General features: G+C 50.9%; 57 protein-coding genes, 1 pseudogene and 1 riboswitch (2 of these 59 running past the window's edge). Of the genes and pseudogenes, 22 read left to right on the top strand and 36 right to left on the bottom strand.

All coding sequences use genetic code 11. The annotated features are described in order from the left end of the window. The 6 genes and pseudogenes from ABVM99_RS20280 to ABVM99_RS20255 form a co-directional block, all read right to left on the bottom strand. Window positions 1-544, bottom strand: the 5' portion of a protein-coding gene (locus tag ABVM99_RS20280; protein WP_023194913.1) for a hypothetical protein. 389 nt of this gene lie to the left of the window's left edge; only the first 544 of its 933 coding nucleotides appear in the window; its start codon is at window positions 542-544; its stop codon lies beyond the left edge, outside the window. A gap of 195 nt (window positions 545-739) precedes the next feature. Next, window positions 740-958 carry a transposase gene (locus ABVM99_RS20275; protein ID WP_371064685.1) on the bottom strand — a complete coding sequence of 73 codons (219 nt, stop codon included), beginning with the start codon at window positions 956-958 and terminating at the stop codon, window positions 740-742. Window positions 959-1,417: 459 nt separating this feature from the next. Further along, window positions 1,418-1,861, bottom strand: coding sequence for a hypothetical protein (locus ABVM99_RS20270; RefSeq protein ID WP_023194931.1), 444 nt, complete (start codon window positions 1,859-1,861; stop codon window positions 1,418-1,420). 551 nt (window positions 1,862-2,412) lie between these two features. Further along, window positions 2,413-2,832 (bottom strand): hypothetical protein, encoded by a 420-nt coding sequence (locus tag ABVM99_RS20265; RefSeq protein ID WP_052938293.1) that lies wholly within the window; start codon window positions 2,830-2,832, stop codon window positions 2,413-2,415. Between the two features lie 428 nt (window positions 2,833-3,260). Continuing rightward, window positions 3,261-3,458 (bottom strand): annotated as a pseudogene (locus ABVM99_RS20260) (hypothetical protein). A 24-nt stretch (window positions 3,459-3,482) separates the two neighbouring features. Continuing rightward, window positions 3,483-4,100 (bottom strand): hypothetical protein, encoded by a 618-nt coding sequence (locus ABVM99_RS20255; RefSeq protein ID WP_000977169.1) that lies wholly within the window; start codon window positions 4,098-4,100, stop codon window positions 3,483-3,485. Window positions 4,101-4,263: 163 nt separating this feature from the next. On the opposite strand from ABVM99_RS20255, the gene yegQ reads away from it, so the two are divergent. After that, entirely contained in the window at window positions 4,264-5,625 is a 1,362-nt protein-coding gene (gene yegQ, locus ABVM99_RS20250; RefSeq protein ID WP_001517981.1) for a tRNA 5-hydroxyuridine modification protein YegQ, read from the top strand. 449 nt (window positions 5,626-6,074) lie between these two features. After that, window positions 6,075-7,121, top strand: coding sequence for a type III secretion system effector arginine glycosyltransferase SseK2 (gene sseK2 / locus ABVM99_RS20245; protein WP_077684045.1), 1,047 nt, complete (start codon window positions 6,075-6,077; stop codon window positions 7,119-7,121). 35 nt (window positions 7,122-7,156) lie between these two features. Here sseK2 and ABVM99_RS20240 read toward each other — a convergent pair whose 3' ends face one another. Both ABVM99_RS20240 and steD read right to left on the bottom strand, forming a co-directional pair. Continuing rightward, on the bottom strand, window positions 7,157-7,573 hold the full coding sequence (locus tag ABVM99_RS20240) for a CesT family type III secretion system chaperone (protein WP_001555792.1): 417 nt from the start codon (window positions 7,571-7,573) through the stop codon (window positions 7,157-7,159). Window positions 7,574-7,694: 121 nt separating this feature from the next. Continuing rightward, window positions 7,695-8,030 carry a type III secretion system effector SteD gene (gene steD / locus ABVM99_RS20235; RefSeq protein WP_001805517.1) on the bottom strand — a complete coding sequence of 112 codons (336 nt, stop codon included), beginning with the start codon at window positions 8,028-8,030 and terminating at the stop codon, window positions 7,695-7,697. A 564-nt stretch (window positions 8,031-8,594) separates the two neighbouring features. On the opposite strand from steD, the gene yegS reads away from it, so the two are divergent. Next, a complete protein-coding gene (yegS, locus tag ABVM99_RS20230) occupies window positions 8,595-9,494 on the top strand; it encodes a lipid kinase YegS (protein WP_023195014.1) in 900 nt (299 codons plus the stop codon). 52 nt (window positions 9,495-9,546) lie between these two features. On the opposite strand, the gene fbaB is transcribed toward yegS, so the two are convergent. Continuing rightward, on the bottom strand, window positions 9,547-10,599 hold the full coding sequence (gene fbaB / locus ABVM99_RS20225; protein ID WP_000129590.1) for a class I fructose-bisphosphate aldolase: 1,053 nt from the start codon (window positions 10,597-10,599) through the stop codon (window positions 9,547-9,549). A 253-nt stretch (window positions 10,600-10,852) separates the two neighbouring features. Here fbaB and ABVM99_RS20220 point away from each other — a divergent pair, with 253 nt between their 5' ends. From ABVM99_RS20220 to ABVM99_RS20210, 3 genes are read left to right on the top strand one after another with little or no spacing between them, the layout of a single operon-like run. Beyond that, window positions 10,853-12,124 carry a nucleoside permease gene (locus ABVM99_RS20220; protein WP_023195015.1) on the top strand — a complete coding sequence of 424 codons (1,272 nt, stop codon included), beginning with the start codon at window positions 10,853-10,855 and terminating at the stop codon, window positions 12,122-12,124. Next, window positions 12,121-13,125, top strand: coding sequence for an ADP-ribosylglycohydrolase family protein (locus ABVM99_RS20215; protein WP_000642799.1), 1,005 nt, complete (start codon window positions 12,121-12,123; stop codon window positions 13,123-13,125). The genes ABVM99_RS20220 and ABVM99_RS20215 overlap by 4 nt, the downstream gene beginning before the upstream one ends. Continuing rightward, entirely contained in the window at window positions 13,122-14,087 is a 966-nt protein-coding gene (locus ABVM99_RS20210; protein ID WP_023195016.1) for a PfkB family carbohydrate kinase, read from the top strand. The genes ABVM99_RS20215 and ABVM99_RS20210 overlap by 4 nt, the downstream gene beginning before the upstream one ends. Here ABVM99_RS20210 and ABVM99_RS20205 read toward each other — a convergent pair. From ABVM99_RS20205 to thiM, 3 genes are read right to left on the bottom strand one after another with little or no spacing between them, the layout of a single operon-like run. After that, the gene (locus ABVM99_RS20205) at window positions 14,061-14,807 is read right to left on the bottom strand and encodes a GntR family transcriptional regulator (RefSeq protein WP_000434062.1); all 747 of its coding nucleotides are present in this window, start codon (window positions 14,805-14,807) and stop codon (window positions 14,061-14,063) included. The two genes, ABVM99_RS20210 and ABVM99_RS20205, sit on opposite strands and share 27 nt — an antisense overlap. Before the next feature lie 35 nt (window positions 14,808-14,842). Further along, window positions 14,843-15,643: a bifunctional hydroxymethylpyrimidine kinase/phosphomethylpyrimidine kinase gene (gene thiD / locus ABVM99_RS20200; protein WP_001188955.1), complete on the bottom strand. Its 801-nt coding sequence runs from the start codon at window positions 15,641-15,643 to the stop codon at window positions 14,843-14,845. Next, a complete protein-coding gene (thiM, locus tag ABVM99_RS20195; RefSeq protein WP_023195017.1) occupies window positions 15,630-16,427 on the bottom strand; it encodes a hydroxyethylthiazole kinase in 798 nt (265 codons plus the stop codon). The genes thiD and thiM overlap by 14 nt, the downstream gene beginning before the upstream one ends. Window positions 16,428-16,458: 31 nt before the next feature. Beyond that, a riboswitch (TPP riboswitch) is annotated at window positions 16,459-16,555 on the bottom strand. 282 nt (window positions 16,556-16,837) lie between these two features. On the opposite strand from thiM, the gene rcnB reads away from it, so the two are divergent. Next, entirely contained in the window at window positions 16,838-17,152 is a 315-nt protein-coding gene (rcnB, locus tag ABVM99_RS20190; protein WP_000837534.1) for a Ni(II)/Co(II) efflux transporter accessory subunit RcnB, read from the top strand. Window positions 17,153-17,195: 43 nt separating this feature from the next. Here the strand turns inward: rcnB and ABVM99_RS20185 are convergent, their stop codons facing one another. The 6 genes from ABVM99_RS20185 to apbC all read right to left on the bottom strand — a co-directional run bounded on the left by ABVM99_RS20185 (window position 17,196) and on the right by apbC (window position 23,971). After that, window positions 17,196-18,218 (bottom strand): fimbrial protein, encoded by a 1,023-nt coding sequence (locus ABVM99_RS20185; RefSeq protein WP_000825908.1) that lies wholly within the window; start codon window positions 18,216-18,218, stop codon window positions 17,196-17,198. A gap of 15 nt (window positions 18,219-18,233) precedes the next feature. Next, window positions 18,234-20,720, bottom strand: coding sequence for a fimbrial biogenesis outer membrane usher protein (locus tag ABVM99_RS20180; RefSeq protein ID WP_001650053.1), 2,487 nt, complete (start codon window positions 20,718-20,720; stop codon window positions 18,234-18,236). Window positions 20,721-20,748: 28 nt separating this feature from the next. Beyond that, a complete protein-coding gene (locus ABVM99_RS20175) occupies window positions 20,749-21,429 on the bottom strand; it encodes a fimbrial assembly chaperone (RefSeq protein ID WP_017466142.1) in 681 nt (226 codons plus the stop codon). 61 nt (window positions 21,430-21,490) lie between these two features. Continuing rightward, window positions 21,491-22,024 (bottom strand): fimbrial protein YehD, encoded by a 534-nt coding sequence (yehD, locus tag ABVM99_RS20170; RefSeq protein WP_000830690.1) that lies wholly within the window; start codon window positions 22,022-22,024, stop codon window positions 21,491-21,493. Between the two features lie 278 nt (window positions 22,025-22,302). Further along, the gene (locus ABVM99_RS20165; RefSeq protein ID WP_001834388.1) at window positions 22,303-22,584 is read right to left on the bottom strand and encodes a DUF2574 family protein; all 282 of its coding nucleotides are present in this window, start codon (window positions 22,582-22,584) and stop codon (window positions 22,303-22,305) included. 277 nt (window positions 22,585-22,861) lie between these two features. Then, the gene (gene apbC, locus ABVM99_RS20160; protein ID WP_001005424.1) at window positions 22,862-23,971 is read right to left on the bottom strand and encodes an iron-sulfur cluster carrier protein ApbC; all 1,110 of its coding nucleotides are present in this window, start codon (window positions 23,969-23,971) and stop codon (window positions 22,862-22,864) included. Window positions 23,972-24,135: 164 nt separating this feature from the next. On the opposite strand from apbC, the gene metG reads away from it, so the two are divergent. The 3 genes from metG (at window position 24,136) to ABVM99_RS20145 (ending at window position 27,570) form a co-directional block, all read left to right on the top strand. Continuing rightward, window positions 24,136-26,169, top strand: a complete 2,034-nt coding sequence (gene metG, locus ABVM99_RS20155; RefSeq protein WP_001834389.1) for a methionine--tRNA ligase — start codon at window positions 24,136-24,138, stop codon at window positions 26,167-26,169. A 240-nt stretch (window positions 26,170-26,409) separates the two neighbouring features. Further along, complete coding sequence (locus ABVM99_RS20150; RefSeq protein ID WP_000703137.1) at window positions 26,410-26,868, top strand: YehR family lipoprotein; 459 nt, start codon at window positions 26,410-26,412, stop codon at window positions 26,866-26,868. Between the two features lie 171 nt (window positions 26,869-27,039). Continuing rightward, entirely contained in the window at window positions 27,040-27,570 is a 531-nt protein-coding gene (locus tag ABVM99_RS20145) for a YehR family lipoprotein (RefSeq protein WP_023194466.1), read from the top strand. A gap of 56 nt (window positions 27,571-27,626) precedes the next feature. On the opposite strand, the gene ABVM99_RS20140 is transcribed toward ABVM99_RS20145, so the two are convergent. From ABVM99_RS20140 to ABVM99_RS20130, 3 genes are read right to left on the bottom strand one after another with little or no spacing between them, the layout of a single operon-like run. Continuing rightward, entirely contained in the window at window positions 27,627-28,094 is a 468-nt protein-coding gene (locus tag ABVM99_RS20140) for a DUF1456 family protein (protein ID WP_000950413.1), read from the bottom strand. Window positions 28,095-28,140: 46 nt separating this feature from the next. Beyond that, window positions 28,141-28,860 (bottom strand): two-component system response regulator BtsR, encoded by a 720-nt coding sequence (btsR, locus tag ABVM99_RS20135; protein WP_000598637.1) that lies wholly within the window; start codon window positions 28,858-28,860, stop codon window positions 28,141-28,143. After that, window positions 28,857-30,542, bottom strand: a complete 1,686-nt coding sequence (locus tag ABVM99_RS20130; RefSeq protein ID WP_000272850.1) for a sensor histidine kinase — start codon at window positions 30,540-30,542, stop codon at window positions 28,857-28,859. The genes btsR and ABVM99_RS20130 overlap by 4 nt, the downstream gene beginning before the upstream one ends. A 222-nt stretch (window positions 30,543-30,764) precedes the next feature. On the opposite strand from ABVM99_RS20130, the gene mlrA reads away from it, so the two are divergent. Together mlrA and ABVM99_RS20120 are read left to right on the top strand one after the other, a co-directional pair. Then, window positions 30,765-31,496 carry an HTH-type transcriptional regulator MlrA gene (gene mlrA / locus ABVM99_RS20125; protein WP_001240418.1) on the top strand — a complete coding sequence of 244 codons (732 nt, stop codon included), beginning with the start codon at window positions 30,765-30,767 and terminating at the stop codon, window positions 31,494-31,496. Between the two features lie 59 nt (window positions 31,497-31,555). Beyond that, on the top strand, window positions 31,556-31,663 hold the full coding sequence (locus ABVM99_RS20120) for a protein YohO (protein ID WP_001261696.1): 108 nt from the start codon (window positions 31,556-31,558) through the stop codon (window positions 31,661-31,663). On the opposite strand, the gene ABVM99_RS20115 is transcribed toward ABVM99_RS20120, so the two are convergent. The 5 genes from ABVM99_RS20115 to bglX all read right to left on the bottom strand — a co-directional run bounded on the left by ABVM99_RS20115 (window position 31,644) and on the right by bglX (window position 37,867). Further along, complete coding sequence (locus tag ABVM99_RS20115; protein WP_001650057.1) at window positions 31,644-32,375, bottom strand: ABC transporter permease; 732 nt, start codon at window positions 32,373-32,375, stop codon at window positions 31,644-31,646. The two genes, ABVM99_RS20120 and ABVM99_RS20115, sit on opposite strands and share 20 nt — an antisense overlap. After that, on the bottom strand, window positions 32,359-33,306 hold the full coding sequence (locus ABVM99_RS20110; protein ID WP_000569166.1) for an ABC transporter ATP-binding protein: 948 nt from the start codon (window positions 33,304-33,306) through the stop codon (window positions 32,359-32,361). The genes ABVM99_RS20115 and ABVM99_RS20110 overlap by 17 nt, the downstream gene beginning before the upstream one ends. Then, the gene (locus ABVM99_RS20105; RefSeq protein WP_001278120.1) at window positions 33,299-34,468 is read right to left on the bottom strand and encodes an ABC transporter permease; all 1,170 of its coding nucleotides are present in this window, start codon (window positions 34,466-34,468) and stop codon (window positions 33,299-33,301) included. The genes ABVM99_RS20110 and ABVM99_RS20105 overlap by 8 nt, the downstream gene beginning before the upstream one ends. A 3-nt stretch (window positions 34,469-34,471) precedes the next feature. After that, window positions 34,472-35,389, bottom strand: a complete 918-nt coding sequence (locus ABVM99_RS20100) for an ABC transporter substrate-binding protein (protein WP_000155876.1) — start codon at window positions 35,387-35,389, stop codon at window positions 34,472-34,474. A 180-nt stretch (window positions 35,390-35,569) separates the two neighbouring features. After that, window positions 35,570-37,867: a beta-glucosidase BglX gene (gene bglX, locus ABVM99_RS20095; RefSeq protein WP_000871554.1), complete on the bottom strand. Its 2,298-nt coding sequence runs from the start codon at window positions 37,865-37,867 to the stop codon at window positions 35,570-35,572. Window positions 37,868-38,133: 266 nt separating this feature from the next. Between bglX and dld the strand changes: the two genes are divergently transcribed. After that, the gene (gene dld, locus ABVM99_RS20090) at window positions 38,134-39,864 is read left to right on the top strand and encodes a D-lactate dehydrogenase (protein ID WP_023205328.1); all 1,731 of its coding nucleotides are present in this window, start codon (window positions 38,134-38,136) and stop codon (window positions 39,862-39,864) included. 57 nt (window positions 39,865-39,921) lie between these two features. Here dld and pbpG read toward each other — a convergent pair whose 3' ends face one another. Continuing rightward, a complete protein-coding gene (gene pbpG, locus ABVM99_RS20085) occupies window positions 39,922-40,869 on the bottom strand; it encodes a D-alanyl-D-alanine endopeptidase (RefSeq protein WP_000911555.1) in 948 nt (315 codons plus the stop codon). A gap of 165 nt (window positions 40,870-41,034) precedes the next feature. Then, the gene (locus ABVM99_RS20080; RefSeq protein ID WP_001017057.1) at window positions 41,035-41,622 is read right to left on the bottom strand and encodes a Yip1 family protein; all 588 of its coding nucleotides are present in this window, start codon (window positions 41,620-41,622) and stop codon (window positions 41,035-41,037) included. Between the two features lie 158 nt (window positions 41,623-41,780). Here ABVM99_RS20080 and ABVM99_RS20075 point away from each other — a divergent pair, with 158 nt between their 5' ends. Beyond that, a complete protein-coding gene (locus ABVM99_RS20075; protein WP_001523476.1) occupies window positions 41,781-42,350 on the top strand; it encodes a DedA family protein in 570 nt (189 codons plus the stop codon). A 48-nt stretch (window positions 42,351-42,398) separates the two neighbouring features. On the opposite strand, the gene ABVM99_RS20070 is transcribed toward ABVM99_RS20075, so the two are convergent. Beyond that, window positions 42,399-43,160, bottom strand: coding sequence for an SDR family oxidoreductase (locus tag ABVM99_RS20070; RefSeq protein ID WP_000169608.1), 762 nt, complete (start codon window positions 43,158-43,160; stop codon window positions 42,399-42,401). 65 nt (window positions 43,161-43,225) lie between these two features. Further along, window positions 43,226-44,662 (bottom strand): multidrug resistance outer membrane protein MdtQ, encoded by a 1,437-nt coding sequence (mdtQ, locus tag ABVM99_RS20065; RefSeq protein WP_052938291.1) that lies wholly within the window; start codon window positions 44,660-44,662, stop codon window positions 43,226-43,228. 317 nt (window positions 44,663-44,979) lie between these two features. Between mdtQ and yohP the strand changes: the two genes are divergently transcribed. After that, a complete protein-coding gene (gene yohP / locus ABVM99_RS20060) occupies window positions 44,980-45,063 on the top strand; it encodes a small membrane protein YohP (protein WP_000698460.1) in 84 nt (27 codons plus the stop codon). Between the two features lie 57 nt (window positions 45,064-45,120). Here the strand turns inward: yohP and dusC are convergent, their stop codons facing one another. From dusC to ABVM99_RS20030, 6 genes are all read right to left on the bottom strand, one after another. After that, window positions 45,121-46,059 carry a tRNA dihydrouridine(16) synthase DusC gene (gene dusC / locus ABVM99_RS20055; RefSeq protein WP_052938290.1) on the bottom strand — a complete coding sequence of 313 codons (939 nt, stop codon included), beginning with the start codon at window positions 46,057-46,059 and terminating at the stop codon, window positions 45,121-45,123. A 108-nt stretch (window positions 46,060-46,167) separates the two neighbouring features. Then, window positions 46,168-47,361 carry a 3-hydroxybenzoate 6-monooxygenase gene (locus ABVM99_RS20050; protein ID WP_000150103.1) on the bottom strand — a complete coding sequence of 398 codons (1,194 nt, stop codon included), beginning with the start codon at window positions 47,359-47,361 and terminating at the stop codon, window positions 46,168-46,170. Window positions 47,362-47,375: 14 nt separating this feature from the next. Further along, complete coding sequence (maiA, locus tag ABVM99_RS20045) at window positions 47,376-48,020, bottom strand: maleylacetoacetate isomerase (RefSeq protein ID WP_000781183.1); 645 nt, start codon at window positions 48,018-48,020, stop codon at window positions 47,376-47,378. 8 nt (window positions 48,021-48,028) lie between these two features. Next, on the bottom strand, window positions 48,029-48,730 hold the full coding sequence (locus tag ABVM99_RS20040) for a fumarylacetoacetate hydrolase family protein (RefSeq protein WP_000170621.1): 702 nt from the start codon (window positions 48,728-48,730) through the stop codon (window positions 48,029-48,031). 15 nt (window positions 48,731-48,745) lie between these two features. After that, window positions 48,746-49,783, bottom strand: coding sequence for a gentisate 1,2-dioxygenase (gene gtdA, locus ABVM99_RS20035; protein WP_001289857.1), 1,038 nt, complete (start codon window positions 49,781-49,783; stop codon window positions 48,746-48,748). An 11-nt stretch (window positions 49,784-49,794) separates the two neighbouring features. After that, window positions 49,795-51,153, bottom strand: coding sequence for an aromatic acid/H+ symport family MFS transporter (locus ABVM99_RS20030; RefSeq protein WP_000194218.1), 1,359 nt, complete (start codon window positions 51,151-51,153; stop codon window positions 49,795-49,797). Window positions 51,154-51,278: 125 nt separating this feature from the next. Between ABVM99_RS20030 and ABVM99_RS20025 the strand changes: the two genes are divergently transcribed. The 7 genes from ABVM99_RS20025 to ABVM99_RS19995 all read left to right on the top strand — a co-directional run. Then, window positions 51,279-52,187: a LysR substrate-binding domain-containing protein gene (locus ABVM99_RS20025; protein WP_000024658.1), complete on the top strand. Its 909-nt coding sequence runs from the start codon at window positions 51,279-51,281 to the stop codon at window positions 52,185-52,187. A gap of 131 nt (window positions 52,188-52,318) precedes the next feature. After that, window positions 52,319-52,717 carry a CidA/LrgA family protein gene (locus ABVM99_RS20020; protein ID WP_000045719.1) on the top strand — a complete coding sequence of 133 codons (399 nt, stop codon included), beginning with the start codon at window positions 52,319-52,321 and terminating at the stop codon, window positions 52,715-52,717. After that, entirely contained in the window at window positions 52,714-53,409 is a 696-nt protein-coding gene (locus ABVM99_RS20015) for a CidB/LrgB family autolysis modulator (protein WP_023195580.1), read from the top strand. Before ABVM99_RS20020 ends, ABVM99_RS20015 begins: the two co-directional genes overlap by 4 nt. A gap of 153 nt (window positions 53,410-53,562) precedes the next feature. After that, a complete protein-coding gene (cdd, locus tag ABVM99_RS20010; RefSeq protein ID WP_000553526.1) occupies window positions 53,563-54,447 on the top strand; it encodes a cytidine deaminase in 885 nt (294 codons plus the stop codon). A gap of 176 nt (window positions 54,448-54,623) precedes the next feature. Next, window positions 54,624-55,343, top strand: a complete 720-nt coding sequence (gene sanA, locus ABVM99_RS20005; RefSeq protein ID WP_000920081.1) for an outer membrane permeability protein SanA — start codon at window positions 54,624-54,626, stop codon at window positions 55,341-55,343. After that, window positions 55,340-55,585 (top strand): DUF2542 family protein, encoded by a 246-nt coding sequence (locus ABVM99_RS20000; RefSeq protein WP_072101857.1) that lies wholly within the window; start codon window positions 55,340-55,342, stop codon window positions 55,583-55,585. The genes sanA and ABVM99_RS20000 overlap by 4 nt, the downstream gene beginning before the upstream one ends. Before the next feature lie 204 nt (window positions 55,586-55,789). Next, window positions 55,790-56,283, top strand: partial view of an NAD(P)-dependent oxidoreductase gene (locus ABVM99_RS19995; protein WP_023194838.1) — the 5' end (the start) only. 748 nt of this gene lie beyond the right edge of the window; 494 of the gene's 1,242 nt are visible here — the first part of the coding sequence; the start codon lies at window positions 55,790-55,792; the stop codon falls past the right edge of the window.

The raw sequence follows: 56,283 nt of genomic DNA, 5'->3' as shown, positions 1-56,283 counted from the left end.
CAACTGGAATACCATGCGACTGCCAGTCAACCGTCTGCTTATGTTCACTGGCTAGCATTTCAATTGCCAGAACAATGGTCTTTTGAGGCAATAGATTTCTCGCTCGTTCTGCTTCAAAGTTCTTTAATCCTTTAATAAAAAGAGGATAGAAGCGACGGGCAACATCAATTTTATTGGTAGCAATCTGAAGAAGTAAGGGAATTCCCTGATTATATAGCAGTTCATCAGAAACAAATACTTTATCTGGTTGTTCAAAATAGCCACAAAACAATCCCATCGCATCAAATGCAACAGAAGCACATAGTAAATTATTTTTTATTTTATTTTTAAAATAGACATTCCAAGCGTAAAGGTACAGAAAAGACCTTGAATTATTAAGGAAAAATAGATTGAAAGAGGATAATATTTCTTCCTCACCATACTTATCTATTATTTTAAGGTCAGTGGAAATAGTTCTTTCTGTAATATGAGTATATCGTTCCACATCCATACTTGCAGAGTTATCACTATTAAAATACTGAGATATCTCATTATATCTGCTCATGTAGCGCCCTTATTTTTTCACATCTGGATGGACTGGAATATCCACACCAAAAAATTTTTTAACTGTTTGCCCCACTCTTTCATCACTAAAAAAACGAAAGTGAGGACATTCCTTCAGGACAGGCATCATTCGAGACTAATCTGTAGTTTTCATCAATATCCTGCCCGGACACAACCCCCTCCTTACAGGGCAAGATTACGAAACCCCGCACCCCGCAAGGACTGACGCGAGGTACTCTCTGTCCATCGCTACATCCAAACGCCAGTGCAATTTATTTTCCACATCCCAATGACTTCTCATCGCATTAGGAAATTTTTCTGCTGTTAAATCCGATGAACTTATATAATATCTCACCCAACATTTCCGGTTCTTTCTTTCCGCTATGTTTCTCTGAACGAAAGGATACCGCCACACATAGTTTTTTTAACCCTTCCATTCAAATGTAAAAGCAATTAGCTCATCCGGAACATCACTGACAATATGAGTCACATGTTATTTAACATTCAATGAGAAATATATTTCTTTGTAATCTTTAAATAAGGGTGAATCCCCTACGCCCATAAAAATGAACATTATGTTTGTTGGTGGTAATGCCACCTCTGCCTGAAGGCACTGATCTATCAGGGAAAGATCATAACAACCATAACTCAAACATTAATTTATGAATTTAGTAATAACGCAACATTGATCTGTAAAATCCAGCACTGACTTGTATTTAAAAAGTTGTGTTTAACGTGCTAAATATACGATTCCTGGTTATTTTATTCTTTATACAGGCATATGCAAAAATATACTCTCATACTCTCGTCATGATGCTGAAGGTTAAATTTAATTCATTTTAAAAGGCTAAAACCCGGATGAAGATCTACCTCGTCACCAAATCAATTTACCACCACCACCTATATAACTTCGGCCTGGATATGGAAGTATAAACATGTCATCACATTTTTCCCTGGAGCACCCCCAGTATATCGTTTCCTTACCATCGGACCATTCAGCCGTGGCAGCAGCATTAATAGAAAAATGCCACTGTTTCTTATTATAAATCAACTCACCCATTATTTCACAAGGAAACCAGAGCCAAAATCCAGCCATGGTATCACTCATTTCCTTATATTTATCACTTAACAAAAATATTTTTTCTATCTGACTTGCATTTAAAACCCATTTATTGCATAAGTTTCTATCCCCAGGATCTTTATTATAAGGACTCATATAATGGGGCTGATTTATTTTTAATATCTTCATATCAGCAAAACAATAACTCACAGAGGATAAAAATAGAATCACAAAAATAATCACATTATTCGCTTTCATATTAACACTCTATCCAGAGTCGAACGCATACCTTTGTCGTTTAGTCGAGCGACGGCGGGCATATAGTTTTCCTCATTATATATTGATGTGATTTTGTATCATTGCAATTATAATATTAAAGTTACCTTACTCAGTTTAGTAAAAAAAGGCAGAACATGTTTGACGTCAATATTATTCAACACTTCTATGAAGAAGTACAAATTCAAACTAACAGTTTGCACTTGCTTTTTGAATAAATAATGAGAAATTTTTTATCTGACTTGTTCTTTGCCCTAATTACTACAAATCCGTGAGTTTGTACTCGATTTTACATTATTGTCGATAGTCAGGAATTATTGATATATAATTCAGTAAATTTGACAAATTCGTTTCAGAATGACCTTGCTTTTATGTGAACTTCATTCATTTTTCAAACCGTCTCATATAATCTTCTCATGCAAATTTTCTTGTCATACACATTAAAAACATATAACAAAAATATGTTCACGACATATCCAATTAATATTTCATACCATCATTAACTTCATCATCATAATTTATGAAATATAGAATTATTTTAGTGTGATACGTTTGAGTGGCAACCACTTACCAGGCTGAGAATATGAAAACATTTTTCCTTTTATATAATATGCTTTTCCTTTATTGCTTATCTCAAATTGCGGTGATGGATATGGACATGCATTTTCCTCGTCGCCGTTATAGTATAATGCCAAAACACCAGAATTGATTTTTAAAGAGTAGTCACCAATGCATGTTATCCCCGCATGCCAGGTTGTCATGGATAAAGAAGCACGATTGTTTTTACTATCTATCTTTAAATTATATTGTAAAAAAACCTGACTCCCATCATTTAACTGCTCGCCAAGTTCCTCGACTCTAAAGTTACCATCCCATTGAGTTTGAGTAATCGCAAAAGAATTTGCGCTCCATAAGCAAGAAAAAATAAATAGATACTTTATAAAATCGCCCATACAACTAACCCCTGATTTAATATGTAGAAGGTATCAATTCAGTATTCAGCATTGTCACACTATATACAAAATCACTCAAGTTGTATCAAGGCGGCAAGGATTTGCTATTGCGCAATGCGTAAAAAACAAAAATATATTTTTCATAATAAAATCTACTAATAAGTAGATTCAATGGATTCCATCTTATCAATACGTAATTAACATTTTCTGTTCAACCTCAACCTGATTTCCTCTTAGTACTGAGTATCGTCTGCGATCATTAATTCCATCTCTGATGATATCTCGTTAAAAAATAACGCTACCGCCATACCCTGGTTTACAAACCTGCACACCCTAAGATTACTCTCTTATCTGCATTAAGAATATCATTGTGTTTTTTTTCGGAATATATAAAGATTCCCCATAGTGGATACATAACGTGAGCCAAATTAGTTAAAGACGTAATCACTGACGCTATAATAAGTCAAATGACCTTTAGTATTTTCTTTAATGCATGTTGCCGAGGTAATTTCAACTTTATTTTTAGTGAATTAGTTTCATACTCAGGAAATGCTTTATTTAAATCCTGAATATTGGGGGCAGTGTCATAACATCCTGATAGCAGAAAGATATAAATAAGCAGCTATTTACCCTGATTAAACATATATGCCTCACGCACTACAATCTTCCGTGACCAAATCCAGCAGCGTTAAACTCCACCCTTTGCCCAAGCCATGAAGCTCGCTCAGATGAAAAATCAAACCATCACCCCATTTTTTCGGCACTGCCACCACTCGCTCTGATTGCAGCTCAAGCCGCCTGGCGTTTGCTATACGGGTATCAGACGCCTGATCCCCATTATCCGCTCCATTCACCATGCTAAACGTCAGCAGCGCATTATCAGAACCTGTATAGCTGACAAAAAAACCGGCGTGATCCCATCCCTTTTCACAAACGTACTCAACCTCCGTGTGGTGATCAAATTCGTTATCCACAGGAATATGCTCTGAAAACCAACCTACCTGCCCCAACAGGTAGTTAAAACCGGGTATCGGCTTATTTATATCAAAACTTTTCATCCACTTATAATCAACCCCAGCCCCAATTCGGTACAGCACATACATCCCAACTTTTTTATCAATCAGGGCATTAATTTTCGCGTTGTCTCGCTGCTGAAAAGCGATAATCACCTGTCTTGCCGTCTCTTCAAACGACGGAGCGGCACAAACGGGATGCGCGACCATTCCCAGCAGACTCAACGCGATGGCCGTGCGGCTCATTTTCATCATTGGCTCTCCATTAACATCCGGTGTTCTATTAGCGCCAATATACTCTCGCAATATTTACTCGGCCTGTCCGTAAGCGTACAATGCCCGCCCTTAAAGTGAGGACTCTCCTCAAGCCGCCTCATCAGGTGAGGCGGATCTGACCTGTCATCAGAACGAGAAAATGATGTTTAAACCAGAACTCCTTTCGCCGGCGGGAACGCTGAAAAATATGCGTTACGCTTTCGCTTACGGTGCCGATGCCGTCTATGCGGGCCAACCGCGCTACTCTTTACGCGTGCGTAATAACGAATTCAATCACGAAAATTTGCAGCTTGGCATCAACGAAGCCCACGCGCTCGGAAAAAAATTCTACGTGGTGGTGAACATCGCCCCGCATAACGCCAAGCTCAAAACCTTTATCCGTGACCTGAAACCCGTCGTCGAGATGGGCCCGGATGCGCTGATCATGTCCGATCCAGGGTTGATTATGCTGGTACGCGAGCACTTCCCGGCAATGCCGATTCACCTGTCGGTACAGGCTAACGCCGTAAACTGGGCGACGGTAAAATTCTGGCAGCAGATGGGGCTGACCCGTGTGATTCTCTCCCGCGAGCTGTCGCTGGAAGAGATTGAGGAAATTCGCCAGCAGGTGCCGGATATGGAAATAGAAATTTTCGTCCACGGCGCGCTATGCATGGCCTATTCCGGCCGCTGCCTGCTTTCCGGCTACATCAATAAACGCGATCCGAATCAGGGCACCTGCACCAATGCCTGCCGTTGGGAATATAACGTGCAGGAAGGAAAAGAAGACGTTGTCGGCAACATCGTGCATAAGCACGAACCGATTCCGGTACAGAACGTTGAGCCGACGCTCGGTATCGGCGCGCCGACGGATAAAGTGTTTATGATAGAAGAGGCCCAAAGACCGGGCGAATACATGACCGCGTTCGAAGACGAGCATGGCACCTATATCATGAACTCAAAAGATTTGCGCGCTATCGCCCACGTGGAGCGCCTGACGAAAATGGGCGTCCACTCGCTGAAAATCGAAGGCCGCACCAAATCCTTTTATTACTGCGCCCGTACCGCGCAGGTCTACCGTAAGGCCATCGACGACGCCGCCGCGGGTAAACCCTTCGACCCTACGCTGCTGGAAACGCTGGAAGGTCTGGCTCATCGCGGCTATACCGAAGGTTTCCTGCGTCGCCATACGCACGACGATTACCAGAATTACGAGTACGGTTACTCCGTTTCCGAACGCCAGCAATTTGTCGGCGAGTTCACCGGCGAGCGTAAAGGCCAACTGGCGGCCGTGGCGGTGAAAAATAAATTCTCCGTTGGCGATAGTCTGGAGCTGATGACACCGCAGGGAAATATCAATTTCACCCTGGAACAGATGGAGAACGCCAAAGGCGACGCTATGCCGGTGGCACCTGGCGATGGCTATACCGTCTGGATGCCCGTCCCGCAGGACGTTACGCTGGATTACGCACTATTGATGCGTAATTTCTCAGGCGAATCAACGCGTAACCCCCATGCTAAGTAGTTAATTGCGGTTATTTTTTCATGGCGGGAAGATTCTTAGAAATTGATCACATACCGCTTCGCTCAATGCGGGTATTATTCAACGCGCTGAAAAACATAACCTATAAATGCTAGCTGTACCAGGAACCACCTCCTTGGCCTGCGTAATCTCCCTTACGCAGGCTTATTTTTTGCGTTTAATCAATAAAAAAGTGGTACTTCCCGCCATATCCAAAATTGACCACACTAACCAAAGCGCAAATGGGCGCTTAGGTTTACAGACCTCCACTATTCATGGCCAGCCAGCAAGTCACAATCCTCCCGCATCCGGTCAGACTCAGGACTTAGCATTCTGACGTTTACGTTTAACATCAGTAAATTAAATCAATAACTGCTTTGTGAGAACTTACACAAAAAGTTTCCAGGTTATTAAATTAAGGTTAAAAACTGATAATTTAAGCGTGTAAAAATATGGCACGTTTTAATGCCGCTTTTACAAGGATTAAAATAATGTTTTCCCGGATTAGAGGTTTGATTTCATGTCAAAGTAATACTCAAACCATCGCACCTACGCTCAGTCCACCCTCATCAGGCCATGTAAGTTTTGCTGGGGTTGATTATCCTCTATTACCACTAGATCACCAAACGCCGCTCGTTTTTCAGTGGTTTGAACGCAATCCAGATAGATTTGGTCAAAACGAAATTCCCATTATCAATACGCAGAAGAATCCTTATCTTAATAATATTATCAATGCTGCTATAATAGAAAAAGAAAGAATTATTGGTATTTTCGTTGATGGCGATTTTAGCAAGGGACAAAGAAAAGCATTGGCAAAATTGGAACAAAATTATAGAAACATAAAGATTATTTATAATTCTGACCTTAATTATAGCATGTATGATAAAAAGTTAACGACGATTTATTTAGAAAACATCACCAAACTGGAAGCTCAGTCAGCAAGTGAACGAGATGAGGTCTTGCTTAACGGGGTAAAAAAAAGCCTGGAAGATGTCTTGAAAAACAATCCTGAGGAAACGCTTATTTCATCTCATAATAAAGACAAAGGTCACTTATGGTTTGACTTCTACAGAAATCTTTTCCTGCTAAAAGGAAGCGATGCTTTTCTGGAAGCTGGTAAACCTGGTTGTCATCATCTGCAACCAGGCGGTGGGTGCATATATCTTGATGCAGATATGTTACTTACTGATAAACTCGGCACGTTGTATTTACCTGATGGTATCGCTATCCATGTAAGTCGTAAAGATAATCATGTTAGCCTTGAAAATGGGATTATTGCTGTTAACCGCAGCGAGCATCCAGCATTAATAAAAGGACTCGAAATTATGCACAGTAAACCTTATGGCGATCCCTATAATGATTGGCTCAGTAAAGGGTTGAGGCATTATTTTGACGGTTCTCATATACAAGATTATGACGCATTTTGCGATTTCATTGAATTTAAACACGAAAATATCATTATGAACACAAGCAGTTTAACTGCCAGTTCTTGGAGGTAATCATGATAGCCTTGTTTTACTCGCCCTTACCACCGTCACGTATAATCGGTATCCAGAGTTATTCCTTTATCCTGTAAAATGTGATACAGATTCTCCATTGATCTAATAACCACCTCAATTTCACATTCAAGTTTCTCTACAGAACTTTCATTGAGTGAGAAGTTGAGAGCCAGTAATAATGATTGTGAGTTATTATCATAACACAAATGTGGTCCATTATTCTCTGCAAACCATAAATTAGCATTGAGAAATTCAAAAGCAAGATTATTATTATCCGGAGGTCTTCCGCAAAAACCGTATATCATTATATACTCACTGTTAGTGCTTGTTAGTAAGATACGGTAACGGTTATCTATAATAAATGAGCATAATCTGTTTTCGTCAAAGGCAATTGAATCGGCATTTAATTTCAGTGAAAACTGTCTTAATAAGCGATCGGCTCTTGAATACATAACACCCCATACTCTATCTAAAGCATTTCTATATAAGTCATAAGCCTCTGGTCTGGACGCTTAACACCCCGTGTCATCTCCGGAATTCATCTTTTCCCTATGACTTGCTGTGTTTGCTCATTTATGGCCAGGCTGGCCGGGTTCTGACGCCATTTGCGCTAAGGTATAGTCCGGCGCATATTCCCATCATACCAATTCCCCCAATGCCAAACGATGCGCCTAAAACCGTCAGAGCGGTAGTATATGCAGCACCACTACTGACACTGGCGACAGCCCCTGAGCATACCCCACTGAAAATACCTGTAAACAATGCCGTGGTTCCCACGCATATTAAACATCTGGGTTTATTGCCGTGAGCGTTAAACTCAACGATTTCAGCTGCCGGAATTTCTTCATTACACCGTTCAGAAGGGGAGAGCAATGGCGTTTGCGCATTCACGCCTGAAGTAACATTCATATAAACCTCTTCATGCACATGCCTGTTTATGTTTATGAGAAAAGTGATACCTCAGGCAACGGTACGACTATAAGACACCGTGCTAAGTCATCATCTAAATAGGTTTTATTTGATAACAAGAATAGTGTACTGCTAATAGTGCGTCTTGTTCCTGCCAAAGCAGTCTAAAGAACATTTCGATTTTATGCTATTAAAAAGTATGTTTGGTAATAAATATCAGGTTTTTATCTGATATTATGGTGTTTGAAATTAATACTGATAACTGACGTATGTTCGTCTTGTTAATTCTCCGTTTCGTTATTAAAGGCGCTATATCGGAAAGCGTCTGATTACCCCTTGTGGTTTCCTTGCACTCTTACAAGCGATACTCAATGCGCATACCGGCATCTCTCTTGTCGCCATTTGCCTTAAACCATGCTTCGCTTACCGCTGCGTACAGCAGGAAGAAAAACGGTAAAGCAATAAGTGCGCAACATTTCAATTTTCATCCTGTTCTGACCTCGCTTTTTCATTTCTGCTATACACTTTCTGGAGATTGTTGTTCAACCTATTAAGGCATAACGGATGGCTAACTTTCCCGCCAGCTTACTGATCCTCAATGGCAAAAGCGCTGATAACCAGCCGCTACGTGAGGCCATTACTCTACTTCGCGACGAAGGTATACAGATTCACGTTCGGGTAACCTGGGAAAAAGGCGACGCGCAGCGTTACGTTGATGAAGCCCGTAGACTGGGCGTTGAAACGGTGATTGCCGGCGGCGGAGACGGTACCATTAATGAAGTGTCGACCGCGCTCATCCAGATCCGCGACAGCGTAGCCCCTGCACTGGGCCTTTTGCCGCTCGGCACTGCCAACGATTTTGCCACCAGCGCCGGTATTCCTGAAGCGCTGGACAAAGCGCTGAAACTGGCGATTGCCGGAAACGCGATGGAAATTGATATGGCCAGGGTCAATGATAAAACCTGTTTTATCAATATGGCGACGGGCGGTTTTGGCACCCGCATTACCACCGAAACGCCGGAAAAACTTAAAGCCGCGTTGGGCGGCGTCTCCTATCTTATTCACGGTCTGATGAGAATGGATACGCTGACCCCTGACCGCTGCGAAATACGTGGCGAAAACTTTCACTGGCAGGGAGATGCGCTGGTGATCGGCATCGGCAACGGTCGTCAGGCCGGCGGCGGGCAGCAATTATGTCCCACCGCGCTGATTAACGACGGGCTGTTACAGCTACGGATTTTTACCGGCGAAGAACTGCTGCCGGCGCTGTTTTCCACACTCACGCAGTCAGATGACAATCCGAATATTATTGACGGCGCCTCAGCGTGGTTTGATATTCATGCGCCGCATGAAATCACGTTCAATCTGGATGGCGAACCACTCAGCGGACAAGAATTTCATATTGAGGTGCTGCCTGGCGCATTACGCTGTCGGCTGCCGCCAGACTGCCCGTTGCTACGTTAATAACACCTGTCGCTGGCCGGATGCGTTCACATCCGGCTTTTCTTCGTTGAACTCAGGCGATGGTGACTTTGCTATCCAGATAGACATCCTGTACGGCGTTAATCAACTTCACGCCATCAGCCATCGATTTCTTAAAGGCTTTGCGTCCCAGAATTAGCCCCATTCCACCGGCTCGTTTGTTGATCACCGCGGTACGAACCGCGTCGCCGAGGTCAGTGTCGCCGCCGTCCGCGCCGCCGGAGTTGATAAGCCCGGCGCGTCCCATATAGCAGTTCGCCAACTGGTAACGAACCAAATCAATCGGGTTATCGCTGGTCAGTTTGCTGTACACGCGATCGTCGGTATAGCCGAAGTTGACCGCTTTATAACCGCCATTATTCTCGGCCATTTTCTGTTTCACAATATCCGCACCAATCGTAGCGGCCAGATGGTTGGCTTGCCCCGTCAGGTCAGCGGATACATGGTAATCGACGCCGTCTTTTTTAAAGGAAGAATTACGCAGGTAAGCCCACAATACGGTCACCATACCCAGCTCATGCGCACGCTCAAAAGCGGCGGAGATCTCTTCAATCTGGCGACGGGACTGTTCCGAACCGAAATAGATCGTCGCGCCTACCGCCACGGCGCCCATATTGAACGCCTGCTCAACGCTGGCGTACAGGGTCTGATCGTACTCTGTCGGATAGCTCAATGTTTCGTTGTGATTCAGTTTGACCAAAAACGGAATACGGTGCGCATAGCGCCGTGAAACCGAGGCCAGTACGCCGTAGGTAGAGGCCACGCAGTTACAGCCGGCCTCAATCGCCAATTCAACAATATTTTTTGGGTCAAAGTAGCGCGGGTTGGCCGCAAAAGAAGCGCCGGCGGAGTGCTCCACTCCCTGATCGACGGGCAGTATCGAAAGGTATCCTGTTCCCGCCAGGCGTCCAGTATTATAGAGCGTCTGCATATTACGCAGAACGGCTGGTGGACGATTATTGTCAATCATCACCCGGTCAACGTAATCCTTGCCGGGTAGATAAAGCTGATCGGAAGGAATGGTCATACAACGATGCTGTAAAAGGCTGTCGGCGTCTTTGCCAAGCAACTGCGCAATATCAGTCATAGCTATGCTCCCGTAAGTTCCGATAGGGTATCGGAAGGTGAATAATCCTGCCCCGCAGATTGCGGGTCGCAATAAGCCTGGTACTGACCGACCATTTTTGCCAACTTTAGCGCATTTTTTCGGCGCTATCTGCTGACTCGATTCACGTCCGAAAAAGTGTTAGATCGGTCAAAATTAATGCTCAATGGTATTTAAAAGGTATTATTAAGTGGTATTGTCGTGGCGTACCTTACCTGTCATGAAGGATTCAAAAATGAAAACGACCTTTAAACTGTCGTTCATGATGTTCGTGGAGTGGTTTATCTGGGGCGCCTGGTTCGTCCCCCTGTGGCTATGGCTAAATAAAAGCGGGTTTTCCGCCGGTGAAATAGGCTGGTCTTATGCCTGTACCGCCATTGCGGCGATCCTGTCGCCGATTCTGGTCGGCTCCGTTACCGACCGTTTTTTCTCGGCGCAAAAAGTCCTGGCGGTACTGATGTTTGCTGGCGCCGTGCTGATGTATTTCGCGGCGCAGCAAACCACCTTTGTCGGATTCTTTCCGCTGCTTCTGGCCTATTCATTGACCTATATGCCGACCATCGCGCTGACAAACAGCATTGCCTTCGCTAACGTACCGGATGTTGAACGCGATTTTCCACGCATTCGCGTTATGGGAACCATTGGGTGGATAGCCTCCGGCCTCGCCTGTGGATTCCTGCCGCAAATGTTAGGCTATAACGATATTTCCCCCACCAACATTCCACTGCTCATAACCGCCGCAAGTTCAGCGTTGCTGGGCGTATTTGCGTTCTGTCTGCCAGACACGCCGCCAAAAAGCACCGGCAAGATGGATATTAAAGTGATGCTGGGGCTGGATGCGCTGGTCCTGCTGCGCGATAAAAACTTTCTCGTTTTCTTCTTCTGTTCCTTCCTGTTTGCAATGCCGCTGGCCTTCTACTACATCTTCGCTAACGGCTATCTGACAGAAGTGGGAATGAAAAACGCCACCGGCTGGATGACGCTCGGCCAGTTCTCTGAAATCTTCTTTATGCTGGCGCTGCCCTTTTTCACTAAGCGCTTTGGTATTAAAAAGGTATTATTGCTTGGTCTTATTACCGCCGCGATCCGCTACGGCTTTTTTGTCTATGGCGGCGCGGAAACGAACTTCACTTACGCCCTGCTGTTCCTCGGTATTTTGCTGCACGGCGTAAGTTACGATTTCTACTACGTCACCGCCTACATTTATGTCGATAAAAAAGCGCCGGTTCATATGCGTACCGCTGCGCAAGGACTTATCACCCTCTGCTGTCAGGGATTCGGCAGCCTGCTGGGCTATCGTCTCGGCGGCGTGATGATGGAAAAAATGTTTGCTTATCCGCAACCGGTTAACGGTCTGACATTCAACTGGGCGGGCATGTGGACGTTTGGCGCAGTGATGATTGCCGTCATCGCGCTACTGTTTATGATTTTCTTTCGCGAATCGGACAAAGAGATCACTGCTATTGACGATCGCGATATTGCGTTGACACAAGGGGAAGTAAAATGAAAGCAGAACGTATTCTCGGTGCTCTTTACGGGCAAGCGTTAGGGGATGCGATGGGAATGCCCTCTGAGCTGTGGCCGAGAACGCGCGTCAAAGCGCATTTCGGCTGGATTGACCGCTTTCTGCCCGGCCCAAAAGAGAATAATGCCGCCTGCTATTTTAACCGCGCGGAGTTTACGGACGATACCGCAATGGCGCTCTGCCTGGCCGACGCGCTACTCGAATGCGAAGGCAGTATTGATCCCGAGATTATTGGGCGTAACATCCTCGCCTGGGCAGAGCGCTTTGATGCGTTCAATAAAAATGTACTCGGCCCGACGTCAAAAATTGCGCTGAATGCGATTCGCGACGGCAAACCCATCGCGGCGCTGGAAAACAACGGCGTGACTAACGGCGCGGCCATGCGCGTTTCGCCGTTGGGCTGCCTGTTGCCGCCAACTAACCTGACAGCCTTTATAGCAGAAGTGGCGTTAGCCTCCAGCCCGACGCATAAATCCGATCTGGCGGTGGCTGGCGCCGTGGTTGTCGCCTGGGCCGTCTCGCGAGCGGTTAACGGCGACACGTGGCAAAGTATTGCCGACTCGCTCCCCGCCGTCGCCCATCAGGCGCAGACAGCGCGTATTACCACGTTTAGCGCCTCGCTATCGGCACGTCTGGAACTGGCGCTAAACATTGTCCGCCACGCCGACGGCGTCGAATCTGCCAGCGAACAGCTCTATCAGATCATCGGCGCGGGAACCAGCACCATTGAATCGGTTCCCTGCGCTATCGCCATGGTGGAGCTGGCGAATACCGATCCTAACCGCTGTGCCGTGCTGTGCGCTAACCTCGGCGGCGATACCGACACTATCGGCGCGATGGCTACCGCCATTTGCGGCGCGTTGCACGGGGTAAGCGCCATTAACCCCCAGTTAAAGCAAACGCTGGACGAGGTTAATCAGCTGGATTTTGCGCGCTATGCCGTTGCGCTGGCGAGTTATCGTCAACGGCGGGAGGCACTATGAACGGCGCACGGTTGCTGACATTATTACCGACCCTGCATACCCGGCGTCCGCTCACCGTTATCGGCGCGGCAGTAATCGATATCATTGCCGACGCCTGGACGTTGCCGCGTCGCGGAGGCGATATTGAACTGCAACAACAGAGCGTCAATGTCGGCGGCTGCGCGCTGAATATTGCCGTGGCGTTGAAACGACTGGGGATTGACGCCAGCAATGCGCTACCGCTGGGCCAGGGCGTGTGGGCGGAGAGGATTCGCCGCCGTCTGGCAAAAGAGGGATTATCCAGCGTGATTGACGCGGTTGAAGGAGATAACGGCTGGTGTCTGGCGTTAGTCGAACCGGATGGCGAACGCACGTTTATGTCTTTTAGCGGCGTGGAAAACCAGTGGAATGCGGACTGGCTGTCGCAGCTCAGGACACCGCGGGGCAGTCTTGTCTACCTGTCCGGCTATCAACTGGCCTCGTCCTGTGGCGAGCCACTGATCCAGTGGCTGGAAACCGTCGACGATGTCACGCCTTTTATCGATTTTGGCCCACGAATCGGTGATATTACAGACGATGCAATGGCGCGCATTATGGCCTGCCGCCCCATCATCTCCCTCAATCGCCAGGAGGCCACCATCGCTGCGGAACGCACCGGGCTTGCGACCGATACGCGCACTTTCGGCGAGGCATGGGTAAACCGCTTTTCCGCGCCGCTGGTGGTGCGCCACGATAAAGACGGAGCGTGGTATTTTAGCGCGCAATCTTCCGGCGTTGTGCCAGCGTTTCCGGCAACCGTGGTGGATACCATCGGCGCAGGCGACAGCCATGCTGGCGGCGTGCTGGCAGGACTGGCGTCAGGCTGGTCGCTCGCGGATGCCGTACTGCTGGGAAATGCGGTGGCAAGCTGGGTGGTCGGGCATCGCGGCGGCGACTGCGCGCCCACGCGCGAGGCGCTACTCCTCGCACACAAAAACGTATAGGTCGCTACGACAATAACTGATGCTGTATTCAATAGGCCGCTGCTGCTGATCGAGCGCCACCTGCTTAATCACCAGCACCGGCACTTTACCATCCATTTGAATATGCGACTGAAACTCATCATCCGGCATCCGGGCGCTGACGCGGGATCGGGTACGCTGAGGGTAAATGTGCTGGCGACGAAAATAGTCATACAGAGAAATGCCAATCGCGTCGACATCATGAATCAGATGCGCGGGCACCCAGGACTCTTCAATCGATACCGCGTCCTCATCAACATAACGAATGCGTTTGAGTAAAAAGACGTCGCTGCCTGCGGGGATCGCCAGATGCTGCGCGACCTCATCCGGACAACTTACCACGCGTTTGTTAACCCATAGCGTATCCGGTTTTTTGCCGCGCAAGACAACCTGCTGAGAAAATCCCCGCGCCTCTTTCAGGGAATATTCAAAGATATTATTGATTTGCGTACCGTAGCCACGGGCGCGCGTGACGACCCCCTCTTCTTCCAGCGCCTGCATCGCTTTTCGTACCGTGATGCGCGAGACGCCGGTAAGCTGGCTAAGATCGCGTTCGCCAGGCAAAATATTACCGTGCTCAAGAATACCGCTGCGCACGGCATCCTTTACCGTCTGGGCGAATTTCATGTATAGCGGCGTATTATCCGCCGCTGAAATTCGTTCATTCAGTTGCGCGATGAGCCGGGTATGCGCTTGTTCCATTTATCTTTCCTGACGACGGGTCTGTAGGCAGTATACTACCACCACGCGTGGAAATGATGTACCGGACCAATGCCCTTCCCCACTTCCAGCGTGTCTGCCTGCGCCAGCGCCGCCGAAAGCCATGCCTTCGCCTCGTTTACCGTCTCTCCCCAACAGCGATGCCGGGGCCGTAACGCCGCCAGCGCCGCCGACAGCGTACAGCCCGTTCCATGCGTATTTTTGGTGTTCACACGCGGCGCGCTAAAACGTTGCTCGCCCTCACGGGTAAAGAGCCAGTCCGGGCTTTGCGCATCCTCTAAATGCCCGCCTTTCATCAATACCGCTTCACACCCCATCGCCAGTAACGCCCGCCCCTGCGCCAGCATCTCCTGTTCCGTACGTGCATGGGGCGCATCCAGCAACGCTGCGGCTTCCGGCAAATTAGGCGTAATCAGCGATACCTGCGGCAACAGCCGGACGCGTAATGTTTCTATCGCAGAGGGCGAGAGCAACGGATCGCCGCTTTTCGCCAGCATCACCGTATCCAGCACCACATTACGTACATGATGGCGCTGTAGTCGTTCCGCCACGGCCTCGACAATATCGGTTTCCGCCAGCATCCCGATTTTTGTGGTATCAATGCGCACATCGCTGAACACGGAATCAAGTTGAGCGGCGACAAAGTCCGGCTCTATCCGGTACACCGACTGTACGCCACAGGTATTTTGCGCCACCAGCGCGGTGATGACCGAACAGCCATATGCGCCCAGCGCGGAAAAGGTCTTGAGATCCGCCTGGATACCGGCCCCGCCGCTGGGATCGGTACCGGCAATCGTCAGCGCGTTAATTCGTTGCATTGGCCGCCTCCACATCCAGATGATAGAGCGCATCAAGAAAAGCCGGGATGAAGCTGCCCGGTCCTTCGCTACGCTCTGCCGCGGCCTGTCCAGCCAGTTTCATCCAGCAGCAGGCCGAAGCGACATTGTCCAGCGCGGCGCCCGGTAACGCGCAACTGGCGGCGACGACCGCCGACAACGCGCAGCCGGTGCCTACAATGCGAGTCATTAACGGATCGCCGCCGGGAATGCTCAGCGTGCGCTGACCGTTAGTGACGTAATCTATCTCTCCGGTAACCACAACGATGCAGTCTATCTGACGCGCCAGCGCCTGCGCCGCAGGCAGTGCGGCCAACGCCGCCTCGGTGGTATCTACGCCGCGTCCGCCCAGCGCCATGCCGGATAACGCCAGGATTTCCGAGGCGTTGCCGCGTATTGCCGCCGGGCGCAGGGGCAAGAGATCCAGGCAAAATCGCCGACGAAATTCCAGCGCGCCCACCGCGACAGGATCAAGCGTCCACGGCGTTTTGGCATCATAAGCGCTTTCTACCGCCGCACGCATCGCGTCAGCGCGTGAGGCGGTTAAGGTTCCGACATTAACCAGCAAGGCGTTGGCGATGGCGGCAAACGGTCTGGCCTCGACAGGATCAATCACCATGGCGGGTGAAGCGCCCAGCGCCAGCAACGTATTGGCGGTAAACGTTTGTACGACGTCATTCGTCATACAGTGCGTAAGCGGGGAGAGCGCGCGAAAGTGTTTTAACGTATGCGCCGCAAGCGTGCGGCAGTGCAGGTCAGGCTGCATGGTTCAGCTCCTGCCCGCGTGAAGAAGGGACACGAGCAGTGTCAGACTTCCCTACGCTGGCATTATCCAGATCAGGTGGTACGGGTATTTCTCAGCCTTCACAAAGAAGGGCACCCCGAGTCGTCAAGCCCCACCGTGTTAAGCGGGGGTTTCGCTATTAAGCATACTGTCTGCGCCAGACAATGTAAATTTACAGCCAGCGGCGGACGATAATTTCAGCGTTATCAGATAGTTCTCAAAACCTATTCGGTTCTGGCAAACTTGCTGGCGGATATGTTGCTGCACGACGCTTTCGTTTACACTTTTTACGAAAAGGGGCGTGAGATAACAAAATAGCGCTTGTCAGATACGCCACCAGCAGAAATGATACACACGATGTTAACTGACCCGCATATGTGGAGGGTAAAAGTATGAAAAGTAAGTTGCTGCCTTGCGCGCTGTTGCTTGCAACCAGTTTTGCATGGGCCGCCCCCGCGACAACGGGCATTGATCAATATGAGTTAAAAAGCTTTATCGCCGACTTCACCCATTTCAAGCCCGGCGATACCGTTCCGCAGATGTACCGCACCGATGAGTATAATATTAAACAGTGGAAATTACGTAATCTGCCCGCGCCAGATGCCGGTACTCACTGGACCTATATGGGCGGCGCGTATGTACTGATTAACGATACCGATGGAAAAATCATCAAAGCCTATGATGGCGAGATTTTTTATCATCGATAATGATATACGCACTCTTTGTATAAAGAGTGCGTACAGCATAAAATTAATTATAAGATACTACGATTAATGCTTTCGATTGTAATGGCCCCGCTTTAACTTTTGCAGGATCGAGAACATAATATGTGGCAAAGACAGGAATAGCTTCCACCGAATTCACTGCACTGCCTTTGGCATAGGTTTTGAAAATACTGTTTATCGCTGCTCCTTTGTTTATTTTAAGCAGGCTCCGATTTGAATCTCTTAAGATAAACCCAACGCCATTATCGTTATCCGGTTTCAGGACTGCTTCATTCTCATCCCAGACTAAATCACTACGTAGATTCACCGCTATTTGCCGTGATGTCAGCATCGCATTCCGCACCTGATTTTTGCAATCCAGAATAATATCACCCTGCTTAGAAAATTCACTAACCTCTCCTTTAGCGCGGAGTTTAGTCATAGGCACCGGGTCCAGCGTGATGGTGAGATTCTGGGGGGCGCAGGTAGTTTCTTTACGGTTGTAATTTATCGTTAAATTGGCTTTATAAACGCCTTTCCCATTCAGATCAGTGATAACGTTCGCAACACACTCTCTATTCCCCCAACAGCCAATATATTTTAAAATAAATACCACCCAATCGCTACCGCTCCATTGATTCTTTGCACCCGACATCACCGTTATATTATCTATCGTAACCGAGTATCCCCCCCTGGCAGACACAGTCACCGCCTCCAGTGAGTTTATTTCTGAAATCGTTATCTTATAGGGGGCTTCAATTACACCGTTTTGGTTGCGCATATTTATCGCACTACTGCTTTGCCATTCAACTTTTAATTTTAACTTAACACTATCATTCGGCCCCATACCAATAATATGATCGGATGTCTCTAATTTAGTCACAACATCACTATTAGAACAATTGGCATCAGTGAAACCATTTGTAATAATGGCAGACTCCTCCCCCCCCAGCATTAAGCTATCGGATTGAATCGTATAATCCTTCGTGTTGGTTAAGGTCGCATTACACGCCGCGTAACCCAACTGCGTAAACTGCATCATTATTAATAAAAATAGTAGTCTTTTCATGGCGTCACCTAAAGATTACCGACAAATATAAACGTTATTTTCATCAATCTGTTTATCAAAAGTGATCTTACAGAAAAGACCCTGTTGTTTATCTGTTGCGACTTTTACCGAAACGGGAACCTTTTCAGTACGAATAAATACCCGGCTCCCCTGACCTACCAGTCCTACATTATTTCCCTCGTCATCTTCCACTTCATAACCAAACGTTAAAGGCTCGCCATCTGCGCGCCGCGCCAGGAAATAAAAAGGTTTACTGGTCTCTGTTTCAAAATCAACCACCACTACGGCTCCGCGATAAGGCACTGTAACTTTACGGTTTCCCAGCAGAGCGACATCACTTTCACTCTCGGAGACATCAAGAGAGATAAAATTTTGCCGGTATGGCGTCAATGCTTCAAATACGGCATAACCTTTTGCATTGGTACGTAAATAGGGACGCCCCTGCACCGCCGCGCCTTCCAGGTACGGCGCGTTAATAATCGCGATAGTATCATTAAGGCGAGAGGCTAAATGCACGCCATCGGCCCATGCAACCAGCCCTCCCTGAATATTTCCGCCCACCTGATGATATTTACTGGATTGGCTGTAACTGCCGCCGACCGTCGCCAGCGGGGCGTTCCAGGTTACCGATCCCCCGAATGTCGTTTGGTGTTCCTGTCGCTGCTGGCTGAGGTTAGTCGTATAATTAAACTGATCGCGATTACCGAACGTGCCGCTAAGGCTGGTGTTATTCGCCTCATAACCTTGATCGTCAAAGGTGGTGGAATTCGATAAATGGATATCACGATTTCCCCCATTCTCCTTTACTCCCCATGTTAAGGGAATCGATAAATAGATATTAAAGCGCTTATCTTCACGGTTATTGCTGTCATACGTCTGAGTTGCCGATAGCGTAAAACTGAGCCGCTGCCAGGTATTACTGTAGCTTAACTGATAATCCTTTCCCGTGCCGCTACGTCCCCAATAGTCGCGCCACAGAGCGCTGGCAGTAAAATATCCCCACCCATCGGGTAACGTCTGATTAATATTGAGAGTGAAAGTATTTTTACGCCCAAAGTCATTCTCATAATAATCAGCAATATCATAAATATCGTCATCATCGCGACGATAGTTATCCCGGTTATTAGCCCAGACATGATCGTTAAAAGTGCGATAATCACGTGATGAGTAGCGATACGCTGCCAGAGAAAAATGGGTGGCCGATTGCGGGAGATATTTATTCCAGGCAACCTGGTAGCTTTCCCCATCAAAAACATCGCCATTATCCTGCTTGCTATGAGACAACGTACCGTCGACAGATACCGCGCCAATCAGCGTGTTCCATCCGGTGCCAAGGGTAAATGAGCGATAATCGCTGGCTAACATCGTTCCGCCATACAACGTTAGCAGGTTATTGACCCCGTACTGATAGGTTCCCTGGAGAAAATCAGTTTGCTGAGAGGCTCCTTCAATTCTGCTTCGTCCGGCGGCGAAATCATATTTTGCTACGCCGGGCTGTACCATATTGGGAACGGAAGAATACGGAACAATAAACCGTGAAACAGTACCGTCAGCCTCTTTAACGCTCACGTCCAGATCGGCTCCCCCCCCTGCCAGCTGAAGATCTTCAAATACAAAGGGGCCAGGCGGAACTTCTTTTTGATAAACAATGAAGCCATTCTGTTCAACCGTCACCAGGGCGTTACTTTGCGCCACGCCACGCACAACCGGAGCGAAATTTTGCTTAGAGTGCGGCAGCATTTGCATATCACGCCAGAAGCGCACCCCGCGAAAGCGCACCGTATCAAACATATCCCCGCTGGTGTACTGTTCCCCCAGACGCATTGTCCCCAGTACCGCCGGGAAATCACGTTCCAGATACAGAGTATTGCTCTGCCATTTGCCAGCTGAATTTTCACTTTTGGAAAAATTAGCGTTAGAATGTAATTGCCATCCAAGCAGATTCAATCCGCTGACAAAATTTGCGTAAGTATTTTTCTCACTACCGCCGCTTTTATAATGGCTGTAATATTCGCTGGCATAATACGATGTATAAAAAGCGTTAATTCCACGGTCCCATGTCTCTGGAGACGCATAGCCCGCTTCATATTCCAGCACATAAGCCTGAGGGACGCTCAGATAAAGGTTAAAAGCGGCAGTGTCATAAGAAACACTACCTCCATGAACCACCGTTTTCAGCGCAATACATTCATTTTCTACTGTTGTACTCTGCGGGGTAAATTTAATTCCCAGGCTGGCGATCAGGTCCGGAGAAATACAGGTGCTATCGGGGTCATCCTGAATATTAACCTCATAAGTTCCACGCCATTCTTTATTGACATAAACGTCCATTTCATAAACGCCAGCCATGGGTTTGGTGCTATCAATCTGATAACGAGACACCTTTTCACCTTTCAACCCACCGAACATAAAGTTAGTATCGAATGTTTCTTCTTCAGCCCAGGCGGGTGAAATAAGTAATGCTGCAAAAAGTGACAGCGTGATGGCGTTTAACTTTTCCATTATCTATCCTTAGGTGGATTCCCCGCTTTTAATTTTCTATTTTGACAGTCTCGTTTAAATAATTACCAGAATCATCAATTAGCGTCACGGTATAGCTATTTACGACTACCGTTGTGGTGATACTCTGCGATGACCATGGAGCCAGTAATAAGGTTTCTTTATTTACTTTACTTTTTGCTTTAATTTCTGGAATAGTGATCCAGTTTGCGGAATTATTTTTCACGCTAATACTCCCTGGCGCACGAAGCAACTGCAAGCGGGAAAATGTTGCTTTATCGACTTTCTGTACCCCCGGTGGGCGATAGATCAACTTTATCCGGTTTTGTAGCGCAAATTTAATGATATTTTTATCTTTGTTCTCGTCTGAATTTGGTGGAATATCCAATACATTGAGGTAGAAAAGACTTTCACGATCGCCAGGCAAATTATTAGCGAGCTTCTTTATTTTTAATTGCTGACCTGAATTTGCCGCAACTCTAATTACAGGGGGGGTCATAATAAATGGAACCTGTAATTTTTCTGGCGGCAGGCTGGTATCACCGTTATCAATCCACGCCTGGATGAGTGAACTTCGTTTACCGTCATTCATTAATTGTACGGTAATATCTTTTTTCTGCGCCGGATAAATAATACGTGTACCATATATATAAATGCCGCTCCACGCAGGCATAGCGGCACAAGCCAGGCATAATGCAATCATCCGTTTCATGGCCGATAACCTTATAAAAGAGATACAAGCGGCTAAAAGCTTAGCCGCCAAAAAACGATTGTTAATCAGTTAATACCGTCATCGTCAGTACAGATTCAACAGAACCTGGTGTTACAGTATTTTCAACGGCGGCATAGCGGGCAGAAAAGTTCAGGGTATATACACCATTTTCAAACTTACTTGAATTCAGAGTGTAATTCCCCGCCTCATCCGGTTTCACCTGAATACCATCAAGATAAACAGCGAAGCCCGCACCATTATTAGTAGCATTATTTTTGGTGATTTGCATGTTATCCACAAATTGAGAACGGTTAAAACTAATTCGTGGATTAGCTGTATTCGTACATCTTACTTTTAAAATCGCTTCTGGGCTAGTGTATCCTGTATATATATCGCCAGGGTTTAAGTCAGTCAATCTATCAACACCTACCTGGGATAATTCAATAGTCGCGCTATTTGCACCTTCGAAAGTACAGGATGTTCCCACCACTTCTCCGTTTATTTTTAATTCCCCCATATCTTCATCAGCAGCAAAAACCCCAGCGCTCATAAATACAGCAGACAATACAGAAGCAGCAATAAGTGAACGTTTCATAATCTCTTCCTTAATGAAGTAATTTCTATTTGTTAAGAGTTATTAACCCTTGCAAAGAAAATTCTCATAGACAGGAGGTTATCGCAATGTAAACGCGATGTTTTGTTGATTTAAAACAATTTACAGATTGCAATATAATTGCAACAAATAATCATTGCTTATCATTATTTTGTAAACTTATTAATTTCCGAAATTTACTGCCCTTAAATATAAACACAACAAATAAAAAAGCCCATATCATTGATATCAATGATATGGGCCTGCGGAATTAATAAGAATTAGTCGTAATGATTAACAACAATCTGTCGGGTGCTATCACCAGGCACCATGTATAGCTGCGTTGTCACACCTCTCATCGGCGTAGCGGCGGGTGTTTGCAGAGTTGAAATGTGGATAGTGTTGCCGCAACGCTGCTGCAACTGTGCGTTTACCACTTCTGTACTGCACGTTGGCGCGGTCACTTTTCCACTGATGGTTAATGTTGCGGTGTCGGAGGCAAAAACGGGTACGCTTATCCCATAAGCCGAAACTATAATTCCCATCAGCAAATATTTTTTCATAGTGAGTAATTGTTCCTCTGGTGAACGTCAAACAGTATGCAGGCCGTCCTGATGAGCAGTATCAACGTATCGATACCTTAAAACCAATTGAAAAAATAAATCAGTAGGATAGGTATGATCAATTCAAATAATGTTTTTGCCGATTATTTCAGATAAACACCTGTCTGTTTAAGCAGGAATTAACAATGCGGGGGCTATTATTTTATTAATACATTCACTGCATCAATATATATTAATGCAGTGAATGTCATATTCTCTTTGGAATACGTCAGGAGGATTACACCGCGCGGAAGGCGATTTCACCCGGAATCACTTCACCCTGCCAGTAAAGCTGTGCCGCAACGCGATCGGCCAGCTCGCGATAGATCGCGGTAAATTCGCTCTCCGGACGGCTAACCACCGTCGGCGTACCACGATCGAGATCTTCGCGCAGACTAATATGCAACGGCATCTGACCCAGAAGCTGAGTATGGTATTTTTCCGCCAGCTTCTGCGCGCCGCCCGTGCCGAAGATCGGTTCGTGATGGCCGCAGTTGCTACAAATATGCATACTCATATTTTCCACAATGCCGAGCACCGGCACTTCCACCTTCTCGAACATCACGATACCTTTTTTGGCGTCGATTAGCGCGATATCCTGCGGCGTAGTCACCACCACCGCGCCGGTAACAGGAATGTTCTGCGCCAGCGTTAGCTGAATATCCCCGGTTCCCGGCGGCATATCCAGTACCAGATAATCCAGATCCGGCCACAGCGTCTCCTGCAACATCTGCATCAGCGCCTTACTGGCCATTGGGCCGCGCCATACCATTGCGTTATCGTCAGTTACCAGATAGCCGATCGAGTTGGTCGCCAGGCCGTGAGACATAATCGGCGCCATATGCGTACCGTCTGGCGATGTTGGGCGCTGATCTTCTGCGCCAAGCATGGTTGGGATCGACGGACCGTAAATATCGGCATCGAGAACCCCGACCTTTGCGCCTTCAGCCGCTAACGCCAGCGCCAGGTTTACCGCCGTGGACGATTTACCCACCCCGCCTTTACCGGAGCTCACGGCAATGATGTTTTTCACGCCATTAATGCCAGGCTGATTTTTGACGCGTTTCAGCGTCGCAATGTTGTACGACAGTTTCCAGTCGATCGCTTTTGCGCCTGTAATACGTAACAGATCGGCGCTGCATTGCTCTTTTAATACCTCAAACGCGCTGTTCCAGACGAACGGCATGACCAGCTCAACGTGCAGCGTATCATCCATCCAGGCGACGTGGTGCAACGCCTTAAGCGTGGTGAGGTTATGCTTCAGGGTTGGGTGCTGAAAATTCGCCAGCGTCCCGGCGACCATCGCTCGCAGGGTATCTGGTGATTTGGCCTGGGATTGTTCGTTCATCCCGACTCCTTTTGTAGTTCTGAAAAGTACGATTGTAACTTTGTAGTTTACTCCAGCGGTAACAATTATTCATTTACGGATAAATGCCCTTATCGATTGGCGCAGTAATTACCATTTTGGTACTATCAAAGCCCTTTTTTACAACAGAAGAAGTAATACCCACTATGACTCAAGTCGCGAAGAAAATTCTGGTAACGTGCGCGCTGCCGTACGCCAACGGCTCTATCCACCTCGGCCATATGCTGGAGCACATCCAGGCTGATGTCTGGGTCCGTTACCAGCGAATGCGCGGCCATGAGGTTAACTTCATCTGTGCCGATGACGCTCATGGCACGCCGATCATGCTGAAAGCGCAGCAGCTTGGTATTACGCCGGAGCAAATGATCGGTGAAATGAGCCAGGAGCACCAGACCGATTTCGCCGGTTTTAATATTAGCTACGACAACTACCACTCAACGCACAGCGACGAGAATCGCGAGCTGTCCGAGCTGATTTATACGCGCCTGAAAGAGAACGGTTTTATTAAGAACCGCACTATCTCTCAACTCTACGATCCGGAAAAAGGCATGTTCCTGCCGGACCGATTTGTGAAAGGCACCTGCCCGAAATGTAAATCCGCGGACCAGTACGGCGATAACTGTGAAGTGTGCGGCGCAACTTACAGCCCGACCGAACTTATCGAGCCGAAATCCGTGGTGTCCGGCGCGACGCCGGTAATGCGTGACTCCGAGCACTTTTTCTTTGACCTGCCGTCATTTAGCGAAATGCTGCAGGCGTGGACCCGCAGCGGCGCGCTGCAGGAGCAGGTGGCGAATAAAATGCAGGAGTGGTTTGAATCCGGCCTGCAGCAGTGGGACATTTCCCGCGACGCGCCGTATTTTGGTTTCGAAATCCCGAACGCACCGGGCAAATATTTCTACGTCTGGCTGGACGCGCCGATTGGCTATATGGGCTCCTTCAAAAATCTGTGTGATAAGCGCGGTGACACGACCAGTTTTGATGAGTACTGGAAAAAAGACTCCGACGCCGAGCTGTACCACTTCATCGGCAAAGACATCGTCTATTTCCACAGCCTGTTCTGGCCGGCCATGCTGGAAGGCAGCCACTTCCGTAAGCCGACCAACCTGTTCGTTCACGGTTACGTGACGGTGAACGGCGCGAAGATGTCTAAGTCTCGCGGCACCTTTATTAAGGCCAGCACCTGGCTGAAACACTTTGACGCCGACAGCCTGCGCTACTACTACACCGCGAAGCTTTCTTCACGCATTGATGACATAGACCTGAACCTGGAAGACTTTGTCCAGCGCGTCAATGCCGATATCGTCAATAAAGTAGTCAACCTGGCATCCCGTAACGCAGGCTTTATCAATAAGCGTTTCGACGGCGTGCTGGCGGCTGAACTGGCCGATCCGCAATTGTATAAAACCTTTACTGACGCCGCTGCGGTGATTGGCGAAGCATGGGAAAGCCGTGAATTCGGCAAAGCTATCCGTGAGATTATGGCGCTGGCCGACGTCGCTAACCGTTATGTTGACGAGCAAGCGCCGTGGGTGGTGGCTAAACAGGAAGGCCGCGACGCTGACCTGCAGGCCATTTGCTCGATGGGCATCAACCTGTTCCGCGTGTTGATGACGTATCTGAAACCGGTACTGCCGACGCTTTCTGAACGCGTTGAAGCCTTCCTGAACAGCGAACTGAACTGGGATGCTATTGAACAGCCGTTGCTCGGTCACAAGGTCAACACCTTTAAGGCGCTCTACAATCGCATCGACATGAAGCAAGTTGAAGCGCTGGTTGAAGCGTCTAAAGAAGAGGTGAAAGCCGCAGCCACGCCGGTTACCGGCCCGTTAGCCGACTTCCCGATTCAGGAAACCATCACCTTTGACGATTTCGCCAAAATTGACCTGCGCGTAGCATTGATTGAAAACGCTGAGTTCGTAGACGGTTCTGACAAATTGCTGCGCCTGACGCTGGATCTGGGCGGCGAGAAGCGTAACGTCTTCTCCGGCATTCGTTCCGCCTATCCGGACCCGCAGGCGCTGATTGGCCGCCAGACGGTAATGGTCGCCAACCTCGCGCCGCGCAAAATGCGCTTTGGCGTCTCCGAGGGAATGGTGATGGCCGCAGGACCTGGCGGGAAAGATATCTTCCTGTTAAGCCCTGATGACGGCGCGAAGCCTGGCCAACAGGTGAAATAAGCAACAAGCCGGAGCATGCTCCGGCTTTTTTAACCGCTTAATCCTGACTGGCATATCACCCCATCCGCGTGTTTTAACTTTTTCCTTAATAAGCAATAGCGTTAAGACTCCATATCCGGACTGCTAAATAACGGCTAAAAGTCATATTCTATCTCTCCCTGATACATTGCTATTACTGGGTTAAATTAATTCATTGAAATTATTTTAAAAACCCAATCATTATATAAAATGGAGTTTTAGATGAAAATTTCTGGCAAGTTATTGTCCGCGGCTTTGGCTTCCGTACTGGTGTTCTCTCTTGCTGGCTGTGGCGATAAAGAAGAATCAAAGACCTTTAACGCAAACCTGGCGGGGACAGAAATTTCAATTACTTACACCTATAAAGGTGACAAAATCATTAAGCAGACGTCTGAAAGTAAAATCAGCTATGCCACTGTAGGCGCTAAAACGAAAGAAGATGCCGCCAAAATTCTCGATCCGCTGAGCGCGAAATATAAAAATATCGCCGGAGTGGAAGAAAAATTAACCTATGAAGATACCTATGCCCAGGAAAACGTCTCTGTGGATATGGAAAAAGTGGACTTTAAAGCGTTACAGCAAATCTCAGGGACGATGGTGTCCGGCGATACCAGCAAAGGTATCAGCATGAAACAAACCCAGACGCTGCTGGAAGCTGCTGGTTTTAAAGAAGCGAAATAACTGGCAGGCATAATGTATTGCATCGACTGGTAAAGTCGCTCAGGGCGCTGCTTCGGCAGCGTCTTTTCTTTATGAATTCCGAAAAAAGACAGCCTCGCTGTAAGTCCCCTCGCCAAAGCCTATAATCCCTGAATTCCTGGCCACACCAATACTTAACGACAAGGAATTGTTATGCGGGTTCTACGCCTTATGGCACTGCCACTATTCGCGCTCTCTCTATCGGTTAGCATAACTGGCTGCGATCAGAAAAACGATACTCTCCAGGGAAAGCAAAATAACATGACAGCGTTTATCAAGAAGATAGCCGCTAACAAAGAGTCAGAGGAAACACAACGCTATGTAGGTAATCTCAACGGTATTGAAATCAAGTTAACCTATTACTACAAAGGGGATATCGTTTTACGTCAAATATCTGAACATAAAATACTTTATAAAACCCTGAAAGCCAATAATAAAGAAGAAGCACAAAAAATGCTGAGTCAAGTCGGCGAAGCTTATCAGGGTATGCCGGGTTTGACTGAACGAATCGACTATTATGATAGCTATGCTACGGAATATGTGGATATTGATTTTACCCAGGCAAAAATAAGCGACCTCTGTAAATTGCCAGGATCATCAATTGACAACTGTTCCGCGTACTATCTGTCAATGATTCGCTCGCAGAAACTGTTGGAAGAGAGCGGGTATCATAGAATCAATTAGTATAATAATGCGTTTTCCCGGTCAGACAGGACGCTGCCGGGAACAATACCGCAGAATTACTTCGCCGCGTGTTCACGAGCCGCCAGACCGCGCAGAAAATAACGCATAAACTGATCGCCGCATTCACGGAAGTTCTTATGATCCGGCGCGCGCATCATCGCGGTGATCTCTGGCATTGAGACACGAAACAACTGACCGGTAAGTATCGCCAGGATATCATCTGTTTTTAGCGAAAAGGCAATACGCAGCTTTTTCAGCACAATATTGTTGTTGATACGACGTTCCGCCGTCAATGCAGGCGCCGCCTCATCTTTGCCGCGTTTTTCATAAATGAGGCCATTGAGAAATGAGGACAACACGATATCCGGGCAACGCTGAAACCCCTCTTCCTCTTCTTTGCGCAACCAGATTGCAATCTGCTCCGGCGTAGCATCAACGTTACCCAGCGCCAGGATACGCGCCAGATCGGTATTATTAGCTTTTAAAATGTAGCGCACGCTACGCAGAATATCGTTACTCAGCATGAGGCCTTCGGTCGTTTCTATGGCAAAACGATATTCTAACAGTCTTTTACAGGCCAATCGCCTCTTTTAAACTTTTCAGATAGCGACGGCTTACCGGCACCGTCAGGCCGTTGCGTAAAATCAGCTCTGCCTGCCCATTATCCTCCAGCCGAATTTCCTGCAAATGGGCCATATTCACCAGAAACTGACGATGACAACGCAGTAGCGGCGTCCGGCTTTCCAGCGTGCGCAGCGTCAGCTCGGTAAACCCCTCTTTACCTTCACTGCTGGTCACATAAACGCCGCTCATACGGCTACTGACAAAGGCGACATCATCCATTTGCAACAAATAGATCCGGCTGTGTCCGGTACAGGGAATGAATTTAAGCGCCTGCTGGTTTTCCGGCAACAACGAAACATCCTGTTTACTGCGCTCCTGACGCAGACGATGTAACGTTTTCTCCAGCCGTTTCTCCTCTATCGGCTTGAGCAGATAATCAAAAGCGTGTTCTTCAAAGGCTTTGATGGCGTATTCGTCAAACGCGGTTAAAAAAACGATATACGGGCGGTGTTCCGGGTCAAGCATTCCTACCATCTCCAGTCCACTGATACGCGGCATCTGAATATCCAGAAACAGCACATCAGGTCGCAGCTTATGTACCGCGCCAATCGCTTCTACCGCGTTCGCGCACTCTCCCACAATCTCAATGTCATCCTGCCCCTGGAGCAAAATCCGCAGATTTTCCCGCGCTAACGGCTCATCATCCACAATCAGCACTTTAATCATGCGTCCTCCTCCAGTGGAAGTCGTAATGTAATTCGGGTAAAGCAGTCCGGCTCGCAGGCCACGCTAATACCATAATCATCGCCAAAGTGTTCGCGCAGACGTTTATCCACCAGACTCATCCCCAGCCCGCTACTGCCGGCGGAAGGCTGATACAGTCCCGCATTATCTTCAATATCTAACATCAAATGCTGCCCTTCGCGCCGGGCGCGAATAGCGACGTTGCCGGTATCAAGCAGTTGCGACGTGCCATGTTTAATGGCGTTCTCAACAATCGGCTGTAATGTAAACGCAGGCAATTTCTGACGTGAAAGCGTCGATGGAACATCAAGCTGTACCTGCAGACGCGACTGAAAACGCGCTTTTTCAATTTGCAGATAAGCGTTCACGTGTTCAATTTCATCCGCCAGCGTGACGATTTCCGACGGGCGTTTTAAATTTTTGCGAAAAAAGGTCGACAAGTACTGCACCAGTTGGCTGGCCTGTTCGCTGTCGCGGCGAATCACCGCTTTAATGGTATTGAGCGCATTAAACAGAAAATGCGGATTCACCTGCGCGTGCAACAGCTTGATCTCTGACTGCGTCAGCAACGCCTTCTGCCGTTCATACTGTCCGGCCAGGATCTGCGCGGATAAAAGCTGTGCAATACCCTCTCCCAGGGTGCGGTTAATTGAGCTGAACAGTCGGTTTTTCGCTTCGTACAATTTAATGGTGCCCATGACTCGCTGATTTTCTCCACGCAGCGGGATCACCAGCGTCGAGCCGAGTTTACACTGCGGGTGTAGCGAACAGCGATACGGCACTTCGTTGCCATCGGCATAAACCACCTCTCCGGTTTCAATTGCTTTCAGCGTATAACCTGATGAAATGGGTTTGCCCGGTAGATGGTGATCGTCGCCAATACCGGTAAAAGCCAGCAGTTTTTCGCGATCGGTGATGGCGACGGCGCCGATATCCAACTCCTGATATAACACCTGCGCCACCTTCATACTGTTCACTTCGTTAAATCCCTGACGCAGAATCCCCTCCGTTGACGCGGCGACCTTCAGCGCGGTAGCAGAAAATGCCGAAGTATATTTTTCGAACATGGCGCGCTTATCGAGCAAAATACGCATGAACAGCGCGGCGCCAACGGTATTCGTCACCATCATCGGCGCGGCAATATTACTGACCAGATGCAGGGCATCGTCAAACGGCCTGGCTATCAGTAAAATGATCAGCATCTGCACCAGTTCGGCAACACACGTAATTGCTCCCGCCGTCAGCGGGCTAAACACTTTGTCCGGGCGTCCGCGACGTATGAGAACGCTGTGTACCAACCCGCCCAGCAGCCCTTCGACGATGGTGGAAATCATACAGCTCAGCGCCGTCATGCCGCCCATAGAATACCGATGTAACCCACCGGTCAGGCCGACCAGCCCGCCGACGACCGGCCCGCCGAGTAGGCCACCCATCACCGCGCCAATCGCGCGGGTATTGGCAATCGAATCTTCGATATGTAGCCCAAAATAAGTGCCCATAATGCAGAAGATAGAAAACGTGACGTAACACAGAAGCTTGTGCGGCAGACGAACCGTGACCTGCATAAGCGGGATGAACAGGCGCGTTTTACTCATTAGCCACGCAATGACCAGAAACACGCACATCTGCTGAAGCAGCAGCAACACCAGATTAAACTCGTACATACCCGCAAACCACACTTCAATTAAAAGCGCGTAACATACATTGAGTACGATTAACTTTCTTTGAACTGTTGCATAAAAATATGAATTCGTGAATACGATCACTTAAACGCCGCGCCGCAACCCGCTACTTCGCGTTTTAATGCATAAAAAACAGGCAAAACTTCCTGGTTCCTAAAAGAGCGTCTAAAGTTAAACCGGGACCTCGCGAGCAAGGGTGAAACGATGGCGCTTTACACAATTGGTGAAGTGGCTTTGCTTTGTGATATCAATCCTGTCACGTTGCGCGCGTGGCAGAGACGTTATGGACTTTTAAAACCACAGCGAACGGATGGCGGTCATCGTCTGTTTAACGATGCCGATATCGACAGAATCCGCGAAATCAAGCGCTGGATAGATAACGGCGTTCAGGTCAGCAAAGTCAAAGTGCTGCTCAGTAGCGACAGTAGCGAACAACCTAACGGCTGGCGCGAACAGCAGGAGATCCTGCTGCACTACCTGCAAAGCAGTAATCTGCACAGTTTACGGTTATGGGTCAAAGAACGCGGTCAGGATTATCCAGCCCAAACATTGACCACTAACCTGTTCGTCCCGCTGCGGCGACGATTACAGTGCCAACAACCCGCCCTTCAGGCGCTGCTCGGCATTCTTGACGGTATCCTGATCAACTATATTGCGCTCTGCCTGGCGTCTGCGCGTAAGAAACAGGGAAAAGATGCGTTGGTGATCGGCTGGAATATCCATGATACCACCCGCCTGTGGCTGGAAGGTTGGGTCGCCAGCCAACAGGGATGGCGAATCGACGTGCTGGCGCACTCGCTTAGCCAGTTCCGCCCGGAACTGTTTGACGGCAAGACGTTACTGGTATGGTGCGGAGAAAACCAGACGCTGGCGCAGCAGCAGCAACTCCTGGCATGGCGCGCCCAGGGACGCGACATTCATCCCCTTGGCGTTTAAACAGCAGCTAACAAATTCGCTTTAATGTATACTCCTTTTATTAACATAAGGAGTACATAATGCGCGTAGCGAAAATCGGGGTGATCGCCCTTTTCCTGCTGATGGCTATTGGCGGTATCGGCGGCGTGATGCTGGCAGGTTACAGTTTTATTTTGCGTGCCGGGTAAGCGCGCGCGTCAGCCTTTCAAACAGGCGATCGATAATGATCGCCGCCAGCGCCACCAGCAGCGCCCCCTGGATAACATAGGCCGTATTAAAGCCGCTAAGCCCGATAATGATCGGCGTGCCTAACGTACTGGCCCCCACCGTTGAAGCGATGGTCGCCGTACCAATATTGATAATCACCGAGGTTCGGATGCCCGCCAGAATCACCGACGCGGCCAGCGGTAGCTCAACCTGATACAACTGTTGGCGACGGCTCATTCCCATACCGCTGGCAACGCTCATCACGCTGGCAGGCACCGCGCCCAGTCCGGCCAGGGTCGCCTGCAGGATGGGCAACACCCCATACAGGATCAAGGCGATAATGGCCGGTTGCTGACCAAAACCCATGACGGGTACCGCGATCGCCAGTACCGCGACCGGCGGAAAGGTCTGCCCGACGGCGGCGATAGTCTCCACCATGGGACGAAACTCTTTCCCACTTTCTCGCGTGACCGCAATCCCTGCGCCGACGCCCACCACGACGGCAAACAGACTTGAGATGCCCACCAACCAGAAATGGGCGAGCGCGAGGGCGGCAAAACTCTCCTGTTGGTAGACCGGGCGCGGTAAATCGGGAAACAGCGCGGCGAAGAACGGCTGGCTATAAGGCAATCCAAACAGCAGAAGCAAGAACAGAACAATAAGCCAGAGAAGCGGATCACACAGTCGTTTCACGAGGGGACGTCTCCGAAAGCAGATCGCGGAAATGGAGCGTACCGCAGGGCTCGCCCTGCTGATTCGCCACCGGCAGGACGTCGCACCGACGGGCGACAAACATCGATAGCGCATCGCGTAGCGTCATCTCTTCCACCAGCGCGTCGCCGCTGAGCTGTTCATGCCGACGTACATAATCGCCTACGCTACGTAACGAAAGCAGCCTTACACCCAGCTCGCTGCGGCCAAAAAACGCCTGCACGAAATCATTTTCCGGCGAGGTCAGCATAGAAAGCGGCGATCCCTGTTGGATAACGTGGCCCCCGTCCATCAGCACCAGATGGTCGGCGAGGCGTAGCGCCTCGTCGATGTCGTGCGTCACCAGTACGATGGTGCGCCCCAGTAGCTGATGAATGCGGGTCATCTCCTGCTGCAATGCGCCGCGTGTTACCGGATCAAGCGCGCCGAAAGGCTCGTCCATCAGCAATACCTGCGGATCGGCAGCCAGCGCCCGCGCAACGCCGACCCGCTGCTGTTGCCCGCCGGAAAGCTGATGCGGATAGCGATCGCGCAGCGCGCTTTCCAGACCCAATAATGCCATCAGTTCGTCAATACGATCGTTAATCCGCGCACGCGACCACTTTTGTAGTTGCGGTACGGTGGCGATATTTTGCGCCACCGTCCAGTGGGGAAAAAGACCGATAGACTGAATGGCATAGCCCATGCGACGGCGCAGTTCAAGCACCGGCAGGCTGCGGATCTCTTCCCCGGCAAAACGGATCGTTCCGCTATCATGCTCTACCAGCCGGTTAATCATCTTCAGCGTGGTCGATTTTCCCGAACCGGAGGTGCCAATTAACACCGAAAAGCTGCCTTCGCTAAAGTGCAAATTGAGGTCGCTAACAGCCTGTTGATCGCCGAAGGTTTTACTGACATGGTTAAATTCAATCATCGGTTGCTCCCTTCAAAAACGCGATCCATAAATCAAACAGCGCGTCGATCACTACCGCCAGCGCAATCACCGGAATGACGCCCAACAGGACTAAATCAATGGCGCTGCTCAATAGCCCCTGAAACACCAGCGCGCCGAAACCTCCCGCGCCAATCAGCGCGGCGACGACGGCCATTCCCACTGTCTGGACCATGACTACCCGCAGGCTACGTAAAAAGACCGGCAGCGCCAGCGGCAGTTGCACATGCCTGAAGCGCTGGCCGCTACTCATTCCCATTGCTCTTGCGCTCTCCAGCACATCGCGCGGCACCTGATTGAGCCCGGCGACCACGCCGCGCACCAGCGGCAATAATGCATAGAGCACCAGCGCTATCAGCGCAGGCGTCATGCCGGTTCCCGCGACGCCGAATTCGGCAAGCCACGGAAACTGTTTCACCAGCCCGGCCAACGGCGCAATCAGCAGGCCAAACAGCGCGACGGAAGGGATAGTCTGGATCACATTCAGCACGGTAAACACCGGCCCCTGGCGTGAGGCGGAAAAATAACACCAGACGCCCAACGGTAGTCCGATCGCCAGCGCCGGCAGCACCGTGCCCGCCAGTAACATCAAATGTTGCACCAGCGCGGCATCGAAAACATCCTGGCGATTGGTATACTCTTTCAGAAGCGAGAGGTTGTCGAACGTGCCTGAAAACAGCAGTGCCAGCGGGACAATGACAATTTGCGCGTGCAGCAACCAGCGCCACAGCGGCCCAACGGTAATACGGCGGATCGCATCGCTACAGGCCAGCAGCATCAGACCGAGGCCCAGCCACAATCCACTTCCCAGACTGGTACGCGCCAGCGGACTGCCCTCCTGCGCCAACTGGGTCGCCGCCCTGCCGACTCCCCACAGCATGACAATAAAAAGCGTCTGCGCCATCATCAGCGTCAGTACGCTACCGCGTTTACCGGGTACAAAGCACAGCGTAAACAGCGCGCATCCCGCGCCAGTCAGCATCCAGATGGTCGCCGGCCAGATCTCCCATAACTGGCGCCCCTCGCCGCTCACCAGACGATTCGGGGCGTAATTAATGAAAGGCAGCGCGACAGCAAGCAGGGTCAGAACAACCAACAGCAACAGCACACGATTAACCGTAATTTTTTTGGCAGCGTCACTCACAGATTACTTCACCCACCCTTTTTGTCGGAGGTAATCTGCGGCGACTTTTTTCGCATCCAGCCCTTCTACGGCGATTCTGGCGTTCAACTGTTGCAGCGTTTTCTCATCAAGGCTGGCGAAAACGGGCTGCAGCCAGTCGGCTATCTGCGGATAGGCCTGCAACACCGATTCACGCACTACCGGCGCGGGCGCATAGATAGGCTGGACGCCTTTCGGGTCGCTCAGGGTTTGCAGACCCAGCGCGGCGACAGGGCCGTCGGTGCCATACGCCATCGCGGCGTTAACGCCGGATGTTTGTTGCGCGGCGGCTTTGATCGTGACCGCCGTATCGCCGCCCGCCAGCGACAAGAGCTGGTTCTGATTCAAGGTAAAATCATAGGCTTTTTCAAATGCCGGCAGCGCATCCGCCCGTTCGATAAATTCCGCAGACGCCGCCAGTTTAAAAGTGCCGCCCTCTTTCAGATAACGGCTGAGATCGGCAAGCGAGGAGAGTTTATTTTTTTCCGCGATGTCCTGGCGTACCGCGATGGTCCAGGTGTTGTTGGCCGGCGCAGGCGTCAACCAGACCAGCTTATTCTGCTCCGCATCCAGTTTTTTGACTTTCTCAAAGCCTTGCTTTGCATTTTTCCATGCCGGATCGTTTTCATCTTTAAAAAAGAACGCCCCGTTACCGGTGTATTCCGGATAGATATCCAGCTCTCCGGCGGTAATCGCGCCACGAACGACTGGCGTGGTCCCGAGCTGAATTTTATTGACCGTTTTAACGCCGTGGCTTTCCAGTACCTGCAAAATCATGTTGCCGAGCAGCGCGCCTTCGGTATCAATCTTTGACCCGACCGTCACGGGCGATGCCGCCTGTAGAGGTAAACTCACCGTCGCCAGCAACGCCAGCGAACTTACCCATAGCTTTGAGATCGTCATGATGCTTTCCTCATCCTTTTACGGCCTTTTTCAGAGACTTGAGAAAAAAGCATAGTTGAAAAGTCTGCGTTTAACCTGGGATTTTCCGCCAGTGTAAGTGACGTGGCAGGCAATAAAAGGGGGGACAGGAAAAGTCATTGCCAGACAGGGCGCAGCTATCGCGCCCTGTTGACGGCAGGCTTACAGTAGCTCGAACGATCCTTGTTTAACGCGAGCGGAATCCACGCCGATAAAGACGTTGAACTTGCCGGGTTCCGCGTCATATTTCATCTGCTGATTCCAGAACTTCAACGCCTCGATATCAATCGGGAAACTCACGGTTTTACGTTCGCCAGGCTTGAGGGTGATTTTTTCAAAGCCTTTTAATTGCTTCACCGGGCGGCTCATTGACGCCGTGACATCCTGTAAGTACATCTGGATGACCGTTGCCCCTTCGCGTTTACCGGTGTTCGTGACCTCTACGCTGGCCGTGACTTTGCCGTCGCGTTGCATTGTCGGTGAGGAGAGCGTGACGTCAGACACCGTAAATGTGGTGTAGCTCAGACCGTAACCAAACGGATAGAGCGGGCCATTCGCTTCGTCAAAATAGCGTGAGGTGTATTTGTTTGGCTTTTCAGGATTATACGGGCGTCCCGTATTGAGATGGCTGTAATAGACCGGAATTTGTCCCACCGAACGCGGGAAGGAGATCGGCAGTTTGCCTGACGGGTTGTAATCGCCAAACAGCACATCGGCAATGGCGTTGCCGCCTTCCGTCCCGGCAAACCAGGTCTCCAGAATCGCATCGGCCTGTTGATCTTCTTTTACCAGCGCCAGCGGTCTGCCGTTCATTAATACCAGTACCAGCGGCTTACCGGTGGCTTTCAGAGCGGTGATTAAGTCGCGCTGACTCTGCGGAATGGTGATATTGGTACGGCTGGAGGCTTCATGCGCCATCCCCTGCGACTCGCCTACCACTGCGACCACTACATCGGCCTGTTTCGCCGCCTGCACCGCCTCATCAATCATCGCCTGCGGTGAACGCGGATCGATTTTCACCGCCTCTTCATACAGGTTTAAGAAATCGACGATATCTTTATCGTTAGTGATATTCGCCCCTTTGGCATAGAGGATCTTCGCCCCGTCGCCGACGGCATTTTGAATACCCGCCAGCACCGTCACCGACTGATTCGCGACCCCAGCAGCAGACCAGCTCCCCATTACATCACGTTGACTGTCGGCCAGCGGCCCAACAACGGCAATGGTGCCCGATTTTTTCAACGGCAGCGTTTCCAGCCGGTTTTTCAGCAGTACCACACTTTCCCGCGCCACTTCCCGCGCCTCTTTACGATGCAGGCGGCTTTCGGCATTGGTGTCCACCGGGTCGCTCTCTTTCGGCCCCAGATGGCTATAGGGGTCGTTAAACAATCCCATGTCATATTTTACGTTGAGCACATGGCGCGTCGCGTCGTCCAGTTCCGCCATCGTCACTTTGCCCGATTTAATCAGACCCGGCAGATATTTGCTGTAATACTCATCCGCCATGCTCATATCCACCCCTGCCTTTAGCGCCACGCGCACCGCATCTTCCGGGTCGGCCGCGGTACCGTGTTTAATCAGTTCTTTAATAGCGCCGTGGTCGGAAACGGTAATTCCCTTAAAGCCCCACTCATCGCGCAGGACATCTTTCAATAGCCAGGAATCTGACGTCGCAGGCGTGCCGTTCAGCGAGTTCAGCGCCACCATCACCGCGCCGCTCCCCGCATCCAGCCCCGCTTTGTACGGCGGCATATAGTCATTAAACAGACGCTGGGAACTCATATCCACGGTGTTGTATTCTTTACCACCTTCAACGGCGCCATAGGCGGCAAAATGTTTCACGCTGGTCATCACCGAATAGCGATCCGCCGGACTTTTGCCCTGCATCGCTTTCACCATGGTTTCGCCCATGATGGAGGTTAAATATGTATCTTCGCCAAAGCCTTCGGAGGCGCGTCCCCAACGCGGATCGCGGGAGACATCCACCATCGGCGCCCAGGTCATATTCAGACCGTCGTCCGCCGCTTCATACGCCGATACGCGTCCTACGGTTCTTACCGCATCCAGATTAAAAGAAGAAGCCAGACCGAGGCTTATTGGGAAGACGGTTCGCTGGCCGTGTACCACGTCATAGGCAAAAAAGAGAGGAATTTTCAGGCGGCTCAACGCCATCACCTGATCCTGCATTTGACGGATATCCTGGCGGGTGACGGTATTGAAAATCGCCCCTACCTGCCCGTCTTTGATCATCTCGCGAATCGCTTCTTTTGGGTTATCAGGGCCGACGCTGATCAGACGTAACTGACCAATTTTTTCATCGACAGTCATTTTCTTGAGTAAATCCGTGACGAACGCGTCGCGCGCTTCGGGCGTCAGCGGGTGATTGCCAAACAGGTTTTCCGCCAATGCTGGCTGCATCGCCAGACTCACAGCAACACCTACTGAACATAACCATTTCATGTTGAGTCTCTCTTTATCTTTATCCCGACGAGGCGGTAAAAACAGAATAAAAACCGCAGTTTGCCATAAGCCTAAACGCGAGAGGAGAAGAAAGCGAAGGTTATTCTCCTAATTTTCCGCACAGTCGAATACGCAGCCGCCAGCAAATGGTATCAAGGCGGCAAATGAATACCACCAACACAGAGACAATTTGAATGAGAAAGCGTATTGTCATACCAAGCGCTATGCTTAACGCTGATATTTTGTCCCACCACAAGGAGTGGAGAATGTCTTCCATAACAATGACTGATAATAAAACGTTCCTGAATGAGCTGGCCCGCCTGGTAGGCCATTCTCACCTGCTGACAGACCCCGCCAAAACCGCCCGCTATCGCAAGGGTTTCCGTTCCGGTCAGGGCGATGCGCTGGCCGTTGTTTTCCCAAGTTCGTTACTGGAACTGTGGCGTGTGCTCAACGCCTGCGTTAACGCTGACAAAATTATTCTGATGCAGGCCGCCAACACCGGTCTGACGGAAGGCTCCACGCCGAACGGCAACGACTACGATCGCGATATTGTGATTATCAGCACCCAGCGGCTGGATAAGCTGCACTTACTGGATAACGGCCAACAGGTTCTGGCCTGGCCCGGTACGACGCTCTATGCGCTGGAAAAAGCGCTTAAACCGCTGGGCCGTGAACCGCACTCGGTGATTGGTTCGTCGTGTATCGGCGCGTCGGTCATCGGCGGCATCTGTAATAACTCCGGCGGCTCGCTGGTGCAGCGCGGCCCGGCCTATACCGAGATGTCGCTCTTTGCCCGTATTGACGAGCAAGGCAAACTGCAACTGGTCAATCATCTGGGTATCGATCTTGGGCATACGCCGGAGCAGATCCTGAGCAAGCTGGATGATGAACGGATTAAAGATGAGGATGTGCGTCACGATGGTCGTCATGCGCACGATCACGACTACGTGACGCGGGTACGAGATATCAACGCCGATACGCCCGCCCGCTATAACGCCGACCCGGACCGTTTGTTTGAATCTTCCGGCTGCGCCGGAAAACTGGCGGTTTTTACCGTTCGCCTTGATACCTTTGCAGCGGAAAAAAATCAGCAGGTTTTTTATATCGGCACCAATCAGCCCGCGGTACTGACTGAAATCCGTCGGCATATTCTGGCGAACTTCGACAATCTGCCAGTGGCGGGAGAATATATGCATCGCGATATCTACGATATTGCGGAGCAGTACGGTAAAGATACCTTTCTGATGATCGATAAACTCGGCACCGACAAGATGCCATTCTTTTTCACGCTAAAAGGCCGAACCGATGCGATGCTGGAAAAAGTAAAATTTTTCCGACCGCATTTCACCGACCGCGCGATGCAGAAATTCGGCCACCTGTTTCCCAGCCATCTGCCGCCGCGAATGAAAAACTGGCGCGATAAATATGAGCATCATCTGCTGTTAAAAATGGCGGGAGACGGCGTCGCAGAAGCGCAACGCTGGCTGAATGAATTTTTTAAATCCGCTGAGGGCGGTTTCTTCACCTGTACGCCGGAAGAGGGCAGCAAAGCCTTCCTGCACCGCTTCGCCGCTGCTGGCGCGGCGATTCGTTATCAGGCCGTACACGCTGATGAAGTGGAAGATATTCTGGCGCTGGATATCGCTCTGCGCCGCAACGATACCGACTGGTTCGAGCATCTGCCGCCGGAAATCGACAGCCAACTGGTACATAAACTCTATTACGGCCACTTTATGTGCCACGTTTTTCATCAGGACTATATCGTGAAGAAAGGCGTCGACGTCCATGCGCTGAAAGCGCAAATGTTGGAGCTGTTGCAGGCGCGCGGGGCACAATACCCGGCGGAGCACAACGTTGGACATCTGTATAAAGCGCCGGAAACGCTGACGCGTTTTTATCGGCAAAATGACCCAACCAACAGTATGAACCCCGGTATCGGCAAAACGAGTAAGCGGAAATTCTGGCAGGAAAATACGCCCGATGAAACGCATTAACACCGTGCGGTTTACCGTGAAGCCCGGCGGCGCGATGCCTGCCGGGCCTGCGGCGACTTAATCGTTCTGTGCGGTTTGCGCCCCGGCACTGGCGCTGGCTGCCGCCATTTGCGCGGCTTTTTGCTTTTTATAGCTCAGCGCGGCAGCCGGAACGGGCATGACTTTACCGGTTTCAATCCATGTACGCAGGCGACTGGCGTCCGCAAAGTGGGTATATTTGCCGAACGCGTCCATGACCACCAGCGCGACCGGTTTGTTATTGATCACGGTACGCATCACCAGGCAATGCCCCGCCGCATTGGTAAAGCCGGTTTTCGTTAACTGGATATTCCAGTTATCACGGTAGACCAAATGGTTGGTATTGCGAAACGGCAGCGTATACGCCGGATGCGAGAATGTCGCCATATCTTCGCGCGTGGTGCTTAGCTGGCCAATCAGCGGGTATTGCTTCGTGGCAATCAGCAATTTTGTTAAATCCCGCGCGGTCGAGACGTTATGAATCGACAGCCCCGTCGGCTCAACGAAGCGGGTATGCGTCATGCCCAGCGCTTTCGCCTTCGCATTCATTGCTTTAATAAACGCGTTATAACCGCCAGGATAATAGTGCGCCAGGCTTGCCGCCGCACGGTTTTCGGATGACATCAACGCCAGCAGCAACATATTTTTGCGACTAATTTCGCTGTTCAGGCGTACGCGGGAGTAAACCCCTTTCATTTCCGGCGTCTGGCTGATATCGACCTTCAGTATTTCATCCAGCGGCAATCGCGCGTCGAGCACGACCATCGCCGTCATTAATTTGGTTATCGAGGCAATCGGACGCACCAGATCCGGGTGGTTCGAATAGATCACTTTATTGGTGTTGAGATCAACAATCATTGCGCTACCGGAGGCAATCTCAGGTTGAGACGCCGCGGTTGTCGCTGCCGTTTTCGCCACGGCCTGCGGGGCAAAAGGTACGGCCAACATCAGAGCAAGGCTCAGGAATGAAGCTCGGAATTTCAGCATGATGAGATTTCTGATAATGATTCACGCGCGTCGTAACGCACACCGCCTGAGCTAAGATTATACTCAAGCTAGCAGTGGCATCATAGCGGCACGCCAGCGTTGCCGCTACAGAAGAATCGTCAGCAAATGCTGCATTGCTGGCTTTTGCGCCAGCCCTTTTTCGCATCAGAACAGGCGGTAGCCGTATCCCCACAGGATCACGGTGATCGCCAGTAGCACCTCCAGGACCAGTACGCCGATAGCGAGCGTCGAACTGGAGAAGCTTAATCCTTCCTCTCTATTAATGTTAAGGAAAGTCGGAATACCCAAATACAGCAAATAGCCGGTGTAAAAGAGCGCGACAGCGCCGACCAAAGCGCATAGCCATACCAGGGGATAGAGCGCCACCAGACCACTTAAAAACAGCGGCGTCGCGACATAGCCGGCAAAAACCATACAGCGCGCAAGCGATGGCCGTTGCGGATAGTTTCGCGCCATCCACCAGATGACACGTCCCATCACCGCGACGCCCGCCAGCATCACGCCGTAGAACAAGACCGCCAGCGCAAAAGCGGTAAACAGCGAGAGTTGTAACACGTTGCCGTCGCCAAAATTCCAGCCGATTTGCGTCGTGCCGATAAAGGCGCAGACGACGGGAATCGCCGCCATCAGCAAAACATGGTGCGTATAGTGATGCGAAACGGTTTCGTTTTCGCTTTTGATCACCTGCATTTCCCGATCAGGATGGGAAAAAAGCCCCCATACATGGTTCATACTGCCCCCTTCTGCTGCCTCAGATGCCAGTATGTTCAAGTATAATTCAGTTTCTGGTTATTTTATGAGCAATGGTAAAATAGTCTCCGGCAAAACGTCGGCTTTGCCACGCACGCCTCTTGCCAGGGTGTATGCTTAATGCTGGAGGTGGTTTACGCATGGATATCAACACGCTTATTACGCATTATGGCTATGCGGCGCTGGTTATCGGCAGTATGGCCGAAGGTGAAACCGTTACCCTGTTGGGGGGCGTCGCGGCGCATCAGGGATTGCTCAAGTTTCCGCTGGTGGCGGCGGCCGTCGCGCTGGGAGGGATGATGGGCGATCAGCTACTTTACCTGTTAGGACGATGCTATGGCGGGAAGATCCTGCGTCGTTTCCCGCGTTATCATACGAAGATTCGTCGCGCGCAGAAAATGATCCAACGCCATCCGTATCTGTTTGTGATCGGCACGCGTTTTATGTATGGCTTCCGGGTGGTTGGCCCGCTGCTGATTGGCGCCAGCCGCCTGCCGCCTAAAATTTTTCTGCCGCTGAATATTGTAGGGGCGCTGATCTGGGCGCTGCTGTTTACCACGCTGGGATATCTTGGCGGCGAGGTGATCGCGCCATGGCTGCACGACCTCGATCAGCATCTCAGGCACGGGGTCTGGCTGATTCTGGCCATCGTCCTGGTGGTGGGCGTGCGCTGGTGGCTGAAAAGACGCGGCAAAGCGGAGGCCCGTTAAACCTGATGGTATCCGGATGGCATAACGCCGCCATCCGGCACCCGGCGTTTATTTTGCGTTGAATTGCGGATTCGCCAGCATAAACCCGCCGTCGACAATCAGCGACTGACCGGTGGTATAGCTTGCGCCTTCCGAACACAGCCAGGCGACGAGGCTGGCTATTTCATGCGTAGAACCCGGTCGGGCAATAGGGATCGAGGGTTCCGATCCCGGCTCAATGTCGCTGTCATCCATATCATTCATCGGCGTGGCGATAGCGCCTGGCGCGACGGCGTTGACCAAAATATGATGTTCAATCAGTTCCAGCGCCATGGATTTAGTCAATCCCCCCAGCGCATGTTTCGCCGCGGTATAGGCGCTGGCTTGCGGAAGCGGCGTATGCTCATGGACGGAGGTGATGTTGATAATGCGCCCTCCCTCTCCTTGTTTAATCATATGCCGGGCGGCGATCTGCGCGCAGAGAAACGCGCCATCGACGTCCACGGTAAAAATTTGCCGCCACTGCGTAAACGGCATATCAATAAACGCGGATTTGGTCATCGCCCCGGCATTATTGACCAGCACGTCAACGCGCCCCAGGCGCTGAATAAGATGTTCAATGGCCTGCGCGCCCTCGGGTAACTGGCTCAGGTCAAGATGAATGGTCTCAGCCCGCACACCAAATTGCGCCGCTTTTTTCGCCGTCTCCTGCGCGCCGCGTTCATCAGAATGCCAGGTGATACCAATATCAAAACCGTTTTGTGCTAATAACAATGCACACGCTTTGCCAATTCCCGAATCTGATGCCGTTACAATTGCGACTTTGGTCATATTCCTCTCCGGATGATTCATACACAGCCTAAGTATAGGAACCCTGTCTGAATCATCCGGAAAAATCAGGAATGATAACCGCCGCCCAGCGTGCTGGTAAGCTGAATAGAGGCATCCAGCCACTGGCCCTGCAACAGCAAGCCGTTACACTGCTCGCGCAGTGCCGGGATTTTGGCCTCGCTCACGCGGGAACCCGCAATAATGCCGGCATTAAAGCGCGCTTGCGCCAGACCGACCACACGCTGCGCGTCATGCTCAATCTGCTGCTGATGCTGATTTTTCTGCGCCAGCGTCTCTACCTGACTGGCGGCGCGCGCCACATCATTAACCGCATCTACCACCGCTTTGTTGTAGTTGGCGATAGAAAGGTTGCTTTGCGCTTTGGCGATATCGAGGTTGGCATTCAGCCTGCCGCTGTCGAAAATCGGCAGCGTCAGCCCGCCGGTAATGCCATATTGCTGTGCGGAATGGCGGAACAGATCGCTCAGATGTAACGCATCCTGCTGTAAAAAAGCCATCAGATTGATATCGGGATAAAACGCGGCCTTCGCGGCGTCAATGCTGCTCAACGAGGATTCAATGTACCAGTGCGCGGCCTGTAGATCCGCCCGGCGCGCCAGCAACGAATACCCCAGTTGTGACGGTAACTGGCTTTCAACGGCGGGGAGACTCACCTGACGCAGCTTGAGCGCCGCCGATTGCGTATTGGTTAGCGCGCTGAGCCGCGCTTCAATCACCTTCATTTTACCGTTAACGTCATTCAACTGCTGCTGGGTTTTGCTGGCGTCGATATCGGTCTCGACCCCTTCAACAGAAGAAGTAATGCCGTGTTGATACAGCTCCCGGTTTACCGTCACCACGTTTTGCTGCTCATGCTCGATTTGCATCAGCACATTTTTCAGCGCCGCCTGCGTCTGCCACTCCCAGTAGAGTCGCGCCACGCCGCTTGCCAGCAGTTGTCGGGTTTGCTCCTGCTCCGCTTCGCGCGCTTTGACCGCCCCGATCCGCGCGGTAACTTCAGCGCGGTTTTTCCCCCATAAATCCAGATCCCAGCCCGCCGTCAGGCCGAATGTACCGTTGGTATACCACGGCCCGGTCGTTCCCGCCGCGGGGTCGGTAATCGCGAATGGCCCCATCAGCCCTTCCGCTGACATTCGCTGGCGCTCAACGTCGGCAGAAAAATCGAGCTGCGGGCCGTCCTGCGCCTCAACCGCTTTCGCCTGCGCTTCCGCCAGTTGAATACGCTGTTCAGCCACCTGCATATCCGGCGAATGCTGTATGGCATTATCAATCAGCGCGTCAAGCTGCGCATCGTGATACGCCTTCCACCACTGGCTATCCGGCCAACCGTTTTTCAATGCCGCCGGCAGGCTGGAATCAACATGAGAAGAGGGCGTCTGCTGGGTCAGCGACTGGCGGGTATCGTGCATGGGGGCGCAACCCGCCAGCAAAATAAAAAGCGGTAAGCTCGCTGTCGCGGCAAGGAAAGAATTACGATTCATGGAGGTGTTCTGATAAAAAAAGGTGCGCAGAGAGTACGTCTTACGGCGATCTATTTTTTAGTTACGCGTGGCAATACATCATCAGACAACAAAAGACATATTTTGAAATTTATATGATTAGCAAATAATTTCATCTGATACATTTTTTGATGTAATACTTCAATGAAAAGTCCCACTAACCCGTTCATAAATGAACGATTTTGCTGCAATACGCGCCAGCAGCCTTCATGAGTTAAACGTCGCCGCGCCCAACAAAGCAGCAGATGGCTTAATACTTTCCTATACTTTGTTTGTATTTACCAATAAAGGGACAAACAATGAAAATTCTTCTATGGGCAATCTTAATTATTTTTCTGATTGGGCTGTTGGTGGTAACGGGCGTGTTTAAGATGATTTTCTGATTCCTGCGCCGGGCAGCGATAGTATCTGCCCGGCACACGTTCTGGACGCTGTAGAGATTAGATTTTAATAGCCTGAATCGCCCGCGCAATCTCGGACGAACGGTTTAACGCCCGAATCGACTGAAAGAGTTCCGTCGCCTCAATATATTCCTTACGTAAATATCCCAACCACTGTTTAATACGCGCGACATGGTATAAACCGGTATCGCCCTGCTTTTCCAGTCGGGTATATTTTTGTAATAACGTCACCACTTCCGACCACGGCATACGCGGCTCGTTATACTTCACCACCCGGCTCAGGTTAGGAATATTTAACGCCCCACGGCCAATCATCACCGCATCGCAGCCGCTGGTCGCCATACATGCCTGCGCGCTCTGCCAGTCCCAGATTTCGCCATTAGCGATAACCGGAATAGTCAGACGCTGGCGTATTTCGCCGATCGCCTGCCAGTCGATATGCTCGGCGCGGTAGCCCTGCGCTTTGGTACGGCCATGCACCACCAGTTCACTGGCGCCGGCCTGCTGCACCGCATCGGCGATTTCAAATTTTCTATCGCCGCTATCCCAGCCGAGACGCACTTTTACCGTCACCGGCAGATGCGACGGTACCGCGGCCCGCATCGCTTTCGCGCCCTGATAGATGAGCTCGGGATCTTTGAGCAATGTCGCGCCGCCGCCGCTGCCGTTCACCACTTTTGACGGACAGCCGCAGTTCAGGTCCACGCCATACGATCCCAACGCCGTCGCCCGCGCGGCGTTTTCCGCCAGCCACTGCGGATGCTGGCCCAGAAGCTGAATACGCACCGGCGTGCCGGACGGCGTGCGGCTGGCGTGATGCAACTCCGGGCAGATGCGATGAAACACTTTTACCGGCAGCAGCTGATCCACCACGCGCACAAATTCGGTGATGCAGAGATCGTAATCATTCACTTCGGTCAGCAGCTCGCGCACTAACGCGTCGAGCACGCCTTCCATCGGCGCCAGTAAAACACGCATATCGGTATCCACAGCAAAAAAAGAGGCGCTATCATAACGCCTCTCTGCGATGAGCAAAACTTTTTGCCAGGTGGCGGCGCAAACGCCACGCTACGTCACGTAAGGCGCTCAACGCGGCTCAAGACAGTTATCTTCTTTCCAGCCGTACAGCCATTCGATACCACGATAAAACGCCTCCTGCGATTTTCCTTTCCACAACAGATTACGCACCTGACGCTCCACCCCGGCGGCGTGATAGAGACGCCCCATCTCGCGGGTAGACCAGACGATACGCGCCGTGCGGGGAATACGCACCGACTCATACAGCGCAAATGCCTGCTGCGCGTCGCCGTCGCAGCGTTCCAGCGCTTTGCCTAGCGTGACGGCGTCTTCCAGCGCCATACAGGCGCCCTGGGCCATATATTGCGCCACCGGATGCGCGGCGTCGCCCACCAGAGTGATACGCTCGGTTCCCCATTTTGCGACCGGCTCGCGATCGGCGGTCGACCAGCGGCGCCAGGAGGTCGGCTTATCCAGCATCTGGCGCGGGCGGGGATGAATGCCGGCAAAATAAGAGAGCACCTCTTCTTTACTGCCGTCTTTCACGCCCCACTCTTCTTGCTGGCGGCTGTGGAATGTCACCACCAGATTGTACTGTTGACCTCCACGGAGCGGATAATGGACCAGGTGACAATGCGGGCCTGCCCACAGCACCGGTGCGTTAATACGTAAATCGTCCGGCATATCGTCGCAATCAATCACCGCCCGATAAACTACATGCCCCGTTACGCGCGGCGCATCGCCGAGTAAACTTTGCCGCACGACCGATTTAACGCCGTCGCAGCCCACGAGAATATCCGCCGTCCAGCTATTTCCCTGCTCATCAAACACCGTAACGTCATCCGGCGTCTGGCGGATATCGACAATATGGGTCGAGGTACGATACTCCACGCCAGGGTGCGTCAGCACCGCTTCCCATACCGTTGCATGAATATCTACCCGGTGAATTACCGCATACGGCCCGCCAAAATGGTCGCGGAACGCCTGCCCGGTTTCAATGCATACCACTTCTTCGGCATTCACGGCATCCATCATGGTAATGTGATCGGTAAACACCGCACGCTGGCGGGCAACATCGCCCACACCGAGACTATCCAGCGCCGAAAAAGCGTTCGGCCCAAGCTGAATACCCGCGCCAATCTCGCCAATTTCGTGCGCTTTTTCCAACAGCATGACTTTTATTCCCTGGCGCGCCAGCGACAGCGCGGTCGCCGCGCCGCCGATTCCGCCACCTACAATAATTGCGCTTGTCACGTGAGTCATGGTCATTCTCCTTTTCAGGCCGGGATTTTATCTTGTTGATTTTCCGGCGCGGCGGCAATAAACGCCGGTAGCTGTACGCAGGCGTCATAAACGGCTTTACAGCGCGGATAGCCTGATAAATCGCAGCCCATCCTGAGCGCATTCGCCCACTGAGGAATCAGGCAGCAGTCCGCAAGGCCTGGCGCGTCGCCCACGCAGAATCGTCCGGACTGACTTTTACGCAATAGCTGCTCTACCGCGCTTAACCCTTGCTGTATCCAGTGGGCGTACCAGCGTTTTTTATCCTCTTCGCTAACCTTCAGCTCATCGGTCAGGTAGCGCAACACGCGCATGTTATTGATTGGGTGTATATCGCAGGCGATAGCGTAGACAATTTCCAGCGCCTGGCTGCGCGCCGGGTCGCTCGTCGGCAGCAGCGGCGTTTGCGGAAAATGTCGGTCCAGCCAGTCGACGATGGCCAGCGATTGCCCCAACGATTCGCCGTCATCAGTGACCAGCGTCGGCACCAGGCCTACCGGATTCATCCGTCGGTAGGCCAGCGCATTCTGCTGGCCGATACGAATATTGACGCCCACCGTCTGGTAATCAATCCCCTTTAACGCCAGCGCAATACGTACACGATAAGACGCCGAACTATTAAAGAAACTGTACAGCTTCATCGTTCACCTCAGACAATTTTCACAGCAATCGGCGTCAGACCTTCTACGTTCCCGGTGATAACATCCCCTTTCACCACTGCGCCCACCCCCTCTGGCGTACCGGTGAAAATCAAATCACCTGGCTGCAATTCAAAAAAGCCGGACAAATAGCTGATGGTTTCATTCACCGACCAAATCAGGTGACGAATATCGCTGCGTTGATGGTCTTCGCCGTTAACCTGTAGCCAAATAGGGGCGTTATCCACATTATGCGTTTCAGCGGCTTTGTGTAATGGCGCAATGGGCGCGGAGAGATCGAACGCTTTGCCAATTTCCCACGGGCGTCCCATCTGACGCATTTCCATCTGACGATCGCGACGCGTCATGTCCAGACCGGTGGCGTATCCCCAGACATATTCATGGGCTTTTTCCAGCGGAATATCGCTCCCCTTTTTACCAATCGCCACCACCAGCTCAATTTCATAATGGTAGTTATCGGTCTGCGCCGGATACGGCAGTTCCAGGGTATCCCCTGCCGCTACCGGGACGACAGCGTCTGCTGGTTTACAAAAGAAGAACGGCGGTTCGCGATCGGGATCAAAGCCCATTTCACGGGCATGGGCGGCATAGTTGCGACCCACGCAGTAAACGCGACGTACCGGAAACTGCTCATCACTGCCCGCCACGGGTACTGTTACCGGGGCCTGCGGCTGGAATACATATTTGGTCATGTTCTCTCTCCCTAATTAATAACGTGCTTCGCGGAACAGCCCCAGGGCTTCCTGAACCGGCTTGTCCGAAAAGCTGAATAACACCGTGTCTTCGCTGCTGCGAAACGACACCTCATGCCAGGTCGGCGCCACAAAAATGTCTTTTGCGGAAAAATGAAAAGTTTCGTTGCCGATAGTGACCTGCCCTGCCCCTTCAACGACGTGGTAGATAGTGCTGTCGGTGCTCCGCGCCACACGCGAGGCAAAGCCTTTTGGCAGCAGTTGCAGGAACGCGCCCATCGACGGCATCGGATAACCGCCGGTGACGGGATTAACGTAACGCAGCTTGTAACCTTCCCACTCATCCGGATCGCCCATACGGGTCAGATCGTGCAACGCCTCGCGGCTGCGGTCGTAACGGTAGTTGAAAATCGGCGACGAGTTCCCGCGCTGGTGGCGCAGCGGCAGCATATTCGCTGCATAGCGCGGCAGATAATCGCCCTCTTTTCGCGTTACCGGCTGCTGATCTTCGGGATAGTCTTCCGCAAACCCACAGCCCAGGAGGTTGACTAACGGCAGATCCAGACCATCCAGCCATACCACCGGCTCTGATCCCGGATTACCATGATCGTGCCAGCGCCACTGCGGCGTCAGGATAAAATCGCCGGTATGCATTGGCGTGCGCTCGCCGTCCACCGCGGTAAATGCGCCTTTACCTTCGACGATAAAACGCAGCGCCGACTGGTTATGGCGATGACTCGGCGCGACTTCGCCGGGTAGGATCAGCTGTAAACCAGCATATAAGGTCGCCGTGATCGACGACTGACCGCGCAATGCCGGATTTTCCAGCACCAGCACCCGGCGGATCGCCTCTTTCGCGCCAATGACATTGCCGCTTTCCATCAGTAGCGGACGAATTTCCTGATAATTCCAGTAGGCCGGCGCGCAGTTGGCGTTTGGCGTCTGCGGTACCAGGTGATGTAACGATTCCCACAGCGGCGTCAGATTCTGCCCGGAAATATGCTGGTAATACTGCTGACGGCTATCTTTTACGTTCTGATTTATTTCAGACATGGAGATTCTCCTTATTCGTTTACGACGCTGGCACGCGGCAGGTCGTCAGGTACAGAAATCGAAAGGCGGACAACCACTGTCAGCAGGGTAAGCATTACCGCGCTGATAGCCGCCGGAATAGCAATGACAAAAAACAACGTATCGAAAGAGAAATTGAGGGCCATCATCATGCCGCCGGAGAGCGAACCGACAATCGCCCCGCAGCGTCCAATGGCGTTCGACCAGCTCACGCCCGTCGCCCGGCTTTGGGTGGGGTACAGCGTCGCCGTCAGAGCATTCAGCCCTACCTGGGAACCGCTAATACCGATGCCGGTACCAAAAATCGCCAGCGCCATCAGCCAAAGGCCGTTTTCGCTCAGGCCTATCATGACAATGCAAACCGCGCCCAGCGCATAGCTCACCGCCAGTACCCGGAACGGGTTAAGCCGGTCCATCAACACGCCGAGTAACAGCGCGCCAAGCGTGCCGCCAACCTGGAATGCGGCAGTCACCCACGACGCCTGTTGCAGATCAATACCGCGATGGTTAAGTAACGTCGGCATCCAGCTGGAAAGCAGATAGATAATGAGCAGGCTCATAAAGAACACCACCCATAACATCAGGGTAATGACAAGCTGTCGCCCGGCAAAAAGCTGGCGAATACTGCCTTTGGCGATGGCTGCCGTCTCATGCAGAAAGAATTGCGTATCGTGATAGCGCTCGCCGGTAATGGCGCTGACCGTCCGGGCGACAACGGCTTGCGGTAGTTGGCGGCGTACCTGCCAGCGGGGAGATTCCGGCAGCGCGAACAGCAAGCCGAAAAACAACATCAAAGGCAAGATGCCGCCTAACGCCAGAATTCCGTGCCAGCCAATCAGCGGCACCAGTTGCGCGCTCACAATCCCGCCCATCGCCGACCCCAGGGTAAAACCGCAGAACATCAGCGTGACCAGCGCTCCGCGTCGACGAGCAGGAAGGTATTCCGACGTCATGGTGATGGTATTCGGCATCGCTCCGCCCAGTCCCAGACCGGTTAAGAAGCGCAGCAACACCAGGGTTTCTATATCCGGCGAGAAAGCGGAAAGCAGGCTCAATGCGCCGAATAGCGCCACGCAAAGCTCAATGACCCGCTTGCGGCCAAAGCGATCCGCCAGCGGCCCGCATAGCAGCGCGCCGGCCGTAAGCCCCAGCAGCCCTGCGCCAAACAGCGGCGCAAGTTCGCTGGCGCTTAGCTGCCAGTGGGTACGAATATCCGGGGCGATGAAGCCAATCGCAGCGGTGTCGAAACCGTCGAGCATAACTACCAGAAAACAGCAGATGATAACGCGCCACTGCATTTTGCCGACGGGCGCGGCATCAATAAGGGCTTGTAGATCACGTCGTTGAGTCATAGCTAATGCCTCAGTGCAGGGAGATAGATGTTGTTTTTATGTTTGCTATGTTACGAGTTTGTAGAGTGAGCGATAAAATGTACAATGGCTTTTCAGGCAGAGACATAACCTGGAGGTTATAGCGAATGGCGAACTGGGCGCAGAAATTGAAATTACATCACCTGCAAACGCTGGTTGCGCTGGGCGAACAGGGCAACCTGACGCACGTCGCCCGGATGATGAATATCTCCCAGCCGGCGCTATCGAAGTGGCTATCTCAACTCGAAGATGAGATAGGCATCACGCTTTTTGAGCGCCACAGTAAAGGACTACGCCCCTCGGAAGGCGGTAAATTACTGCTCCAGCACGCCCAGCGCCTAATTAACGATCTGGAGCGTTCACAGTATGAAATCGCCCGTTTCAAGCAGGGCGGCCTGGTTGGCAGCCTGAAGATCGGCTGTTCGCCCGTGGCGACTGACTGCGTATCACAGGCGATTCTGAGCCTGCTTAACGAAATGCCGACGCTGCATCTGAATATTGAAGAAAAGGTAATGACGCCGCTGCTGCACGATTTGCTTGCCGGTCAGGTGGATGTGGTGGTAGGGCGTGTCGGCGGCCGCGCCCTGCAACTGCCGCTTAATTATCAGGTACTTTATACCGAGCCGGTCTGCTTTGTGGCGCGTCCGCACCATCCGCTGGCCGCGCGAGCGCAGATCGCCTGGAGCGATCTGGCGCACTGGCGATGGATAGTCTGGCCAACCGGCACCCCTATTCGCATCAGTATTGATAACGCCCTCGTCGATAACGGCGTCATGCTCCCGGAAAACACCATTGAATCGGCGTCAATGAACGTCAGCACCAATTTGCTGCAAAGCAGCGATATGATCTCTATTCTTTCTTTACGGCTGGCGCAACGCTATGCCAGCCAGGGGCAACTGGCGATTTTAAACTTGCCAAAAATTGAGCAAAAAGGCAGCGTAGGGATGTTCTGGCGTAAGAATGAGACGCCGTCTTTGGCCCTGAGTCGCTTTTTGTATTTTTTAGCCCAGGTTTAACGCCGCCGACCAGGGGCATTGCCCGATGTTCCTGCTGTCTATACCCACTATGCTAAGAATTCATGATGTGATCGGTAGCACGTTTTAACGTTTAATTGTATGATGAATCCATCTCATCAAGGGCTTTAAACATGAGTAAGTCACTGAATATTATCTGGCAATATATACGCGCTTTTGTATTGATTTATGCCTGTTTGTACGCAGGCATTTTTCTTGCATCACTGCTTCCTATCACTATTCCCGGCAGCATTATCGGGATGTTAATTCTGTTTGTGTTGCTGGCGCTGCAAATTCTGCCGGCAAAGTGGGTTAACCCCGGCTGCTATGTGCTGATTCGTTATATGGCGTTGCTGTTTGTGCCGATTGGCGTTGGGGTCATGCAATATTTTGATTTACTGCGCGCGCAATTCGGCCCGGTGGTGGTCTCTTGCGCTATCAGTACGCTGGTCGTTTTTGTGGTCGTAAGCTGGAGTTCACATCTGATACACGGTGAACGTAAAGTGGTTGGGCAGAAGGGAACGAAAAAATGATGACATATATCTGGTGGTCGTTACCGCTGACGCTGGTGGTATTTTTCGCCGCCCGCAGACTGGCGGCGCATTTTAAAATGCCGTTGCTGAATCCGCTGCTGGTGGCAATGGTAGTCATTATTCCTTTTCTGTTGCTGACCGGTATTCCCTACGAGCACTACTTCAAAGGCAGCGAAGTACTTAACGATCTGCTGCAACCGGCGGTGGTAGCGCTGGCCTATCCCCTTTATGAACAGTTGCACCAGATTCGCGCGCGTTGGAAATCCATTATTAGCATCTGTTTTGTCGGCAGTCTGGTAGCGATGATTACCGGAACATCCGTTGCCTTGCTGATGGGCGCAACGCCTGAAATCGCGGCATCGGTACTGCCTAAATCCGTGACTACGCCTATCGCGATGGCGGTGGGCGGCAGCATCGGCGGCATCCCCGCGATCAGCGCGGTATGCGTAATTTTTGTCGGTATTCTGGGCGCGGTGTTTGGCCACACGCTGTTAAACGCGATGCACATCCGTACTAAGGCCGCACGCGGGCTGGCAATGGGGACCGCCTCACATGCGCTCGGTACTGCGCGCTGCGCCGAGCTGGATTACCAGGAAGGCGCGTTTAGCTCCCTGGCGCTGGTGATCTGCGGCATTATTACCTCGCTGGTAGCGCCCTTTTTGTTTCCGCTCATTCTGGCGGTAATGCGCTAACGACGGGACAAAAGACCGGGTTAAAATTTGCGATACGTCGCGCATTTTTCATTTAAGTTTCACAAGTTGCACAAGCAATGAGATTTAGATCACATATTAAGACATAGCAGGCCCGTAAACTACGGTTCCATTACATTGTTATGAGGCAACGCCATGCATCCACGTTTTCAAACTGCTTTTGCCCAGCTTGCGGATAATTTGCAATCAGCGCTGGCCCCTATCCTGGCGGACCACCATTTTCCCGCCATGCTGACCGCAGAGCAGGTCTCGACGCTTAAAAATACGGCGGGACTGGACGAAGACGCGCTGGCTTTCGCACTGTTACCTCTGGCGGCGGCCTGCGCCCGTACCGATTTGTCCCATTTTAACGTCGGCGCGATTGCGCGCGGCGTTAGCGGCAACTGGTATTTCGGCGCGAATATGGAGTTCCTGGGCGCCACCATGCAACAAACTGTGCATGCTGAACAAAGCGCGATTAGCCACGCCTGGCTACGCGGCGAAAAAGGGCTCGCCGCCGTCACCGTTAACTACACCCCTTGCGGCCACTGTCGCCAGTTTATGAACGAGCTGAACAGCGGTCTGGATCTGCGCATTCATCTGCCGGGCCGCGCGCCGCATACGTTACGCGATTATCTGCCTGACGCTTTCGGGCCAAAAGATCTGGAGATCAAAACGCTGCTGATGGACGAGCAGGATCATGGCTTTACGTTAACGGGCGATACGCTAACGCAAGCGGCGATTACGGCAGCCAATAAGAGCCATATGCCTTATAGCCACTCACCGAGCGGCGTGGCGCTGGAATGTAAAGATGGCCGTATTTTCACCGGCAGCTATGCGGAAAACGCCGCCTTTAACCCTACGCTTCCCCCGCTGCAAGGCGCGCTAAACCTGCTGAGTCTCAATGGCTATGACTATGCGGATATTCAGCGCGCGATTCTGGCGGAAAAAGGCGATGCGGCATTAATTCAATGGGATGCCACCGCCGCAACGCTGAAAGCGTTAGGTTGCCATAATATTGACCGCGTGCTTCTCGGCTAAGCAAATGTGCCGGATAGCGACGCACTGGCGTCTTATCCGGCCTGACTCTCCTCTCCCGCGACCCGATACAAGGGAAATCATGCTGAAAATCTCCGCAATCAGACGGCGGTTTCTTGCGCTACGTCTTCGGGTACAGTAGCCTGATCGTACTTTCATCCTGGTATCGAGTTTCCTGCATGTTAAAGCGCGTGTTTTACAGCCTGTTGGTCCTGGTAGGCTTGCTGCTGTTGACGGTGCTTGGCCTCGATCGGTGGATGAGCTGGAAAACAGCGCCCTATATCTATGACGAGCTACAGGATCTCCCCTACCGCCAGGTTGGCGTCGTGTTAGGGACAGCCAAATACTATCGCAAGGGTGTCATTAATCAGTACTATCGTTATCGTATCCAGGGCGCGTTAAACGCTTACAATAGCGGTAAAGTCAATTACCTGCTGCTCAGCGGCGACAATGCCCTGCAAAGCTATAACGAACCGATGACCATGCGCAAAGACCTTATCGCGGCGGGTGTCGATCCTGCAGACATTGTGCTTGATTACGCTGGCTTCCGTACGCTTGACTCCATTGTGCGTACCCGCAAAGTGTTTGATACCAACGACTTTATTATCATCACTCAGCGCTTCCACTGCGAACGCGCCTTGTTTATTGCGTTGCATATGGGCATTCAGGCGCAGTGTTACGCGGTACCTTCGCCCAAAAATATGCTGACAGTGCGCCTGCGCGAATTTGGCGCCCGCTTTAGCGCGCTGGCGGATCTCTATATTTTTAAACGCGAACCGCGTTTTTTAGGCCCGCTGGTACCTATTCCCACGCAGCATCAGGTGCCGAATGACGCCCAGGGGTATCCGGCCGTTACGCCGGAACAATTGCTTGAACTGGAAAAGAAAAAAGGGAAATGATCATGGATGTACAGGCGATATTTGTCATATTAGCCTTTCTGCTACTCCCGCTTTTTTGCTTCCGTGAGGCCTGGAAAGGCTGGCGAACCGGCGCGGTAGATAAAGTTGTCAAAAATGCGCGAAAACCGGTTTATGTCTATCGCCATGCCGATCCCGTACAATATTGGTCTTATCTTTTTCTTTATACCGGTTGCGGTTTTTTATTTACTGGAATGATTATTTATCTTCTTTTTTATCGTTAATCTATTTATTATCCCTTTAAAATTGAGAATAGTTATTATTATGATATAAGGAACAAATGCTGTTTTGCATTCTGGTTTCATTTTTTTGTGAATTCTTTCACAGAATACCCTTCTTTCAATGCTTAGGCTGGCGGTAGATTTTGGATCATTAAAACGCGTTATTTGCGTTTCGCCTTAATTTATTCAAGCATTAAGGAAGATTATATGCCGCAACAAAATTATCTGGATGAACTCACGCCTGGTTTTACGCCATTACTGGCAATAAAAGAGGCTTCCCGTTGTTTATTATGTCACGATGCGCCCTGTAGTCAGGCTTGCCCGGCGCAAACCGATCCGGGGAAATTTATTCGTTCTATTTACTTTCGCAATTTTAAAGGCGCAGCGGAAACTATCCGGGAAAATAATGCGCTTGGCGCCGTCTGCGCCAGAGTCTGTCCGACGGAAAAATTATGCCAGAGCGGATGTACACGTTCCGGAATAGATAAACCTATTGATATTGCACGCCTGCAACGTTTTATTACCGATTTTGAACAGCAGACTGCCATGCAGATTTATCAGCCCGGGAGTAAAACACGCGGGAAAGTCGCGATTATTGGCGCGGGTCCGGCAGGTTTGCAGGCAAGCGTGACGCTCACGCATTTAGGCTATGACGTCACCATTTACGAAAAACAGCCGCAGCCCGGCGGATGGCTGCGTCA

It is taken from the genome of Salmonella sp. SJTUF15591 (genome assembly GCF_043356435.1).
GTDB lineage: Bacteria > Pseudomonadota > Gammaproteobacteria > Enterobacterales > Enterobacteriaceae > Salmonella > Salmonella enterica.
The sequence above is the reverse complement of the archived record's forward strand: the minus strand, read 5'-3'. Positions and strand labels throughout refer to the sequence as shown.

Excerpts from the sequence above, each read along its gene's own strand:
- ABVM99_RS20270 (WP_023194931.1), bottom strand. The coding sequence starts at position 1,861 with ATGAAAGCGAATAATGTGATTATTTTTGTGATTCTATTTTTATCCTCT.
- ABVM99_RS20265 (WP_052938293.1), bottom strand. The coding sequence starts at position 2,832 with ATGGGCGATTTTATAAAGTATCTATTTATTTTTTCTTGCTTATGGAGC.
- ABVM99_RS20255 (WP_000977169.1), bottom strand. The coding sequence starts at position 4,100 with ATGATGAAAATGAGCCGCACGGCCATCGCGTTGAGTCTGCTGGGAATG.
- yegQ (WP_001517981.1), top strand. The coding sequence starts at position 4,264 with ATGTTTAAACCAGAACTCCTTTCGCCGGCGGGAACGCTGAAAAATATG.
- sseK2 (WP_077684045.1), top strand. The coding sequence starts at position 6,075 with ATGGCACGTTTTAATGCCGCTTTTACAAGGATTAAAATAATGTTTTCC.
- ABVM99_RS20240 (WP_001555792.1), bottom strand. The coding sequence starts at position 7,573 with ATGTATTCAAGAGCCGATCGCTTATTAAGACAGTTTTCACTGAAATTA.
- steD (WP_001805517.1), bottom strand. The coding sequence starts at position 8,030 with ATGAATGTTACTTCAGGCGTGAATGCGCAAACGCCATTGCTCTCCCCT.
- yegS (WP_023195014.1), top strand. The coding sequence starts at position 8,595 with ATGGCTAACTTTCCCGCCAGCTTACTGATCCTCAATGGCAAAAGCGCT.
- fbaB (WP_000129590.1), bottom strand. The coding sequence starts at position 10,599 with ATGACTGATATTGCGCAGTTGCTTGGCAAAGACGCCGACAGCCTTTTA.
- ABVM99_RS20220 (WP_023195015.1), top strand. The coding sequence starts at position 10,853 with ATGAAAACGACCTTTAAACTGTCGTTCATGATGTTCGTGGAGTGGTTT.
- ABVM99_RS20215 (WP_000642799.1), top strand. The coding sequence starts at position 12,121 with ATGAAAGCAGAACGTATTCTCGGTGCTCTTTACGGGCAAGCGTTAGGG.
- ABVM99_RS20210 (WP_023195016.1), top strand. The coding sequence starts at position 13,122 with ATGAACGGCGCACGGTTGCTGACATTATTACCGACCCTGCATACCCGG.
- ABVM99_RS20205 (WP_000434062.1), bottom strand. The coding sequence starts at position 14,807 with ATGGAACAAGCGCATACCCGGCTCATCGCGCAACTGAATGAACGAATT.
- thiD (WP_001188955.1), bottom strand. The coding sequence starts at position 15,643 with ATGCAACGAATTAACGCGCTGACGATTGCCGGTACCGATCCCAGCGGC.
- thiM (WP_023195017.1), bottom strand. The coding sequence starts at position 16,427 with ATGCAGCCTGACCTGCACTGCCGCACGCTTGCGGCGCATACGTTAAAA.
- rcnB (WP_000837534.1), top strand. The coding sequence starts at position 16,838 with ATGAAAAGTAAGTTGCTGCCTTGCGCGCTGTTGCTTGCAACCAGTTTT.
- ABVM99_RS20185 (WP_000825908.1), bottom strand. The coding sequence starts at position 18,218 with ATGAAAAGACTACTATTTTTATTAATAATGATGCAGTTTACGCAGTTG.
- ABVM99_RS20180 (WP_001650053.1), bottom strand. The coding sequence starts at position 20,720 with ATGGAAAAGTTAAACGCCATCACGCTGTCACTTTTTGCAGCATTACTT.
- ABVM99_RS20175 (WP_017466142.1), bottom strand. The coding sequence starts at position 21,429 with ATGAAACGGATGATTGCATTATGCCTGGCTTGTGCCGCTATGCCTGCG.
- yehD (WP_000830690.1), bottom strand. The coding sequence starts at position 22,024 with ATGAAACGTTCACTTATTGCTGCTTCTGTATTGTCTGCTGTATTTATG.
- ABVM99_RS20165 (WP_001834388.1), bottom strand. The coding sequence starts at position 22,584 with ATGAAAAAATATTTGCTGATGGGAATTATAGTTTCGGCTTATGGGATA.
- apbC (WP_001005424.1), bottom strand. The coding sequence starts at position 23,971 with ATGAACGAACAATCCCAGGCCAAATCACCAGATACCCTGCGAGCGATG.
- metG (WP_001834389.1), top strand. The coding sequence starts at position 24,136 with ATGACTCAAGTCGCGAAGAAAATTCTGGTAACGTGCGCGCTGCCGTAC.
- ABVM99_RS20150 (WP_000703137.1), top strand. The coding sequence starts at position 26,410 with ATGAAAATTTCTGGCAAGTTATTGTCCGCGGCTTTGGCTTCCGTACTG.
- ABVM99_RS20145 (WP_023194466.1), top strand. The coding sequence starts at position 27,040 with ATGCGGGTTCTACGCCTTATGGCACTGCCACTATTCGCGCTCTCTCTA.
- ABVM99_RS20140 (WP_000950413.1), bottom strand. The coding sequence starts at position 28,094 with ATGCTGAGTAACGATATTCTGCGTAGCGTGCGCTACATTTTAAAAGCT.
- btsR (WP_000598637.1), bottom strand. The coding sequence starts at position 28,860 with ATGATTAAAGTGCTGATTGTGGATGATGAGCCGTTAGCGCGGGAAAAT.
- ABVM99_RS20130 (WP_000272850.1), bottom strand. The coding sequence starts at position 30,542 with ATGTACGAGTTTAATCTGGTGTTGCTGCTGCTTCAGCAGATGTGCGTG.
- mlrA (WP_001240418.1), top strand. The coding sequence starts at position 30,765 with ATGGCGCTTTACACAATTGGTGAAGTGGCTTTGCTTTGTGATATCAAT.
- ABVM99_RS20120 (WP_001261696.1), top strand. The coding sequence starts at position 31,556 with ATGCGCGTAGCGAAAATCGGGGTGATCGCCCTTTTCCTGCTGATGGCT.
- ABVM99_RS20110 (WP_000569166.1), bottom strand. The coding sequence starts at position 33,306 with ATGATTGAATTTAACCATGTCAGTAAAACCTTCGGCGATCAACAGGCT.
- ABVM99_RS20100 (WP_000155876.1), bottom strand. The coding sequence starts at position 35,389 with ATGACGATCTCAAAGCTATGGGTAAGTTCGCTGGCGTTGCTGGCGACG.
- bglX (WP_000871554.1), bottom strand. The coding sequence starts at position 37,867 with ATGAAATGGTTATGTTCAGTAGGTGTTGCTGTGAGTCTGGCGATGCAG.
- dld (WP_023205328.1), top strand. The coding sequence starts at position 38,134 with ATGTCTTCCATAACAATGACTGATAATAAAACGTTCCTGAATGAGCTG.
- pbpG (WP_000911555.1), bottom strand. The coding sequence starts at position 40,869 with ATGCTGAAATTCCGAGCTTCATTCCTGAGCCTTGCTCTGATGTTGGCC.
- ABVM99_RS20080 (WP_001017057.1), bottom strand. The coding sequence starts at position 41,622 with ATGAACCATGTATGGGGGCTTTTTTCCCATCCTGATCGGGAAATGCAG.
- ABVM99_RS20075 (WP_001523476.1), top strand. The coding sequence starts at position 41,781 with ATGGATATCAACACGCTTATTACGCATTATGGCTATGCGGCGCTGGTT.
- ABVM99_RS20070 (WP_000169608.1), bottom strand. The coding sequence starts at position 43,160 with ATGACCAAAGTCGCAATTGTAACGGCATCAGATTCGGGAATTGGCAAA.
- mdtQ (WP_052938291.1), bottom strand. The coding sequence starts at position 44,662 with ATGAATCGTAATTCTTTCCTTGCCGCGACAGCGAGCTTACCGCTTTTT.
- yohP (WP_000698460.1), top strand. The coding sequence starts at position 44,980 with ATGAAAATTCTTCTATGGGCAATCTTAATTATTTTTCTGATTGGGCTG.
- dusC (WP_052938290.1), bottom strand. The coding sequence starts at position 46,059 with ATGCGTGTTTTACTGGCGCCGATGGAAGGCGTGCTCGACGCGTTAGTG.
- ABVM99_RS20050 (WP_000150103.1), bottom strand. The coding sequence starts at position 47,361 with ATGACTCACGTGACAAGCGCAATTATTGTAGGTGGCGGAATCGGCGGC.
- maiA (WP_000781183.1), bottom strand. The coding sequence starts at position 48,020 with ATGAAGCTGTACAGTTTCTTTAATAGTTCGGCGTCTTATCGTGTACGT.
- ABVM99_RS20040 (WP_000170621.1), bottom strand. The coding sequence starts at position 48,730 with ATGACCAAATATGTATTCCAGCCGCAGGCCCCGGTAACAGTACCCGTG.
- gtdA (WP_001289857.1), bottom strand. The coding sequence starts at position 49,783 with ATGTCTGAAATAAATCAGAACGTAAAAGATAGCCGTCAGCAGTATTAC.
- ABVM99_RS20030 (WP_000194218.1), bottom strand. The coding sequence starts at position 51,153 with ATGACTCAACGACGTGATCTACAAGCCCTTATTGATGCCGCGCCCGTC.
- ABVM99_RS20025 (WP_000024658.1), top strand. The coding sequence starts at position 51,279 with ATGGCGAACTGGGCGCAGAAATTGAAATTACATCACCTGCAAACGCTG.
- ABVM99_RS20020 (WP_000045719.1), top strand. The coding sequence starts at position 52,319 with ATGAGTAAGTCACTGAATATTATCTGGCAATATATACGCGCTTTTGTA.
- ABVM99_RS20015 (WP_023195580.1), top strand. The coding sequence starts at position 52,714 with ATGATGACATATATCTGGTGGTCGTTACCGCTGACGCTGGTGGTATTT.
- cdd (WP_000553526.1), top strand. The coding sequence starts at position 53,563 with ATGCATCCACGTTTTCAAACTGCTTTTGCCCAGCTTGCGGATAATTTG.
- sanA (WP_000920081.1), top strand. The coding sequence starts at position 54,624 with ATGTTAAAGCGCGTGTTTTACAGCCTGTTGGTCCTGGTAGGCTTGCTG.
- ABVM99_RS20000 (WP_072101857.1), top strand. The coding sequence starts at position 55,340 with ATGATCATGGATGTACAGGCGATATTTGTCATATTAGCCTTTCTGCTA.